The organism is Microbacterium sp. NPDC096154 (assembly GCF_040302945.1).
Taxonomy (GTDB): Bacteria; Actinomycetota; Actinomycetes; order Actinomycetales; family Microbacteriaceae; genus Microbacterium.
Genome location: NZ_JBEOSM010000004.1, coordinates 286,612 through 342,460, shown reverse-complemented (window position 1 = coordinate 342,460; position 55,849 = coordinate 286,612). Strand labels below are relative to the sequence as shown.

56 protein-coding genes (2 of these 56 running past the window's edge) are annotated in these 55,849 nt (G+C 71.1%); 23 read left to right on the top strand and 33 right to left on the bottom strand.

Annotated elements, in window-relative coordinates; translation table 11 throughout:
* The 6 genes in view from ABTW64_RS08175 to glnT are tightly spaced (at most 35 nt apart) and all read right to left on the bottom strand, a layout consistent with a single transcriptional unit that may run on beyond the window.
* Positions 1-296 carry the 5' end (the start) of an FAD-dependent oxidoreductase gene (locus tag ABTW64_RS08175; RefSeq protein WP_350621145.1) on the bottom strand. 847 nt of this gene lie to the left of the window's left edge, so the window shows 296 of its 1,143 coding nt (coding positions 1-296); its start codon is at positions 294-296; its stop codon lies beyond the left edge, outside the window.
* 35 nt (positions 297-331) lie between these two features.
* A complete protein-coding gene (locus tag ABTW64_RS08170; protein WP_350621143.1) occupies positions 332-913 on the bottom strand; it encodes a HutD/Ves family protein in 582 nt (193 codons plus the stop codon).
* Complete coding sequence (locus tag ABTW64_RS08165) at positions 910-2,235, bottom strand: FMN-binding glutamate synthase family protein (protein WP_350621141.1); 1,326 nt, start codon at positions 2,233-2,235, stop codon at positions 910-912. The genes ABTW64_RS08170 and ABTW64_RS08165 overlap by 4 nt, the downstream gene beginning before the upstream one ends.
* A gap of 18 nt (positions 2,236-2,253) precedes the next feature.
* Entirely contained in the window at positions 2,254-2,955 is a 702-nt protein-coding gene (locus ABTW64_RS08160; RefSeq protein WP_350621139.1) for a GltB/FmdC/FwdC-like GXGXG domain-containing protein, read from the bottom strand.
* On the bottom strand, positions 2,952-3,884 hold the full coding sequence (locus ABTW64_RS08155; protein ID WP_350621137.1) for a class II glutamine amidotransferase domain-containing protein: 933 nt from the start codon (positions 3,882-3,884) through the stop codon (positions 2,952-2,954). The genes ABTW64_RS08160 and ABTW64_RS08155 overlap by 4 nt, the downstream gene beginning before the upstream one ends.
* 27 nt (positions 3,885-3,911) lie before the next feature.
* Entirely contained in the window at positions 3,912-5,258 is a 1,347-nt protein-coding gene (gene glnT, locus ABTW64_RS08150; RefSeq protein WP_350621135.1) for a type III glutamate--ammonia ligase, read from the bottom strand.
* A gap of 238 nt (positions 5,259-5,496) precedes the next feature.
* Between glnT and ABTW64_RS08145 the strand changes: the two genes are divergently transcribed.
* Entirely contained in the window at positions 5,497-6,741 is a 1,245-nt protein-coding gene (locus ABTW64_RS08145) for an ammonium transporter (RefSeq protein WP_350621133.1), read from the top strand.
* 83 nt (positions 6,742-6,824) lie between these two features.
* Here the strand turns inward: ABTW64_RS08145 and ABTW64_RS08140 are convergent, their stop codons facing one another.
* The 3 genes from ABTW64_RS08140 to ABTW64_RS08130 form a co-directional block, all read right to left on the bottom strand.
* Entirely contained in the window at positions 6,825-7,826 is a 1,002-nt protein-coding gene (locus ABTW64_RS08140; protein ID WP_350621131.1) for a sugar phosphate isomerase/epimerase family protein, read from the bottom strand.
* A gap of 101 nt (positions 7,827-7,927) precedes the next feature.
* Entirely contained in the window at positions 7,928-9,067 is a 1,140-nt protein-coding gene (locus tag ABTW64_RS08135; RefSeq protein ID WP_350621195.1) for a Gfo/Idh/MocA family protein, read from the bottom strand.
* Between the two features lie 151 nt (positions 9,068-9,218).
* Positions 9,219-10,262, bottom strand: a complete 1,044-nt coding sequence (locus ABTW64_RS08130) for a substrate-binding domain-containing protein (RefSeq protein ID WP_350621130.1) — start codon at positions 10,260-10,262, stop codon at positions 9,219-9,221.
* A gap of 314 nt (positions 10,263-10,576) precedes the next feature.
* On the opposite strand from ABTW64_RS08130, the gene ABTW64_RS08125 reads away from it, so the two are divergent.
* The 5 genes from ABTW64_RS08125 (at position 10,577) to ABTW64_RS08105 (ending at position 16,023) form a co-directional block, all read left to right on the top strand.
* Complete coding sequence (locus ABTW64_RS08125; RefSeq protein WP_350621193.1) at positions 10,577-12,052, top strand: sugar ABC transporter ATP-binding protein; 1,476 nt, start codon at positions 10,577-10,579, stop codon at positions 12,050-12,052.
* The gene (locus ABTW64_RS08120; protein ID WP_502892310.1) at positions 12,049-13,095 is read left to right on the top strand and encodes an ABC transporter permease; all 1,047 of its coding nucleotides are present in this window, start codon (positions 12,049-12,051) and stop codon (positions 13,093-13,095) included. Before ABTW64_RS08125 ends, ABTW64_RS08120 begins: the two co-directional genes overlap by 4 nt.
* 89 nt (positions 13,096-13,184) lie before the next feature.
* Entirely contained in the window at positions 13,185-14,372 is a 1,188-nt protein-coding gene (locus tag ABTW64_RS08115) for an ROK family transcriptional regulator (protein ID WP_350621128.1), read from the top strand.
* 2 nt (positions 14,373-14,374) lie between these two features.
* Positions 14,375-15,289: a J domain-containing protein gene (locus ABTW64_RS08110; protein WP_350621126.1), complete on the top strand. Its 915-nt coding sequence runs from the start codon at positions 14,375-14,377 to the stop codon at positions 15,287-15,289.
* A 53-nt stretch (positions 15,290-15,342) separates the two neighbouring features.
* Positions 15,343-16,023 (top strand): PhzF family phenazine biosynthesis protein, encoded by a 681-nt coding sequence (locus tag ABTW64_RS08105; RefSeq protein WP_350621124.1) that lies wholly within the window; start codon positions 15,343-15,345, stop codon positions 16,021-16,023.
* Positions 16,024-16,050: 27 nt separating this feature from the next.
* Here the strand turns inward: ABTW64_RS08105 and dnaB are convergent, their stop codons facing one another.
* The 10 genes from dnaB to ABTW64_RS08055 form a co-directional block, all read right to left on the bottom strand.
* Positions 16,051-17,424, bottom strand: a complete 1,374-nt coding sequence (gene dnaB, locus ABTW64_RS08100; protein ID WP_350621122.1) for a replicative DNA helicase — start codon at positions 17,422-17,424, stop codon at positions 16,051-16,053.
* Between the two features lie 509 nt (positions 17,425-17,933).
* Positions 17,934-18,389, bottom strand: a complete 456-nt coding sequence (rplI, locus tag ABTW64_RS08095; protein WP_350621120.1) for a 50S ribosomal protein L9 — start codon at positions 18,387-18,389, stop codon at positions 17,934-17,936.
* Between the two features lie 9 nt (positions 18,390-18,398).
* Positions 18,399-18,653 carry a 30S ribosomal protein S18 gene (gene rpsR / locus ABTW64_RS08090; protein WP_040168021.1) on the bottom strand — a complete coding sequence of 85 codons (255 nt, stop codon included), beginning with the start codon at positions 18,651-18,653 and terminating at the stop codon, positions 18,399-18,401.
* A gap of 53 nt (positions 18,654-18,706) precedes the next feature.
* Positions 18,707-19,225: a single-stranded DNA-binding protein gene (locus tag ABTW64_RS08085; RefSeq protein ID WP_350621117.1), complete on the bottom strand. Its 519-nt coding sequence runs from the start codon at positions 19,223-19,225 to the stop codon at positions 18,707-18,709.
* Between the two features lie 5 nt (positions 19,226-19,230).
* A complete protein-coding gene (rpsF, locus tag ABTW64_RS08080; RefSeq protein ID WP_350621115.1) occupies positions 19,231-19,593 on the bottom strand; it encodes a 30S ribosomal protein S6 in 363 nt (120 codons plus the stop codon).
* 138 nt (positions 19,594-19,731) lie between these two features.
* Positions 19,732-20,361: a TetR-like C-terminal domain-containing protein gene (locus ABTW64_RS08075; RefSeq protein WP_350621113.1), complete on the bottom strand. Its 630-nt coding sequence runs from the start codon at positions 20,359-20,361 to the stop codon at positions 19,732-19,734.
* Positions 20,362-20,365: 4 nt separating this feature from the next.
* Positions 20,366-21,163, bottom strand: coding sequence for a tyrosine-protein phosphatase (locus tag ABTW64_RS08070; protein WP_350621111.1), 798 nt, complete (start codon positions 21,161-21,163; stop codon positions 20,366-20,368).
* Complete coding sequence (gene phnE, locus ABTW64_RS08065; protein ID WP_350621109.1) at positions 21,160-22,020, bottom strand: phosphonate ABC transporter, permease protein PhnE; 861 nt, start codon at positions 22,018-22,020, stop codon at positions 21,160-21,162. Before phnE ends, ABTW64_RS08070 begins: the two co-directional genes overlap by 4 nt.
* On the bottom strand, positions 22,001-22,822 hold the full coding sequence (gene phnC / locus ABTW64_RS08060; RefSeq protein WP_350621107.1) for a phosphonate ABC transporter ATP-binding protein: 822 nt from the start codon (positions 22,820-22,822) through the stop codon (positions 22,001-22,003). Before phnC ends, phnE begins: the two co-directional genes overlap by 20 nt.
* The gene (locus tag ABTW64_RS08055) at positions 22,822-23,748 is read right to left on the bottom strand and encodes a PhnD/SsuA/transferrin family substrate-binding protein (RefSeq protein ID WP_350621105.1); all 927 of its coding nucleotides are present in this window, start codon (positions 23,746-23,748) and stop codon (positions 22,822-22,824) included. The genes phnC and ABTW64_RS08055 overlap by 1 nt, the downstream gene beginning before the upstream one ends.
* Before the next feature lie 197 nt (positions 23,749-23,945).
* Between ABTW64_RS08055 and ABTW64_RS08050 the strand changes: the two genes are divergently transcribed.
* The gene (locus ABTW64_RS08050) at positions 23,946-25,148 is read left to right on the top strand and encodes a lysozyme family protein (RefSeq protein ID WP_350621103.1); all 1,203 of its coding nucleotides are present in this window, start codon (positions 23,946-23,948) and stop codon (positions 25,146-25,148) included.
* Between the two features lie 240 nt (positions 25,149-25,388).
* On the opposite strand, the gene ABTW64_RS08045 is transcribed toward ABTW64_RS08050, so the two are convergent.
* The 5 genes from ABTW64_RS08045 to ABTW64_RS08025 form a co-directional block, all read right to left on the bottom strand.
* Positions 25,389-26,171, bottom strand: coding sequence for an amino acid ABC transporter ATP-binding protein (locus tag ABTW64_RS08045; protein ID WP_350621101.1), 783 nt, complete (start codon positions 26,169-26,171; stop codon positions 25,389-25,391).
* The gene (locus ABTW64_RS08040) at positions 26,158-26,817 is read right to left on the bottom strand and encodes an amino acid ABC transporter permease (protein ID WP_350621099.1); all 660 of its coding nucleotides are present in this window, start codon (positions 26,815-26,817) and stop codon (positions 26,158-26,160) included. The genes ABTW64_RS08045 and ABTW64_RS08040 overlap by 14 nt, the downstream gene beginning before the upstream one ends.
* A 127-nt stretch (positions 26,818-26,944) precedes the next feature.
* Positions 26,945-27,748, bottom strand: coding sequence for an amino acid ABC transporter substrate-binding protein (locus tag ABTW64_RS08035; RefSeq protein ID WP_350621097.1), 804 nt, complete (start codon positions 27,746-27,748; stop codon positions 26,945-26,947).
* 201 nt (positions 27,749-27,949) lie between these two features.
* Positions 27,950-29,602 carry a hypothetical protein gene (locus ABTW64_RS08030; RefSeq protein WP_350621095.1) on the bottom strand — a complete coding sequence of 551 codons (1,653 nt, stop codon included), beginning with the start codon at positions 29,600-29,602 and terminating at the stop codon, positions 27,950-27,952.
* Between the two features lie 34 nt (positions 29,603-29,636).
* Positions 29,637-30,182, bottom strand: a complete 546-nt coding sequence (locus ABTW64_RS08025; protein ID WP_350621093.1) for a hypothetical protein — start codon at positions 30,180-30,182, stop codon at positions 29,637-29,639.
* A 120-nt stretch (positions 30,183-30,302) separates the two neighbouring features.
* Between ABTW64_RS08025 and purL the strand changes: the two genes are divergently transcribed.
* From purL to ABTW64_RS08000, 5 genes are all read left to right on the top strand, one after another.
* The gene (gene purL, locus ABTW64_RS08020; protein WP_350621091.1) at positions 30,303-32,624 is read left to right on the top strand and encodes a phosphoribosylformylglycinamidine synthase subunit PurL; all 2,322 of its coding nucleotides are present in this window, start codon (positions 30,303-30,305) and stop codon (positions 32,622-32,624) included.
* Complete coding sequence (locus tag ABTW64_RS08015) at positions 32,624-32,794, top strand: hypothetical protein (protein WP_350621089.1); 171 nt, start codon at positions 32,624-32,626, stop codon at positions 32,792-32,794. The genes purL and ABTW64_RS08015 overlap by 1 nt, the downstream gene beginning before the upstream one ends.
* Positions 32,795-32,807: 13 nt before the next feature.
* Complete coding sequence (locus tag ABTW64_RS08010; RefSeq protein WP_350621087.1) at positions 32,808-33,530, top strand: hypothetical protein; 723 nt, start codon at positions 32,808-32,810, stop codon at positions 33,528-33,530.
* Positions 33,531-33,689: 159 nt separating this feature from the next.
* Positions 33,690-34,667: an ABC transporter ATP-binding protein gene (locus ABTW64_RS08005; RefSeq protein ID WP_350621085.1), complete on the top strand. Its 978-nt coding sequence runs from the start codon at positions 33,690-33,692 to the stop codon at positions 34,665-34,667.
* Positions 34,664-35,452, top strand: coding sequence for an ABC transporter permease subunit (locus ABTW64_RS08000; RefSeq protein WP_350621083.1), 789 nt, complete (start codon positions 34,664-34,666; stop codon positions 35,450-35,452). The genes ABTW64_RS08005 and ABTW64_RS08000 overlap by 4 nt, the downstream gene beginning before the upstream one ends.
* A 6-nt stretch (positions 35,453-35,458) precedes the next feature.
* On the opposite strand, the gene gdhA is transcribed toward ABTW64_RS08000, so the two are convergent.
* The 6 genes from gdhA to ABTW64_RS07970 form a co-directional block, all read right to left on the bottom strand.
* A complete protein-coding gene (gene gdhA / locus ABTW64_RS07995) occupies positions 35,459-36,805 on the bottom strand; it encodes an NADP-specific glutamate dehydrogenase (RefSeq protein WP_350621081.1) in 1,347 nt (448 codons plus the stop codon).
* A 182-nt stretch (positions 36,806-36,987) separates the two neighbouring features.
* The gene (locus ABTW64_RS07990; protein WP_350621079.1) at positions 36,988-38,433 is read right to left on the bottom strand and encodes a lyase family protein; all 1,446 of its coding nucleotides are present in this window, start codon (positions 38,431-38,433) and stop codon (positions 36,988-36,990) included.
* A gap of 5 nt (positions 38,434-38,438) precedes the next feature.
* The gene (locus tag ABTW64_RS07985; protein WP_350621077.1) at positions 38,439-40,238 is read right to left on the bottom strand and encodes an ABC transporter permease; all 1,800 of its coding nucleotides are present in this window, start codon (positions 40,236-40,238) and stop codon (positions 38,439-38,441) included.
* Positions 40,238-41,317, bottom strand: a complete 1,080-nt coding sequence (locus ABTW64_RS07980) for an ABC transporter ATP-binding protein (RefSeq protein WP_350621075.1) — start codon at positions 41,315-41,317, stop codon at positions 40,238-40,240. The genes ABTW64_RS07985 and ABTW64_RS07980 overlap by 1 nt, the downstream gene beginning before the upstream one ends.
* A gap of 89 nt (positions 41,318-41,406) precedes the next feature.
* The gene (locus tag ABTW64_RS07975; RefSeq protein ID WP_350621073.1) at positions 41,407-42,465 is read right to left on the bottom strand and encodes an extracellular solute-binding protein; all 1,059 of its coding nucleotides are present in this window, start codon (positions 42,463-42,465) and stop codon (positions 41,407-41,409) included.
* 108 nt (positions 42,466-42,573) lie between these two features.
* Positions 42,574-43,602, bottom strand: a complete 1,029-nt coding sequence (locus tag ABTW64_RS07970; protein ID WP_350621071.1) for a LacI family DNA-binding transcriptional regulator — start codon at positions 43,600-43,602, stop codon at positions 42,574-42,576.
* An 89-nt stretch (positions 43,603-43,691) separates the two neighbouring features.
* Here ABTW64_RS07970 and ABTW64_RS07965 point away from each other — a divergent pair, with 89 nt between their 5' ends.
* The 3 genes from ABTW64_RS07965 to ABTW64_RS07955 are packed head-to-tail and all read left to right on the top strand — an operon-like array spanning position 43,692 to position 45,663.
* Positions 43,692-44,072: a GntR family transcriptional regulator gene (locus ABTW64_RS07965; protein ID WP_350621069.1), complete on the top strand. Its 381-nt coding sequence runs from the start codon at positions 43,692-43,694 to the stop codon at positions 44,070-44,072.
* The gene (locus ABTW64_RS07960) at positions 44,069-44,977 is read left to right on the top strand and encodes an ABC transporter ATP-binding protein (protein WP_350621067.1); all 909 of its coding nucleotides are present in this window, start codon (positions 44,069-44,071) and stop codon (positions 44,975-44,977) included. The genes ABTW64_RS07965 and ABTW64_RS07960 overlap by 4 nt, the downstream gene beginning before the upstream one ends.
* The gene (locus ABTW64_RS07955) at positions 44,974-45,663 is read left to right on the top strand and encodes a hypothetical protein (RefSeq protein WP_350621065.1); all 690 of its coding nucleotides are present in this window, start codon (positions 44,974-44,976) and stop codon (positions 45,661-45,663) included. Before ABTW64_RS07960 ends, ABTW64_RS07955 begins: the two co-directional genes overlap by 4 nt.
* A 58-nt stretch (positions 45,664-45,721) precedes the next feature.
* Here ABTW64_RS07955 and ABTW64_RS07950 read toward each other — a convergent pair whose 3' ends face one another.
* From ABTW64_RS07950 to ABTW64_RS07940, 3 genes are all read right to left on the bottom strand, one after another.
* Positions 45,722-46,039: a chorismate mutase gene (locus ABTW64_RS07950; RefSeq protein ID WP_350621063.1), complete on the bottom strand. Its 318-nt coding sequence runs from the start codon at positions 46,037-46,039 to the stop codon at positions 45,722-45,724.
* Between the two features lie 98 nt (positions 46,040-46,137).
* Complete coding sequence (locus tag ABTW64_RS07945; protein WP_350621061.1) at positions 46,138-47,490, bottom strand: lactonase family protein; 1,353 nt, start codon at positions 47,488-47,490, stop codon at positions 46,138-46,140.
* Positions 47,491-47,739: 249 nt separating this feature from the next.
* Positions 47,740-49,026, bottom strand: coding sequence for an adenylosuccinate synthase (locus ABTW64_RS07940; RefSeq protein WP_350621059.1), 1,287 nt, complete (start codon positions 49,024-49,026; stop codon positions 47,740-47,742).
* A gap of 214 nt (positions 49,027-49,240) precedes the next feature.
* On the opposite strand from ABTW64_RS07940, the gene ABTW64_RS07935 reads away from it, so the two are divergent.
* The 8 genes in view from ABTW64_RS07935 to ABTW64_RS07900 are tightly spaced (at most 33 nt apart) and all read left to right on the top strand, a layout consistent with a single transcriptional unit that may run on beyond the window.
* Entirely contained in the window at positions 49,241-50,272 is a 1,032-nt protein-coding gene (locus ABTW64_RS07935) for an AAA family ATPase (RefSeq protein WP_350621057.1), read from the top strand.
* A gap of 33 nt (positions 50,273-50,305) precedes the next feature.
* A complete protein-coding gene (locus ABTW64_RS07930; protein WP_350621055.1) occupies positions 50,306-51,181 on the top strand; it encodes a DUF58 domain-containing protein in 876 nt (291 codons plus the stop codon).
* Entirely contained in the window at positions 51,168-51,647 is a 480-nt protein-coding gene (locus ABTW64_RS07925; protein WP_350621053.1) for a hypothetical protein, read from the top strand. Before ABTW64_RS07930 ends, ABTW64_RS07925 begins: the two co-directional genes overlap by 14 nt.
* The gene (locus ABTW64_RS07920) at positions 51,638-52,699 is read left to right on the top strand and encodes a VWA domain-containing protein (protein ID WP_350621051.1); all 1,062 of its coding nucleotides are present in this window, start codon (positions 51,638-51,640) and stop codon (positions 52,697-52,699) included. The genes ABTW64_RS07925 and ABTW64_RS07920 overlap by 10 nt, the downstream gene beginning before the upstream one ends.
* Positions 52,681-53,739, top strand: a complete 1,059-nt coding sequence (locus ABTW64_RS07915) for a vWA domain-containing protein (RefSeq protein ID WP_350621049.1) — start codon at positions 52,681-52,683, stop codon at positions 53,737-53,739. Before ABTW64_RS07920 ends, ABTW64_RS07915 begins: the two co-directional genes overlap by 19 nt.
* A complete protein-coding gene (locus tag ABTW64_RS07910) occupies positions 53,736-54,515 on the top strand; it encodes a tetratricopeptide repeat protein (protein ID WP_350621047.1) in 780 nt (259 codons plus the stop codon). The genes ABTW64_RS07915 and ABTW64_RS07910 overlap by 4 nt, the downstream gene beginning before the upstream one ends.
* Positions 54,512-55,705 (top strand): hypothetical protein, encoded by a 1,194-nt coding sequence (locus ABTW64_RS07905; RefSeq protein WP_350621045.1) that lies wholly within the window; start codon positions 54,512-54,514, stop codon positions 55,703-55,705. Before ABTW64_RS07910 ends, ABTW64_RS07905 begins: the two co-directional genes overlap by 4 nt.
* A 15-nt stretch (positions 55,706-55,720) precedes the next feature.
* On the top strand, positions 55,721-55,849 hold the start of the coding sequence (locus ABTW64_RS07900; RefSeq protein ID WP_350621043.1) for a hypothetical protein. 141 nt of this gene lie beyond the right edge of the window; only the first 129 of its 270 coding nucleotides appear in the window; its start codon is at positions 55,721-55,723; the stop codon falls past the right edge of the window.

Below are 55,849 nucleotides of genomic sequence, written 5' to 3'. Positions count from 1 at the left end.
CCGGCCGGGTCGCGCAGCGCGCCGTGGTCCACCGCCCCCGCATCCGAGATCAGCCGTTCGCCCGCGTCCCGCTCCAGCTCGTCCCACCCCGAGCGGGCGGCGACGACCAGCCGCGTGTACAGCTCGTCCGGGTAGGCATAGCGGAAGATGCGCGCGGAGCCGTGTGAGCTGCCCCAGGGATTGGCCGGGTACGTGCGCTCGAGCACGACCACGTCGTGGCCGCGGCGAGCGAGCTGCCACGCGGTCGCGGCACCGGCCAGACCGGCGCCGATCACGACGATGGATGTGGGGGGCATGGTTCTCCGGATGAGGTGGGGGCGGATGCCGATGGTCAGGGGACGGGCACCGGGACGACCGGCGCGGGGATGACGGTGAGGGCGGCGAGCATGCCGGCGCCCGTCAGCTCGCGTTCGTGCTCGCTCGGGAGAAGGGCGGTGCCAGGCGGGAGGGCGGTGCCTTCGTGCTCGACGGCTCCCGAGAGCACGACGACCGCCGTCGACGGCGCGGGCTCGATGCGCCGACGGCCGCGGACCGCGATGCGGTGCACGCGCGGCGCGGCCATGGCCCGCGGCGTCATGAGGTTCGCCACGCGCGCGCCCGCGCTCGTGGGGGTCGGCACGACGCGCGCCTCGCCAGCGAACGTCACGGCGTCGCCCGGCGCCAGACGCCGCACGTCGCCGTCGATCGCGAGGGTCAGCGGCTGATCGCCGAGCACGATCAGCAGCCGGTCCACCCCGGGGAAGATCGAGAAGGCCGCGGTGCCGCGGATCTCGGCGATGCTGAGCCGCCACCCCAGCCGCCGGGCCAGCACCCGCGTGACGCCACGGCCGTTGGCCCACGGCTCGGGGACGACGGAGCCGGGCGTGACGATGTCGCGCTGCGCCAGCATCGCCGCGCCCGGCTCCTCGATCACGAGCGCCCCGGGATCCAGGACGTGCCGGCCAGCGGCACGCCCGCCATCGCGGCCGACTCGACCGTGAGGGCGACGAGGTCCTCGGGCTCGAGGTTGCGCAGGTGCGACTTCCCGCACGCCCGGGCGATGGTCTGCGCCTCGAGCGTGAGCACGCGCAAGTAGTTCGCCAGGCGCCGGCCGGCCGCGATCGGGTCGAGGCGCTGGGCGAGCTCGGGATCCTGGGTGGAGATGCCGGCGGGGTCGCGGCCGTCCTGGAAGTCGTCGTAGAACCCGGCGGCCGAACCCAGCTTCGCGTACTCGTCCTGATAGCGAGGGTCGTTGTCGCCGAGCGCGATGAGCGCCGCCGTGCCGATCGCGACGGCATCGGCCCCGAGTGCCATCGCCTTGGCGACGTCGGCGCCCGTGCGGATGCCGCCGGAGACGATCAGCTGCACTCCCGTGCGGTGCACGCCGAGGTCCTGGAGGGCGGCCACCGCCGGCCCGATGGCCGCGAGCGTGGGGATGCCGACGTGCTCGATGAACACCTGCTGGGTCGCGGCCGTGCCGCCCTGCATACCGTCGACGACCACGACATCCGCCCCCGCCTTCACGGCCAGCGCCGTGTCGTAGTAGGGCCGCGAGGCGCCGACCTTGACGTAGATGGGCACGCGCCAGTCGGTGATCTCGCGCAGCTCGGCGATCTTCACCGTGAGGTCGTCGGGCCCTGTCCAGTCGGGGTGCCGGCTGGCCGAGCGCTGATCGATGCCGACCGGAAGCGTGCGCATGCCCGCGACGCGCTCGGTGATCTTCTGGCCCAGCAGCATGCCGCCGCCGCCCGGCTTCGCGCCCTGCCCGAGCACCACCTCGATCGCGTCGGCCTTGCGCAGGTCGTCCGGGTTCATGCCGTAGCGAGACGGCAGGTACTGGTACACCAGCTTGCTCGACTGCCCGCGCTCCTCGGGCGTCATGCCGCCGTCTCCGGTGGTCGTCGACGTCCCCACGGCGCTCGCGCCGCGCCCCAGGGCCTCCTTGGCGTTGGCCGACAGGGCGCCGAAGCTCATGCCGGCGATCGTGACGGGGATGTCGAGGTGCACGGGGTTCAGCGCGTGCCGCGTGCCGAGCACCACGTCGGTGCCGCACTTCTCGCGGTAGCCCTCGAGCGGATACCGCGAGACGCTGGCCCCGAGGAAGAGCAGGTCGTCGAAGTGCGGCAGCGCGCGCTTGGCGCCCCAGCCGCGGATGTCGTAGATGCCGGTGTCGGCGGCGCGCTGGATGTCGTAGATGGTCGCGCGGTCGAACGTGGCCGACTCGCGCAGGCCGCGTGCGGCGAGGTCAAGGGACATGGAAGGCTCCTCTCCGGCTCAGTACGCGCCGGCGTTGTCGACGTGGAAGTGGTACAGGGTGCGGGCCGAGCCGTAGCGGCGGAAGTCGGCGGGATCCTCGTTGCGCCCCGCACGTCGCAGCAGCTCGGCGAGCTCGGCGAGATGCTCGGCCTCCATGGGCTTCTCGATGCAGTCGGCGCCGAGCGAGGCGACCTGGCCGCGCACGTAGATGCGCGCCTCGTAGATCGAGTCGCCGAGCGCCTCCCCCGCGTCGCCGCACACCACGAGCCGGCCCGCCTGCGCCATGAACGCCGACGCGTGGCCGATGCTCCCGCCTACGACGATGTCGACGCCCTTCATCGAGATGCCGCAGCGGGCGCCGGTGTTGCCGTCGACCACGACGAGCCCGCCGTGCCCCGTGGCGCCCGTGGCCTGCGAGGCGTCTCCCGTGACGTGCACCGTGCCCGACATGATGTTCTCGGCCAGGCCGACGCCCGCGCTGCCGTGCACCGTGACCGTGCCGCGCTGGTGCATGCCCGCGAAGTAGTAGCCGACGTCGCCGTGCACCGTGACGTCGATCTCGCGGTCGATGCCGACCGCGATGTTGTGCTGTCCGGCCGGGTGCTCGACGATCCACGCGCTGCCGTCCTGCGCCTCGTGGAGCCGCTGGTTCAGGTCGCGCACAGGGCTGTCGGCGAGGTCGACCGCCGTCGCCTCGAGTACGGGTGCTGCGATGCTCATCGGATCGCTCCTTCCACGGCGGCGCCGTCGATGTTCCAGGTGTAGACGACGCCGGGCGCCGGCTCGAAGATGCGGGCATCCGCGATGCCCGGAAGGTCGGCGAGGGCGCGGTACTCGGATGCCATCGCCACCCAGTCGGGGGTCTCCGCGATGATCGCGGGCTTGCACGCGATGGGGTCGCGCACGACCGCCATGCTGTCGGCCGTGGTCACGACGAGCGTGTAGAAGCCGTCGAACTCGCGCCCGAGGTGCTCCAGAGCGGTCTTCAGGTCGTCGCCCTGCGCCATGCGCCACGCGACGAAGCGGGCACCGACCTCGGAGTCGTTCTCGCTGTCGAACTGCACGCCCTCGCGGCGCAGGCGACGGCGGATGGTGGCGTGGTTGCTGAACGATCCGTTGTGCACGAGGCAGAGATCCTCGGACACCGTGAACGGATGCGCGCCGCCGGCCGTGACCGCCGACTCGGTCGCCATCCGCGTGTGCGAGAGTCCCTGCACGCCCGAGGTGGAGCTCAGGCGATACACATCGGCGAGGTCGACCGGATGGCCCACGCCCTTCAGCACGGCGACGTGCTCGCCACGGCCGATGATGTGCGCCTCCGGAAGAGCGGCCACCACGGCCGCCTCGAGAGTCTCGGTGGTCGTGCGCGCGTTGATGAGCGTCGACTCGGCGTAGTCGGTGACCGACACATCCGCGTCCCCGGGCAGCGCGGCGGCGAGCGACGCGGCCAACTGCTCGGCGGGCATCCCCGTGTCGAGAACGGTCACCGTGGCCGTGCCCTCCGGCGTGAGCCGGTCCGATCCGTAGAGCGCGAGGCCGGCGGAGTCCGGCCCGCGATCGACGATCTCGCACAGCATGCCGTGCATCAGCCGGCCCAGGTCGCCGCGCAGCTCCGGGTTGCGGATCTGCAGTGCTGCGATGCCGCACATGTTTGTCTCCTGTCGGTTCGTCCGCGCTCAGTACGCGGTGAGGTAGTGGGTGATCTCCCAGTCGCTGACCGTGTTGTGCCAGCGCAGGAACTCGTCTTCCTTCGCGTCCGCGAAGTACTGCCCGACGCCGTGCCCGGCATCGATCGCGTCGAGCAGCGTCGCGTCCGCCCGCAGCGCCTCGACGGCGTGCAGCAGTGTGCGCGGGAGCTCCGCCGAACCGCCGCGGTGCTCGCCGGGCCCGCAGGGGTCGCCGGGATCGGCGGTGCGCTCGATGCCCTCCAGCCCCGCCAGCAGCGTGGTGGCGATCGCGAGGTATGGGTTCGCCGACCCGTCGCCCGCGCGCAGTTCGATGCGGTTGCCGTCGGGGACGCGGATGAAGTGCGTGCGGTCGTTGCCGCCGTAGGTCGCGCGCCGCGGCGACCAGGTGGCGCCCGACGCGCTCGTCGTGGCGCCGCGGCGCTTGTACGAGTTGACGCTCGGGGCGAGGAAGAGCTGCAGGCCCGCGGCGTGCTCGAGCACGCCGGCGATGAAGGCGTATGCCGTGCGCGACAGACCGAGCCCGCGCGCGTCGTCCGCCGCCGGGAACACGGGCGTCTCGTCCTGCCACAGCGACAAATGCAGGTGCAGGCCGCTGCCGGTGCGGTCGGTGAAGGGCTTCGGCATGAACGTGGCGGTCATGCCCCGCTGCTCGGCGAAGACGTTGATGAGGTAGCGCAGCGTGATCACCCGGTCCGCCGTGACGAGCGCGTCGTCGTACGAGAAGTTCTGCTCGAACTGGCCCGACGCGTCCTCGTGGTCGTTGGCGTAGTTCGCCCAGCCGAGCTGGTTCATGGCGTCGCTGACGGCGGTGAGGTGCTCGTACATGCGGGTGAGGCCGCGGGCGTCGTAGCAGGCACGCTCGCCGTCGCGCCGGTCTGCGGTCACGAGGCGCCCGTCCTCGTCCTTGTCGAGCAGGAAGTACTCGACCTCCGCGCCCACCTTGCCGCGCAGACCGCGGTCCGCGAGGCGCTGGAGGGCGCGCTTCAGGATGACGCGCGGCGCGAACGGCCAGGGCGCTCCGTTCACATGGGGATCGCAGTGCACGATCGCCAGGCCCTCGCGGATGAACGGCACGGGCGTGTACGAGTCGAGGTCGGGCACGGCGATCAGGTCGGGATCCTGGGGGCGCTGCCCCACCAGACCGGCCGCGAAGCCCGCGAAGCCGAGCTCGCCCGCCTCGAGCTCGTCGGCGGCCGAGACGGGCACCAGCTTCGCGCAGGGCTTGCCGTTCATGTCGACGAACAGGGCGAGGATGAACCTCACGCCGTCCGCCAGCGCGCGCTCCTTGAGTCCGAGCGTCGCCGTCTCTTCCGCGAAGAGGGTGGTCAGTGTCATGAGCTGTCTCCAGGGGCCGGGAGTGTTCAACGGTGGTGGTGCTCGTTGCTTCACATTAACTTTCGTTGCATGACGGTTGTCGACCCGGGGCGTTACGAGCGTGTAAAACCCGCGCGAAGGGGCGAAACATGGACTTCATCCGCGTGAAACCCACTGCCCGTTCCCTCTGCGTAAATCTGGTTGCACCCGATTTCCGGCCCCTTCGCGCCGGGTTCCCCACACGCAAGAGAGGTCCCCCATGGACAGCGGACAATTCACCTGGGCGATCGTGGCGACCGCCCTGGTCGTCTTCATGACCCCCGGCATCGCGCTCTTCTACGGCGGCATGGTCAAGGCCAAGTCGGTGATCAGCATGATGATGCTGAGCTTCGGCGCCATGGGCGTCGTCGGCATGCTCTGGGTGCTGTACGGCTACAACATGTCGCTCATCGCCGACACCGAGGCGGGCGCCTTCCCCGGCTTCCAGTTCGCGGGAAACCCGTTCAACGCGCACTTCGCGCTGGCGGGATACGACAGCTTCACGCTCATCTCCGCGGCCTACGGGGCCACGTTCGCGATCGCGACGACGGCCCTGGTGTCGGGCGCGATCGCCGACCGCGCCAAGTTCGGCTCCTGGCTGGTGTTCGCGGGCCTGTGGGCCACCCTCGTGTACTTCCCGGTCGCCGCCTGGGTGTGGGGCGCGGGCGGCTGGGTCTTCGACCTCGGCGAGATCCTGGGGCTGGATGTGGCGACCATCGACTACGCGGGCGGAACGGCGGTGCACATCAACTCGGCGGCCGCGGCCCTCGCCCTCGCCCTCGTGCTCGGCAAGCGCATCCACTTCGCCAAGGGCGTCACCAAGCCCCACAACGTGCCCCTCACCCTCATCGGCGTGGGCATCCTGTTCTTCGGCTGGTTCGGCTTCAACGCCGGCGCGGAGGGTACCTTCGGGCTGCTCGGCCCCGAGAACTCGGACGCGGGCGAGATCATCGTCAACACGCTCGTCGCCGGCTGTGCGGGCATCATCGGCTGGGTGCTGGTGGAGCGCTTCAAGGAGGGCAAGGCCACGGCGGTCGGCGCCGGCTCCGGCGCGATCTCGGGCCTGGTCGCGATCACGCCCGCCTGCGCCGCGCTCGATCCGGGCTGGGCTCTGCTGCTGGGTCTCATCGCCGGCGCGGTGTGCGCCCTGGCGATCGAGCTGAAGTACCGCCTGGGCTTCGACGACTCGCTCGACGTGGTGGGCATCCACGGCGTCGGCGGCTTCATCGGCTGCTGGTACCTCGGATTCTTCGCGCAGGGCACCGGCCTGTTCATGGGCGGCGACCTGTCACAGCTGGTCGTGCAGGTGATCGCCTCGCTCGGCGTCGCCGTCTACTCGTTCGGAGTCACCTGGGTGCTCGGCTTCGCGATCGAGAAGACGATCGGATTCCGTGTGAAGAACGAGGACGAGGTGGCCGGCATCGACACCGTGCACCACGAGGAGGCGTACGCCCTCAACGACTGAGCGCGGCCTTGCCCGGGGCGCTCCGCTGCGGCGGGGCGCCCCGTTCGCGCGGCCGGCGGCGACGCGCCCCCGGCCGCGCGCCGTCAGCGCGTGCTGAACGCCGCGTCGAACGCCGCCTCCGGCGCGTCGAACGCGTTGCGCCGCACGAACTCGAGCGCCTCGGGGGCGCCGACGAGCCGGTCCATGCCGGCGTCCTCCCACTCGACCGAGATGGGGCCCTCGTAGCCGATGCTGTTGAGGGCGCGGAACGCCGTCTCCCAGGGCACGTCGCCGCGGCCGGTCGAGACGAAGTCCCATCCGCGTCGCAGATCCGCCCACGCGAGATGCGAGCCCAGCCGACCGTTGCGCCCGTTGCCGATGTTCATCTTCACGTCCTTGCAGTCGACGTGGAAGATGCGGTCCCGGAACTCGAGGATGAAGCTCACCGGGTCGAGCTGCTGCCACACGAAGTGCGACGGGTCCCAGTTGAGGCCGAACGATTCGCGATGTCCGATCGCCTCGAGCGTGCGCACCGTGGTCCAGTAGTCGTACGCGATCTCCGACGGGTGCACCTCGTGCGCGAACCGCACGCCCACCTCCTCGAACACGTCGAGGATGGGGTTCCACCGGTCGGCGAAGTCCTGATATCCGGCGTCGATCGCATCCTGCGACACGGGCGGGAACATCGCCACGTACTTCCAGATCGACGAGCCCGTGAAGCCGACGACGGTCTTGACGCCGAGCTTCGCGGCGAGCCGTGCCGTGTTCTTCATCTCCTCGGCAGCGCGCTGCCGCACGCCCTCGGGGTCGCCGTCTCCCCACACACGGTCCGACAGGATGTCGCGGTGGCGCTGGTCGATCGGATCGTCGCAGACCGCCTGGCCCTTGAGATGATTCGAGATCGCCCAGACCTTGAGCCCGTGTCGGTCGAGCAGGTCGAGGCGATCCTCGATGTAGGCGTCGTCGTCCCACCGCCACGGATCGAGGTGGTCGCCCCAGCAGGCGAGCTCGAGGCCGTCGTACCCCCAGCCGGAGGCGAGGCGCGCCACCTCCTCGAGCGGCAGGTCGGCCCACTGGCCAGTGAAGAGTGTGACCGGTCGCGTCATCGCGGTTCCTTCCATCCTGTTCGTCTGCGTCCTGCGTCTTCGGGGTGCTGCTTCTTCTGGGTCCTGCTTCTTCCGAGGCCCCGCTTCTTCGTGGCCCGTCGTCAGTCGCCGACCGGCGTCCACGCGCTGCCGGCGGCCGAGCTTCGCTGCACGGCGTCGAGCACCCGCTGCACGTGCAGCCCGTCGGCGAACGACGGCCGCGGCTGCGAGCCCTCGTGGATCGCCGCCACGAAGTCGTTCACCTGGTGCGAGAACCCGTGCTCGTAGCCCAGCATGTGGCCCGCGGGCCACCACGGCGCCAGATACGGATGGTCGGGCTCGGTCACCAGGATGCGCCGGAACCCCTGCTCTGTGGACGGCAGCGTGGCGTCATGGAACTCGAGCTCGTTCATGTGCTCGAGGTCGAACGCGAGCGCGCCCCGCGACCCCGACACCTCGATGCGCAGGGCGTTCTTGCGCCCCGTGCGGAACCGGCTCGCCTCGAACGACGCCAGGGCTCCGGATGCCAGCCGGCCCGTGAACAGCGCCACGTCGTCCACGGTCACGGCCCCGCGCTGCTCCGACGCCGTGCCCGACAGCCCCACGCCCTCCGCCAGCAGAGGGCGCTCGGCCACGAGCGTCTCGGTGATGCCGGAGAGCGCCGTGACCCGCTGCCCGGTGATGTACTCGGTCAGGTCGATCGCGTGCGCGCCGATATCGCCGAGCGCCCCCGAGCCGGCACGCTCCTTCTGCAGGCGCCACGTGAGAGGCGCTCGCTCGTCGGCGAGCCAGTCCTGCAGGTACTCGGCACGCACCTGCCGGATGTCGCCGAGCCGGCCCTGCGCCACGAGGTCGCGCGCGAAGGCGGCGGCCGGCACCCGGCGGTAGGTGAACCCCACCATCGCCCGGACGCCGCGCGCGGCGGCGCGCTCGGCGGCCTCCGCCATCCGCTCGGCCTCCTGCACCGTGTTCGCGAGCGGCTTCTCGCACAGCACGTGCTTGCCTGCCTCGAGCGCGGCGACCGCGATCTCGGCGTGCGTGTCGCCCGGGGTGACGACGTCGATCACGTCGATGTCGTCACGCTGCACGACCTCGCGCCAGTCGGCCGCGGCCTCGCGCCAGCCCCACTTGGCGGCGGACGCCTCGGCGCCCGTACGCCCGACGACCACGGCCATCTCGGGACGCAGCGGCAGGTCGAAGAAGCGCGGGGCCACCCGCCAGCCCTGGGAATGGGCGGCCCCCATGAACCCGTGGCCGATCATGGCGACGCGCAGAGTGTCGGTATGCGGGGAGTCGGCGCGCGGAGAATCGGTGCGCGGAGTGCCGGTGGGCAGGGTGTCGGTCACGGCGGGTTCCTCTCGTCGGAGGTGGGGCGCGGAGCGCGGCGCCGTCGGCCGCGCTCCGCGCGGGTCGTCAGGACTCGAAGGCCAGGTCGATGAACTGGTCGACGTTGTCCTTGGTGACGACCGGGGCGTCGAGCACGATGCGGTTGGGGACGCCGGGCGTGATCAGGTCGCTGACGGTCTTGCCCTGCGCGATCAGCCGGGCGAGCGCGATGCCATCGGCGGCCTGGGTCGACGGGTAGATGACGGTGGCCTTGAGGACCGAGTCATCGGCCTGGATCGCCTCCATGGCGTTGCGGCTGCCCGCGCCGCCCATCATGAGGAACTCGTCGCGGCCCGCGGCCTCGATCGCGGCCAGCACGCCCACGCCCTGGTCGTCATCGTGGTTCCACAGGGCATCGATCTGCGGATTGGCCGACAGCAGCTGCGACGCTGCAGCCTCGCCGCCCGCGACGGTGAAGTCGGCGGCCACGCGCGGGCCCACCTCCAGGCCGCAGTCCTCGAGGGCATCGGCGAAGCCCTGCGAGCGGTCCTGCGTCAGCGGCAGCGAGTCGATGCCCGCGATCTCGGCGACGATCGCGTCGGGGTTGTCGCCCACCTGCTCGCAGATGTACGTGCCGGCGCTCACGCCCATGCCGTAGTTGTCGCCCAGGATCGTCGCGCGCGCGGCGAAGGGGCTCGAGAACTCCCGGTCGACGTTGATCACCGGGATCCCCGCTTCCATCGCCCGGATCGCGACCTCGGTGAGCGCTGCACCGTCGGTCGGCAGCAGCACGATGGCGTCGACGTCCTCGTTGATGAACGTCTCGACCGCGGCGATCTGCGTGTTGGCGTCGTTGGTGCCCTCCGCCACGCGCAGTTCGACGTCGTCGAAGCCCTCGGCCGCGGCCTGTGCGCCCGAGTTGATGGCGCCGAGCCAGCCGTGGTCGGCGGCGGGTCCCGAGAACCCGATGACGACGGTGTCGCCCGTCGCGGCGTTCTCCTCGCTCGTCGTCCCCTGGTCGACGGCGTTCTCCTCGGTTCCGGTGCCCGTGCATCCGGCGAGCAGACCGATGCCGGCGACGAGCGCGGCTCCGGTGAGCACGAGTCGCGAGCGCGTGTGCTGTGAGCGCATGTTTCCTCCTTGAATCCAGTGCGGCCTCGGCAGTGTGGCGCGCCCGGCAGGAGAAGCTGCCCGCTCGAGTGGTGTCCACGCTGACGCGAGACAACCTAGCAGAATGCGGCGTGCTGTCTACACCTTTTGATTTGTGCTCGGCATAAGTTCCAGCGCCTGGCAACCGCTGGAATATCGCGGTTTCACGCTCCGGCATCGACCTCGACACCGCGCGGCTACGCGGAGAACGCGCTCTGGGCAACGGCGCGGCAGCGTGTTATGTTCGGCGCGTGATCAAAGATGACCACCAGCCGTCATTACTCGACGTCCGCGGCGTGACGAAGTCGTTCGCCGGTGTGCGCGCTCTCCGCGGCGTCGACCTGCAGGTGATGCCGGGCGAGGTGCACTGCATCCTGGGACAGAACGGGGCGGGCAAGTCGACGCTCATCAAGACGCTCGCAGGAGTGCACCGTCCCGATGAGGGCGAGATCCGCTGGGGCGGCGAGCCGACGGAGATCCCGACGCCCGAAGCCGCCATCGAGCTCGGCATCGCCACCATGTACCAGGAGCTCGACGTCGTGGACGGCCTGACGATCGCCGAGAACATCTTCCTCGGCCACGAGCTGGCACGCGGTGGCTTCACGCGTCGCTCGGAGGCGGCGCGGCAGACGCGCGAGCTGCTGCGCCGGCTGGGACACGGCGACCTGTCGCCGCACGCCGAGGTGGGGCGCCTCAGCGCGGCCAACAAGCAGATCGTGAGCATGGCGCGCGCGCTCTCGCACGACGTGAAGCTCATCATCATGGACGAGCCGTCGGCCGTGCTCGACACCGAGGAGGTGCGCAACCTCTTCGGCGTCGTGCGGGAGCTGACCGCCGCGGGCATCGCCGTCGTCTACATCACCCACCGCCTCGAGGAGATCCGCCAGATCGGCGACCGCATCACGGTGCTGAAGGACGGGCGCTCGATGGCGAGCGGTCTCTCCGTCGCCGATACGCCGACGAGCGACCTCATCCGGCTCATGACGGGCCGATCGGTCGAGAACGTCTTCCCGCCCGCCACCCCCGTGCCGCACGACGCTCCGGTCGTCCTCGAGGTGGAGGACCTCGCCCTCGACGGCGCGTTCGAAGGCGTGTCGTTCTCGGTGCGCGCCGGCGAGATCGTGGGGCTCGCCGGGCTCGTGGGATCGGGCCGCTCCGAGATCCTGGAGACCGTCTACGGCGCACGGCGGGCCACCGCGGGCGCCGTACGGGTGGCGGGACGCCCCCTGAAGCGCGGCTCGGTCGCGGCGGCGGTGCGAGCGGGCGTCGGGCTCTCCCCGGAGGAGCGCAAGAGCCAGGGCCTCGTTCTCGCCGAGCCGATCTACGTGAACGTGACGCTCTCGTCCCTGTCGCGGCACGCGCGATCCGGCTTCCTCGACGAGCGCGCCGAGCGCGAGGCGACCCGCGAGCAGATGGCCGCGCTCGAGCTGCGCCCCGCCGACCCGGATCGACCCGCGCTGACCCTGTCGGGCGGCAACCAGCAGAAGATCCTGCTCGCGCGCTGGCTCGTCCACGGCACACGCGTGCTGCTGCTCGACGAGCCGACGCGCGGCGTCGATGTCGGCGCACGCGCCGAGATCTATGCGCTCATCCGCCGCCTGGCGGCCGCGGGAAACGCGATCGTGATCGTCTCCAGCGAGATCGAAGAGGTGCTCGGCCTGGCCGACACCGTGCTTCTCGTGGCCGACGGGCGCGTGCTGCGCACCCTCCCCGCCTCCGAGATCGACGAGCACGGCGTGCTCGACCTCGTCATGAAAGGAACCGCCGCGTGAGCGAGCAGACCACCACCGAGGCCCCGGCGCCGCAGAGCCCGGCGCCCTCCGACCGTCGTGAGCGCTCGTCGGCCGCACAGCGACTGCTGTCAGGATCGGCGGGCCGCAACCTGGGCCTCGTGCTGGCCCTGCTGCTGATCATCGTGGTCGGCGCGGTCACGGCCCCCGACACGTTCCTCGGCGTCTCCAACATGCTGACGGTGCTGCGTCAGGCGTCCATCATCGGCGTCATCTCCATCGGCATGACCCTGGTGATCATCGCCGGCGGCATCGATCTGTCCGTCGGATCGGTGATGGGCCTCGCGTCGGTCGTCGCGACGATCGCCGCCGTGCAGGACCTCGCCGACCAGACGCACTGGGTCGTCATGGTGCTGATCGCGCTGCTCGTCGGAGTGGGCGCGGGACTAATCAACGGCGTCGTCATCGCCTACGGCAACGTGGTCGCGTTCATGGCGACCCTGGCGATGCTCGTCGCAGCCCGGGGACTCGCGGAGATCCTGGCCGAGCGGCGCACGCTCGTGGTGCAGGACCGCGGATTCGTCAGCGCGATGAACCAGGATCTGCTGGGCGTGGACATCCTGATCTGGATCTTCCTGATCGTCGCGATCGCCGGATGGGTGCTGCTCAACCGCACCACGTTCGGGCGGCGCACGGTCGCCATCGGCGGCAACCGAGAGGCGGCCCGCCTGGCGGGCATCGACGTGCGGCGCCACACCACGCTCCTCTACGCCATCGCGGGACTGTGCGCCGGCATCGCGGCCATCATGATCCTGGGCCGCACCACCGCGGGCACGTCGACCCACGGCCAGCTGTACGAGCTCGACGCCATCGCGGCGGTCGTGGTCGGCGGCACCCTGCTGATCGGCGGACGCGGCACCGTGACCGGCACCGTGTTCGGCGTGCTGATCTTCGCCACGCTGTCCAACGTGTTCGTGCAGAACAACCTGTCGTCGTCGGTCCAGGCCGTCGCCAAGGGCGTGATCATCGTCGTCGCGGTGCTGCTGCAGCAGCGGTTCGCCAAGCCGGTCGGACGCTCCTCGTAGACTTCCACCGACCCGTTCGCACCTTTCGGCGCACGACCGCGCCCAAGTGCCGTGCGTTCGGCGCGGATCTGCCGAAGTTAAGGTGAACCATGGCGAGAACGACCAGCGAGGCGTCGTCCAGCGTGTCGGGCGTGACGCAGCTGTTCCAGCTTCTGCGCGACGGCGTGCCCCGCACCCGGGCCGACCTCGCGAAGGCCACGGGCCTGGCCCGCTCGACCGTCGCGGCCCGCGTCGACGAGCTGATGCGGCTGGGGCTGATCTCACCCATCGCCGAGGCCGTGTCGACGGGTGGACGGCCGCCCTCGCAGTTCGCACTCAACCCCCGCGCGCGCCTCGTGCTGGCCGCCGACATCGGGGCATCGCACGCGACCGTCGCGGTGACCGACCTGGCAGCCACAGTGGTGGCCGAGCGCACCGAGCCGCTCGACATCACGCTCGGCCCGGAGCCGGTGCTGACGTGGGTCGTGGCGCAGGCGACGGCGCTGCTGGAGGGCATGGACCGATCGCCGCGCGACGTGGCGGCGATCGGCATGGGCCTTCCGGGCCCCGTGGAGCACTCCACAGGGCGCCCGGTGAACCCGCCCATCATGCCCGGATGGGACCGGTTCGACGTGCCCGGATGGATGCGGCAGCACCTCGACGTGCCGGTGCTGGTCGACAACGACGTGAACATCATGGCCCTCGGCGAGCGCGCCGTCGCATGGCCGGGCGTGGATCACCTGATGTTCGTGAAGGTGGCCACGGGCATCGGCTCGGGGGTCATCTCCGGCGGCGGCCTGCAGCGCGGGGCGCAGGGCACGGCCGGCGACATCGGCCACGTGCGGGTCGCGCGCGGCGCGGACGTCCCCTGCCACTGCGGCAATCGCGGGTGCCTCGAGGCCCTCGCGTCGGGGCCGGCCATCGCCCGCGCGCTGCGCGAGCAGGGCATCGCGGCCGAGAACGGCGACGACGTGGTCGAGCTCGTCAAGCGCGGCAACATCGACGCGATCCAGGCGGTGCGACAGGCGGGTCGCGACATCGGCGAGGTGCTCACGACGTGCGTGAGCCTGATCAATCCGTCGGTCATCGCGATCGGGGGATCCATGGCGCGGGTCGGTGAGCACCTCATCGCCGGCGTGCGCGAGGTGGTCTACACCCGGTCGATTCCGCTGGCGACCGAGCACCTCGCGATCGTGCAGTCGACGGCTGCCCAGAAGGCGGGCGTGCTCGGTGCGGCCATGCTCGCGATCGAGCACGCGCTCTCGCCCGACGCGCTGAGCAGCCTGGTCTCGGCCTGAGGATGTTCGACAGCCCGCTCTCCGCCTCGGCGTACGAGGTGCTCGGGGTCGCGCCCGACGTCGACGACGAGGCGCTGCGGCGCGCCTATCGCCTGCGGCTGCGCCAGACCCACCCCGACACGGGCGGAGACGCGGCCGAGTTCATCCGTGTGCAGCGCGCGTGGGAGTTCGTGGGCACTCCTGAGGCGCGCGCCGCGTACGACCGCGGGCGCGGCTCGGATGCCGCCCCCGCACCCGACGACTGGCACGTGCGCTCGACGCCGACCGACACCCGCCCGCGTGCGCGGTCGTACGGGCACCCCGGCGGTTGGCTGCGGCAGCGGTATCTCGAGCTGATCCGCGAGTGGGCGGGGCGAGGGCAGGACCTGCCCGACCCGTATGCGCCCGAGGTGGTGCGCGCGGCGCCTGTCGAACTGCGTCACATGCTGGCGGATGCGCTGGCCGAGGAGGCCACGGCACGCACGATCGCCGGCCTGGGCATCGGCTTCACCGTGTGGCACGACGTCGCGGTGGGCGAGCACCCGGAGCACAAGCTCGACCACGTGGTGCTCAGCCCGTCGGGGCTGTACGGCGTGATGTCGGCCGACTTCGGTGGCGAGGCGCGCTTCCGCCGCGGCGAGATCATCGGCGCGGCGGTGGGCGGCGACGCGCCGGTGGCCTCCCTGCTCGGGCGCATGCGCGCGGTCGCCCGGGCGGCGCACGTGCGCTTCAGCGGTGCGATCGTGGTGCTGCCCGACGACGACCTGATGCAGCCGGTCACGCACCTCGGCACGGTCAAAGGCCTGCCGGTCGCGGTCGTGCGCCGCAGCGTGCTCGGCCACCTGCTCCGCGCCGGCATCCCGGGCACGCGCGACATCGGCGGCAACGAGCTCTTCGACGTGCGCACCCGCCTGCAGCAGACCATCCGGTTCGTGTGACGGTCGAGGCGGCCCGGCGCGCGGGCGCCGGGCGCGGCTGACACAATCGACTCGTGAGCCTGCAGGTGACCGTGGTGAATGTGTTCGTCGACGAGGCCGGCGAGCACGGCAACCCGCTGGGCATCCTGTGGTCGTCGAAGGCGACCCGGGGACGCGAGCAGGAGATCGCGCGCGATGTCGGCTTCAGTGAGACGATCTTCATCGACGCCGTCTCGGAGCACGACGCGCACGCGCGAATCTTCACGCCCGCGCGCGAATTGCGGTTCGCCGGCCACCCCACCGTGGGGCTCGCGTCCTGGCTGCGGGCGAGCGGCGACGACATCCGGTCGCTGATGGTGCCTGCCGGGCGCGTGCAGGTGCGGGCCGAAGGCGAACTCATCTTCGTCACGGCGAAGCCCGAGTGGGCGCCGGAGTTCTCGTTCCAGCAGCTCGAGTCACCGGCCGACGTGGAGGGCGTCGACCCCGATGCCTACGCGTTCGGCAACAATTACGTCTGGGCCTGGGCCGACCGTGAGCAGGGCCGCGTGCGTGCCCGGATGTTCGCGCCCGCTCTCGGCATCCGCGAGGACGAGGCGACCGGATCGGCCGCCGTGCGGCTCACCGCGCAGCTGGATCAGGACCTCGACATCCTGCAGGGCGCCGGCTCACGGCTCTACACCCGCACGGCGCGCGCCGACCGCGAGGTCGAGGTCGGCGGCCGCACGTCGCCCGAGCGGATCATCGAGCTGCGCTGACACCGCAGGCGGCCGCTCGGATCCGGCCTACTGGAAGTCGTTGGCCGGCGCCATGTCGGCGAAGCGCGAGAAGTGGCCCTGGAAGGCGACCTCGATCGTGGCCGTGGGGCCGTTGCGGTGCTTGGCCACGATCAGGTCGGCCTCGCCGGGGCGGGTGTCCTTGTCGTAGACCGAGTCGCGGTGCAGCAGGATGACCATGTCGGCGTCCTGCTCGATCGAACCCGACTCGCGCAGGTCACTCACCTGGGGGCGCTTGTCGGTGCGCTGCTCGGAGCCACGGTTGAGCTGGGAGAGCGCGATCACGGGCACCTGCAGCTCCTTGGCGAGCAGCTTGAGCGCACGCGAGAACTCGCTGACCTCCTGCTGGCGCGACTCGACCTTCTTGCCACTCGTCATGAGCTGCAGGTAGTCGATGATCACCATCTTGAGCCCCGCGCGCTGCTTGAGACGACGGCACTTCGCGCGGATCTCGACCAGGGTCATGTTCGGGCTGTCGTCGATGAACAGCGGCGCCTCATGGATGCGGCCGCGCGTCTGCGCGACGTTGGTCCAGTCGCGCGAGTCGAGCGTTCCCTTGCGCAGGTTCTGCAGCGGGATGGCGCCCTCGGCGCTGAGCAGGCGCATCGCGATCTCGGCCTTGCCCATCTCGAGCGAGAAGAACACGGCGGGCATGTTGTGCTTGATCGCCGCGGCGCGCGCGAAGTCGAGTGCGAGCGTCGACTTGCCCATGGCCGGACGCGCGGCGACGACGATCATCTGACCGCCATGCAGGCCGCTGGTCAGCTCGTCGAGCTCGCTGAAGCCCGTGGGCACGCCCGTCATGCCGCCGTCACGGCCGCCGGCGGCCTCGATCTCCTCCATCGCGGCGTCGACCGCGATCGACAGCGGCACATAGTCCTCGGTCTTCTCGGTGCCCGTCACGCCGTAGATCTCGGCCTGCGCGTTGTTGACGAGGTCGACGGCCTCGCCCTCCCCCGAGTAGCCCATCTGCACGATGCGCGTGCCGGCCTCGACCAGGCGTCGCAGCAGGGCGCGCTCGGCGACGATGTTGGCGTAGTAGCCGGCGTTCGCGGCCGTCGGCACGATCGACGTGAGCGAGTGCAGGTAGTCCGCCCCGCCCGCACGCTGCAGGTCACCGGTCTTGATGAGCTCGTCGGTGACCGCGACCACGTCGGTGGGCTCGCCGTGCGAGTACAGCGAGAGGATCGCCTCGAAGATCAGCTCGTGCTTCGGGATGTAGAAGTCGGCGCCGCGCAGCGACTCGATGACGTCGGCGACCGCATCCTTCGACAGCAGCATGCCGCCGAGCGTGCTCTGCTCGGCCAGCAGGTCGTGCGGAGGGGTGCGCTCGTGCTCTCGGGGGGATCCGAGACGGTCGTCGGAGATGTCGGCGATCGACACGAGACTTCCTTCCTTCCGGACGCGGGACGGCGCATCGGGGCGGCGGACGATCCGGGCGGGTGATCGGATCGGGAGGTGCGGCTGGGACAAGGAAAGCAGGGGCCTCCGACATCCGCCCGTTCACCGTAGGGTCGGGGTTCTCCCCATGCAAACCAGCCTGTGGATAACTCTGTGGAGGACTTGCGGAAATCGCCGACACGTGTGTGGAAATCCCCTGTGGAGAGATCCGGCGCGCCCGAGAACTTGCGCGCCGTATATCCCTTTCTACCAGGGCTTTTCTGATCCCACAGCCTGTGGATGACCTTGTGGTTAAACAATCGCTTGAAGGTTGCGCCGACACGCCATGGGTGTGCACAACTTTGGAACCGGTCACCACCCCGCGACGCCGATATGTCAAGAGCGGATGAACAGTCGGAGACGCCGATCCGAACCCCGCTGCCCGGGTCCCCGGACACGAGAAGCGGCGCAGGATCCGAAGATCCTGCGCCGCTTCGCGGTCCGTTGCGGACTTACTTCTTGAGCGCGACGACCTGCAGCGAGATGACTGCCGTGACGTCGTCGTGCAGGCGCACGACGGCCTCGTGGTCGCCCACCGACTTGATGGCGGTAGGGATGGTGATCTTGCGCTTGTCCAGCGCGCCGAGACCGGCCTCCGACACCGCGTCGGCGATGTCGGCGGTCTTGACCGAGCCGAACAGACGGCCCTCGGCGCCGGCCTTGACGGCCAGCTTCACCTTGGAGCCCTCGATCGTGTTCTTCAGGGCGACGGCCTCGTCGTGCGTCGCGATGGCGCGAGCCTCGCGCGCGGCGCGGATCGACGCTACCTGCTTCTCGCCACCGCGCGTCCACGCGGTCGCGAAGCCCTGGGGGATGAGGTAGTTGCGGGCGTACCCGTCCTTGACCTCGACGACGTCGCCCGGGGCGCCCAGGCCGTCGACCTCATGAGTGAGAATCAGCTTTGCCATGAGTGCTCCTTAGCGGCCCGCGCCGGCGTAAGGCAGGAGCGCCATCTCGCGCGCGTTCTTGATCGCCTTGGCGATCAGACGCTGCTCCTGCACCGAGACACCGGTGATACGACGGGCACGGATCTTGCCGCGCTCCGAGATGAACTTGCGAAGGGTGGCGACATCCTTGTAATCGATGACGCCGACCCGGATCGACTTCGCGGGAGCGGCGTTCTTCGCGCCCTTCCGCGGCTTGCGGCGGTCGCCGCTCGACTTTCCAGCCATGTTGGGTCCTTAGTTGTGCTGCGGGCGCCGATGGAGGCGTCCACGAGTCCTGTTTAGAACGGGGTGTCGTCTCCGAACGACCCCGGGGTGCTCCATGCGTCGGCGCCCGTCTGCGAGCCAGGCGTGGCCCACGGCTCCTCCGAGACCTGCTGGCGCGGCTGTCCGCCACCGCCGAACTGGCCCTGGCCGCCACCGCTGCGGCCGCCACCGGCGGCACGGGTGACCTGCGCGGTCGCGAAGCGCAGCGAGGGGCCGATCTCGTCGACCTCCAGCTCGATTGCGGTGCGCTGGTTGCCCTCGCGGTCCTGGTAGGAGCGCTGGCTCAGGCGACCCTGCGCGATGACGCGCATGCCCTTCGTCAGCGATCCGGCCACGTGCTCGGCGAACTCGCGCCAGACGCTGGCGCGAAGGAAGAGAGCCTCGCCGTCCTTCCACTCACCCGACGCGCGGTCGAACGTGCGCGGCGTCGAGGCGATCGTGAAGTTCGCCACGGGGATGCCGTTGTTCGTGTAACGCAGCTCCGGGTCGGCCGTGAGGTTTCCCACGACCGTGATGACGGTTTCGCCGGCCATGGGACTTAGGCCTTCGCCGCCGTCTTGCGAGCAGCCCGCGCCTCGGCGCGCTTCGCCTCGGAAGCGACCATCGCGATGGCCTCCTCGGCGCGCAGCACCTTGGTGCGCATGATCTGCTCGTTCAGGCCGAGCTGGCGGTCCAGCTCCTGGGTGGCCTCGCTCGTCGCGGTGAAGTTCACGACGGCGTAGATGCCCTCGTTCTTCTTCTGGATCTCGTAGGCCAGACGGCGCTTGCCCCAGATGTCGATGTTCTCGATGGTGCCACCGGACTCGGTGATCACCGTCAGGAACTTGTCGACGATCGTGGGAACCTGGCGCTCGTCGATCTCCGGCTGCAGGATGGCCATGAGCTCGTACTGGTGCGTCACTTACCCACCTCCTTCGGACTTGATCGGCTGCCGGGCATTTCCCGACAGCAGGAGGGTGTGTTGCACGTCGTGCGGACGATCGCGAACGCGAGCGAGACCGCACAACCTCGTCAGTCTATCCGATGAGCCCTGATGCCGCTATTCGACGGCCATCCCCTGCCAGATCACGTCGAACGCCGCGCGGCAGCGGGCGATGACGTCGGCGTCGGCGAGCGAGGCTCCGCGCACGACCAGCTGGTAGTAGAAGACGCCGCTGAGCAGATCGGCGCAGGCCTCGAGGTCGACGTCGGAGCGCAGGATGCCCCGCTCGACGCCCGCTCGCAGCACCCCGATGGTCGAGACGCGCCGGCGGGCGACGTGCGCGTCCCAGTAGGCGCGCTGCACGACGCGGTCCTGCAGCCCGAGCACGAGCCGCCGCCTCATCCGCTCCTCGGGGTACCCGGGCATCCCCCGCTCGGCGCCGCCGAGGAACGCGTCGTACAGCGCGGCGCGCAGGTCGCCGTCGGTGGGGATGTCGTGAGGGTCGCGCCCGCTGTCGAGCGCCGTCGCCACCAGGTCGGTCAGCGAGGGCCAGCGACGGTAGATCGCCGCGCGGCTCACGCCGCTGCGGTCGACGAGGCGGCCTGCCGTGACGGGCTCGCCGGCGTCGATCAGCGCCAGCGCGGCGGCGATGAGCCGCTCGTCGATGCCCTCCGCACGCGGGCGGCCGGGACCGCGGCGGCGTCCCTGACGCGCCGCCGCGGCCCCGGTGGTCGCGAGGTCGCTCATCCGGTCAGCCGAGCGCCCGGGCGCGCAGCATGTCGACCAGAGCGTCGCTGAGGCCCGCGCGGCGGACGGGCGCGAGCGCGTCGCCGTCGTGCCGTTCGCGCAGCACCGCGAGCGCGCCGCGCATGGCCTCGTCCGAGAACCTCTGCTCGCCGGCGGCCAGGGCGGCCGGGTCGAGCTCGATGCCCATGGCCTTCATCATGGGCCCCACCACGGCGCGGCTGCGCGCCATGATGGCGCCGACGTTCGGGCCGGTGCGACCGTAGTCCTCCACGATGGCATCGTCGTCGGCGCCCAGCGCGAGCAGCAGCGAGGCCGCGAGCACACCCGTGCGGTCCTTGCCCGCGGCGCAGTGGAACGCCACGGTGCCCGGGGCGGTCGCCATCACGGCGAGCGCGTTGACGATCAGCGGCGCGCCCGCCTCGAACATCCCGACGTACATCGGCACGTACGTGGCGCGGTAGTCGCCCGAGCGGAAGTCCTCCTTCGAGACCGCGCCGCGCATGTCGCCCAGCAGCGACACGTGGTGATACGTCACGGCATGGTCGGCCAGCGGCCCGCGCCCCGTGATGCGGGTCTCGACGTTCGAGCGCAGATCGATCACGCTCGTCAGGCCCGCCTCGACCAGGTCGGCCGCGATCTCGTCGGTGACGTACGACAGGTCGTCGGCGCGGATCGCGAACCCCGGGCGGATCTCGCCGCCCTCGACGCGCGTGCCGCCGAGGTCGCGCAGGTTCACGGGCGCGCTGCGCTCCAGCGCGATCTCCTCGATGAGGGTGGGGGTGGATGCGTCGGTGATGGTCACGTGATCTTCCTTCGGATGAGCGCGCTGGCCTGGTCGATGACCGTGACCAGCACGATGATGCAGATGACGATGGCGCTGAGGTGGCCGTAGTCGTACATGCGCATGGCGGTGGTGAGCTCGAGACCGATGCCGCCCGCGCCGACCATGCCGAGGATCGTGGCGCCGCGCACGTTCCCCTCGAACAGCAGCAGCGTGTACGACACGAGCAGCGGCGCCGCCTGCGGCAGCACGCCGTACTGCACGATCTGGCGCTGGGAGGCGCCGACCGCCTGCATGGCGACGATCGGGCCACGGTCGACCGCCTCCATGGCCTCGGCGAAGACCTTGCCGATCGACCCGATCGAGCCGAGGGTCATGGCGAGGATGCCCGCGAACGGGCCCAGGCCGACCGCCGACACGAACATCAGCGCGAACACCAGCTCCGGCAGCGACCGGATGACGTTCATCAGCCACCGGCAGGGGTAGTACACCCAGGGCGGCGCGATGTTCGACGCGGCGCCGAACGCGATGAGGAGCGACAGGATGGCGCCCAGCACGGTGCCCACGATCGCCATCTGCAGCGTCTCCACGAGCAGCGCCGCGATCGTGCCGAACTTGTCCCACGTCGGCGGGAACAGGCGCCCGAGGAACGTGCCCATGTTGACGGCGCCGTCCCCCAGCTTGAGGAAGTCGAACTGGGCGCCCTGGAACGACCAGAGCAGGATCAGGATGACCACCGGGATGGTGATCACCGTGCGGGTGCGGGGCATGGTGATCGAGCGCTCGAGGCGTCGGCGGTCACGGGCATCCAGCCGTGGCGCGGCCGTCCTGCCGCGCGGGGCGCGCACCTCGGCGCGTTCAGGCGACGTCGTCGACATCGTCGGTCTCCTCGTGCTCGTAGATGGCCTGAAGGGCGGTCGCGTCGAGATCGGCGGTGCGCCCGGAGACGACCATCGCGCCGTGCCGCAGGCCGACGATCCGGTCGGAGTGCGCAAGGGCGAGCGGCAGCACGTGCAGGCTGACGAGCACCGGGATGCCGTCCTCCTTCGCGATGCGCTGCAGCAGGTCGAGCACCGTGTGCGACAGCTTCGGGTCGAGAGAGGCGACAGGCTCGTCGGCGAGGATCAGCTTGGGCTGCTGCATCAGGGCCCGAGCGATCGCCACGCGCTGCTGCTGGCCGCCCGAGAGCGAGCGGGCCTCATCCTGCGCCTTGTGCGCGATGCCGACGCGGTCCAGCAGCTCGAGCGCCCGGCGCCGGTGGGCGCTCGAGAAGCCGCCCACCAGATTGATCGGGCCGGCGTCGCTGAGCGCGCCGGTGAGCACGTTGGTCAGCACGCTGAGCCGCCCGATCAGGTTGAACTGCTGGAACACCTGGCCCACGTCGGAGCGCAGGCGGCGCAGCTCGCCGCGCTGCAGGTTGGCGACGTCGTGGCCGGCGACGCGGACGGTTCCGCTCGTCACGGGCGCGAAGCCCGTGAGCGACTTCATCAGCGTCGACTTGCCGGACCCGCTCGATCCGAGCAGCGCCACCACCTCGCCGGGGCGCAGGTCGATGTCGACGCCGTCGAGCACGAGGGGCCCGTCGCCGTACGCGACGCGCAGGTCACGCACCGCGACGAGGGGCAGATGCTGTCGCATCTCGGCCGTGGTCGGCACGACGAGCTGGTCGGGGACGCTCATCAGCCCAGGTCCGAGATGTCGACGTCGGCGATCGCGGCGATGTCCACGAACGGCTGGAACAGCTCCTTGCCCGGCTCGACGACGGGCTCGCCGCCCTGGATGGCCTCGAGCATCGCCCCGAGCTTGTCGCCGTTCTCCTCGACGAAGATCTTCGGCAGCACCTCGGCCAGCAGCTCGCGCTTGTCGGCGGCGATGTCCTGGTCGGCGAGCACGGTGACCGAGACCGGCATCGACTCGCTCTCGCCGATCGAGCGGGTCTCTCCCTCGGCGAAGGGGAACATGTCGGTGCCGGCCATGGTGGGGAAGATCGTCGAGGTGCACGACACGTCGGCCTGCCCCTGCTTCAGCGCCTGGAAGCCCATCATGTGATCGCCGGCGAACAGGCCCGTGTAGTCGACGTCCTTCTCGAGGCCGGCGTCGTGCAGCATCTTGACCGGCATGAAGTACCCCGAGCTGGAGGCGGGGTCGGCGAACGCGACCACGGTGTCGGGCGTGATGTCCTCGAGCTTCTGCAGCGGCGAGTCCTGCAGCACGAGGCAGGTCGAGACGGGGTCGTCGTTGCCGGTCCACGCGACCAGCGGGTCGATCTCCCCCGTGTTGACCGCGAGAGCCGACGGGAAGCCGCTCATGAAGCCGATGTCGACGTGGTGGTTGCGCAGGGCCTCCAGCACTGCGGTGTAGTCGGGCACGTCGACGATCTCGACCTCGCGGCCCGTCTCGGCCTCGATCAGGTCGGCGAAGCCCTGGATGGGGTTCTGCGCGCTCGGGTCGTCGCCGAGCGGGGTGGTGGCGAAGGTGATGGGGGCGTTCGGGTCGCCGGTCTCGGCCGGCGCCGCCGCATCGGCAGAGCCGCCGGCACAGCCGGTGAGCGCGAGGAGGGCCGAGAGGCCGACGAGGCCGGCGGCGGAAGCGGGGCGGAGACGCATGGGAGGTCCTTTCGGGAGGAAGGGGTTCGTCCGACAGGAAAGCCCGCACGGGTGACCGGCAATTACGAGAACGGCGTACTTGAAACGGAACCGTGGGTGAACGTTCGGTGCGCACGGCGTTCACCGCGCGGCGCGGGAAGGCGCCGGATACGGCGCCCACCCTCGCTGCTGACCGCAGTCGCGGTACCGTGACCCGCGTGAGCACGCCTCCGCCGGTACCCCGCACCTTCCCGTTCGACGCCCGTCCGCTGATCGACCCCGCCGATCCGCGCGACGTGCACCGCTTCCACGAGGAGCTGAAGCGCCGGTTCCCCACGTCCTCAGGGAGTGTGGTCGCGCTCGTGATCCTGGCGGTGATCGCGGTGCCGATGCTCGGCGGCATCCTGACGGTCTTCGCGACCGTGCTCACCGCGTTCGCCCAGAACGGCATGGGAGTCGTGACCATCCCGTTCGTGCTGCTCGTGGTCGGCATGATCGCCCTGGTCGTGTGGGCGCTCATCCGGCACTTCGGCGGGGCGGCGAAGGAGCGGCGTTTCCGCCTCGACGGATTCGCGCGCGCGAATCACATGCACTACCTGCCTCGCCTGGACGCGCCGAAGCTGCCCGGCATGATCTTCGACCAGGGCAGCTCGCGGCTCGCGACCGACCTGGTGCGCGGCGAGCAGCCGCGCTTCGTCGAGTTCGCGAACTACCAGTACACGACCGGCTCGGGCAAGAACCAGACCACGCACCGGTGGGGCTACGTGGCCATCCACCTCGGCACCCCGTTGCCCCACATCGTGCTCGATGCCGTGGGCAACAACGGCCTGTTCGGATCCAACCTGCCGGCGTCGTTCGGGCGGGCACAGCGCCTGAGTCTCGAGGGCGACTTCGACCGCTACTTCACCCTGTACTGCCCGGAGGGCTACGAGCGCGACGCGCTCTACCTGTTCACGCCCGACATCATGGCGCGGTTCATGGACAACGTGGCCCAGCTCGACGTCGAGATCGTCGACGACTGGATGTTCCTCTACACCGGACGGCACGTCTCCACGCTCGACCCCGCCACGTGGGCCTGGCTCTTCTCGGCCGTCGCGGCCCTGATGGACAAGCTCACGCAGTGGGCGCGATGGCGCGATGAGCGGCTCGCGACCGAGGGCGCTCCTGCCGCGCAGACGGGGGCTCTCTCCGGGCAGCCGGTCGCCCCGGGGGCGGAAGCCCTGCCGTTCAGCGCGCCCGCTCAGATGGTGACGCCTCCCCCGCTCGTCCCCGCGGTGCGCCGCGGCGTCGCGGCCCCCGGCCGGCGCCTCAAGCGCCGGGTGCCGGTGGTCGTGGTGATCGTGCTCGTCGTCATCGGCGCGACCCTCGTCCTGCCGTGGATCGGCGGCATGCTCGCGGCGCTGACGGCGTTCGGCTCGTAGCCCGGCGGGGCAACTGCCGCGGTCGCCTGGCGGGCCGTCGGGAAGAAGAGTCAGGGCCCGGATGTCCTCCCCCGAGGCATCCGGACCCCGCGCGGCCGGTAACCGTTACCGCGCAGCCCGACACCGGCGCCCCCCGGCGCCGATGTCCGGCGACATCTTCACTGGAAGAGACGCCGGATGAGCCGATCGGTCACGCGGATTCGGAGATTTTTTCCGAGCGCCCCCGTGCGCGCCCGCGGCTCAGTCGAACGGCCGCAGGATGCGGTCGAGGAACCGGCGCGTGCGCTCGTTGCGGGGCTCGCGGAAGATCTGGTCGGCGGGGCCGCGCTCTGCCACCACTCCCCCGTCGAGGAAGAGCACCTCGTCGGCCACCTCGCGCGCGAACTGCAGCTCGTGCGTGACGACGACCATGGTCCATCCCTCGTCGGCGAGCTCCTTCATCACGACCAGCACCTCGCCCACCAGCTCGGGGTCGAGCGCCGAGGTCGGCTCGTCGAAGAGCAGCAGGTCGGGCCGCAGCGCGAGCGCGCGCACGATGCCCACGCGCTGCTGCTGGCCGCCCGAGAGCTCGTGCGGATAGGCATCGCGCTTGTCCGCGAGCCCCACCCGGTCGAGCAGCTCCTCCGCACGGGCGATCGCCTGTGCGCGCGGCTCGCGCTGCACTGTGACTGGCCCCTCGATCACGTTCTGGATGACCGTGCGGTGGGGGAAGAGATTGTGCTGCTGGAAGACCATGGCCGAGCGGTCGCGGATGGCGAACCGCTGCTGCTTCGTGATGCCACCCGCGAAGTCGACCTCCGGGCCCCCGTCGAACGCGAGCGTTCCCGCATCCGGCGTCTCGAGCCCGTTGAGCGAGCGCAGCACGGTGGTCTTGCCCGATCCGGAAGGCCCGATCAGCGCCACGACCTCGCCGCGCCGCACCTCCAGGTCGACGCCCCGCAGCACCTCGTGGCCGTCGAACGACTTGCGCAGGCCCCGCGCGGTCAGCAGGGTCTCGCCGAGAACGTGCTCAGTGCGCGACATAGCGGTCCAGCCTCTTCTCGAGACGATCCTGCGCGGCGGCGAGCACCGTGCAGAACAGCCAGTAGATGAACGCGGCCTCGATGTAGATCGTCATGAACTCGTTCGAGAAGGTCGCGATGCGCTGCGCCTCCTTGAACAGCTCGGTCACGAGGATCGTCGAGGTCAGCGAGGTGTCCTTCACCAGCGAGATGAACGTGTTCGACAGCGGCGGCACGCTGACGCGGGCGGCCTGCGGCAGGATGATGCGGCGCAGCGTGGTCGCATTGCTCATGCCGACCGTGTAGCCGGCCTCCCACTGCCCCTTCGGCACCGACAGGATCGCGGCGCGCACGATCTCGGCCGCGTAGCCGCCGACGTTCATGGCCAGCGCGATGATCGCGCTCGGCCACGGGTCGAGCAGCACGCCGACCGAGGGCAGGCCGTAGAAGATCACGAACAGCTGCACCAGCAGCGGCGTGCCGCGGATGATCGACACGTACGCGCGGCCGATCCACGACAGCACGGGGTTGGGGGACAGCCGCAGCAGCGCGATGCCCACGGCGAGCACCAGGCCGGCCGCGAACGAGGCCAGGGTCAGCGGGATCGTGCCGACCAGCCCGCCCAGCAGCAGCGGCCAGAACGAGTCGAGCACCAGCTGCCAGTCCATCCGGCTCCCTTCCGTCTACGAGCATGTCCCAGTTCGCGCCCGAAACCGAACGCACGTGTCCCACTTGACGCCGTTATCCGGAGGGGATTCGGGCACCAGGTGGGACACGGATGACGCGGATCAGCCCTTACTGGGAGACGTCGGCGCCGAAGAACTGCTCGCCCAGCTCGGCGAGGGTGCCGTCTTCCTGCAGCTCGGCCAGCGCGTCGCTGACGGCGTCGGCCAGGTCGTCGTTCTCCTTCGTGAACACGAACGCCATCTCGCCGGCCTCGGGCGTCTCGGCCGCGATCTTGATCGGGGCGTCCGGGTTCTGCTTCATGTAGTCGAGGAAGGTCAGCTTGTCGTTGATCGTCGCGTCGATGCGGCCCTGCTCGAGCAGCGCGACCGACTGCGCCCAGCCCTCGACCGCCTGTACGTTCGCGCCGGACTCCTCGGCGAGCTGACCCCAGTTGCTCGACATCGACTGGGCCGTGGTCTTGCCGTCGAGGTCGTCGAACGACGCGATGTCGGTGTTGTCCTCGGGCACCACGATCACGCCGGGCGAGACGGTGTACGGCGCCGAGAAGGCGTACTTCGCCTCACGCTCGGCGTTGATCGTGACCTGGTTCGCGATGGTCTCGAAGCGCCCCGCGTCGAGGCCCGCGAAGATCGCGTCCCACGCCGTCTCCTGGAACTCGACTTCGACGCCCAGCTTCTCGGCGACCGCGCGGGCCACCTCGACGTCGTAGCCGGTCAGGTCGCCCGACCCGCCCTCGTGGAAGCTGAAGGGAGGGTACGTGCCCTCGGTCGCGACGATGAGCGTGCCGTCGGCGAGCGCGGCGGGGCCGTCAGCGCCCTCGGTGCTCTGCGCGGCGGGCTGGCCGCTGCATCCGGCGAGGGCGAACAGGGCGGCGGATGCCGCAACGGCGGTAGCGATGCGGGTGATGCGCATGACGATGGATCCTTCGTGAGGAGGGATGTGCGGGCGGTGGCCCGAAGAACAAGCTCACCATGGCGAGCCTGAAGGAGGGGAACGGATGTGACGCCGTATTTCTTCCCGCGGGGCGCGCGGGTGAGGCGGGGGTGTCGGCGGGCCGGGCCCACATGAGCGCGAGTCGTCGCTACCGGACTCCGTCACTCCAGCATCGCGCACTCATGCATCGCGGGGCTGGTCGTATGATTTCGCACCGGGCCCCGGCGCCGCGGCCAGGCCGGACTTGGCCGCGTCTCGACGGCGAATGAGCTCGCGACGCGTGCGCGCGGTGAGCAGCGTCGGGTCGGAGAACGAGGGGAACTCGACCCACTCCTCCGGGTCGTCCACGCCCAGAGCGCCGAGGTACGCGGCCGCACGGCCCGCAGGGGTCGCTCCGCGCAGGCCGAGCGCCCGCATCAGCGCCGCCTCGGAGCCCGGCTCCGCGAAGGCGTCGTTCGCGACGCCGGCGATCCACACCACGGCCGCCGCGGCGAGCTCCGGCTTGCCCTTCGCGAAGAGCCTGGGGTCGGCTTCGGCCAGCATGCCGGCGACGCCCGAGGCCGACACCGCCAGCTCGGGGTCATCCGACACCGCGGTGCAGGCCGGCTCGATGAGCGCGCGCACCGCGTCGAGTCCGGCGCGCGCACGGTCGTCCAGGCCTCGCTGATCCGGCACGACCCTCGTGATCGGCAGGGCGTCGAGGGCTTCGAGGTGGCGGCGTCCGCCGACCCGCAGCGCGAGCAGCGCGAGTTCGCGCCCCGCCGGATCGTCGTGCGGCAGATCGCCGTCCGCCTCCATCTCCACGAGGTCGAGGAACTCGGGCTCGAGCTCATCGAGCGCCTCGAGAGTGCGGGCGGTCAGCTTCGCGGGGACGCCGGCGTGCTCGTGTCCCGCGATGACCAGCGCCCGCAACGTCGCCAGGGCACCGTCGGGATCGGCGACGGCTGTCTCATCGTCCAGCAGGTGCTCCCGGAGCAGGTCTTCGACGAACGTGTCGCTCCACAGCCGGGGATCGCCGGAGCCGCTGTGCTCGCGGTTCAGCCGGATCAGCGCGCGCGCGTGGTCGGGGGCGAACGTCGCAGCGGCGAGCGCCTCGTCCAGCTCCGGATCGGCGGGCTGCCGCGGAAATCCGGATCCACCCTCGGGCAGAGCCCGCAGGATCCACGCCAGCATCGGGCGGGCTGCGGGCCAGGTGTCGGTCACGAGCGGCGGTTCGAGCACGAGGTCCTGCGCCATGGCCTGCTCGATCCGTGCCCGGGCGTCGGCGGGCGTGATCTCGACACGCGGGAACTCCTCGGCATCCACGCCCTTCGTGCCCGCGGCGAGCGCCGCCTGGAAGGTCTCGGGGGCGACGAAGGCGTCGTCGATCGTGACGCCGCCGTCGCGGTCGACGAACACCGTGGCGGTCGCGGGCGTCCCGTCGCCGAGCACGGCGCCCACCACGATGGTCGCATCGGCCCCCAGCGCGTGCTCGATGGCCGCCACACCGGTGATCTCGGGATCGTCGCCCGCCTCGAGCCAGGCGGGAAGCGTGCGCCAGCGCCCGCGCGCCTCGGCGCGGATCCGCTCGGCGAGCGCCGTGTCGGCAGCTCCCGCGCCGTCGAGCAGCGGCGCCATCGCCAGCAGCAGCGCGTCGCTCTGGCGCACGGCGTCGGCCAGCGTGCGGTCGACCATCTCGGTCAGCGTCGGCATGCCGGACACCGGTGCGCCGTTCGGATCGATCGGTCGCCGCAGCATCTCGAGCACCCGGCTGGCGTACCCGATCAGATCGAACGCGTCACCCCGCAGCGCCTCGTCGACGTTGCGGATGAGATCGAGGTCGCGTCGGGCCATGGCTCGAGCGTATCCGCGGGTCTCGGCGCGGCCCCTATACGGGCTGGACGCCCTGCTCCGGGGTCCACAGCCACTGCTGGCCGGCGTGATCGCGAAGCGTCATCCTGCCGACGCGGAACTTCTTCGTCGCACCCATGGGCTCATGTGGCCGGGCTCGCAGCCGCAGCTGATCGACCTTGTCCCACGTTCTGCTCGCCGCCGACTCGCCGGGGACGAGCGCTGTGACCTGTTGGCCCGGCACCACGATGGCGAGCTGGAGAGGCCCGGACGGCCTCGTCCAGTCCTCCGCGTCGACCTCGATGCTCACGTCATAGAAGGGGGTCGGAGCGGTGTTCGAGATGAGCAGGCCATACTGCTTGCTCTCCCACCGGATCCACCATGCCGCCAAGCTGGCCGCGTGTCGTCGAGCGTCCTGAGAGACGGCGTGATCGACCTGACGCTTCGCTATCTCCACCTGCTCAGCGGCATGCTGATTCGACTTCGCCTGCTCGTCATATGCCTTCTTCGCGTACCAGCCCGCGACTGCTGCGGCCACCACCGCGAGAACCGTCGCCCAGGCTTCGACCCACTGTGCGTCCATCGGACCAGTATGTCGGCCTGCCCCATGACCGGCCGCCGGACCCCGCCCGCGTAGACTGGACTCCCGTCCGGCCGCCCGCCTGCCCGCCGCCGCGCGGCATCGCGATCCAGGAGCTCCCGCGTGACCAACGCCACCATCGACACCGTCGCCCACGCCGCCGCCACGCCCGAGCGCGAGCAGCCCTATGAGGCGCTGGGCCTGAAGCCCGACGAGTACGCGAAGATCCGCGAGATCCTGGGCCGCCGCCCCACCTCGGGCGAGCTGGCCATGTACTCCGTGATGTGGTCGGAGCACTGCTCGTACAAGTCGAGCAAGATCTACCTGCGCCGGTTCGGGCAGAAGGTCTCGGACGAGATGACGCAGCGTCTCATGGTGGGCATGGGCCAGAACGCCGGCGTGGTCGACGTGGGCGAGGGCTGGGCCGTCACCTTCAAGGTCGAGTCGCACAACCACCCGTCCTACATCGAGCCGTTCCAGGGCGCCGCGACCGGCGTGGGCGGCATCGTGCGCGACATCATCTCGATGGGCGCACGCCCCGTGGCGGTCATGGACCAGCTGCGCTTCGGCGCGATCGACCACCCGGACACCGCCCGCGTGGTGCACGGCGTGGTGAGCGGCATCTCGTCGTACGGCAACTGCCTGGGCCTGCCCAACATCGGCGGCGAGACGGTGTTCGACTCGGTCTACCAGGCCAACCCGCTGGTCAACGCGCTCGCGGTCGGCGTCATGCGCCACGAGGACATCCGCCTCGCCAACGCCACGGGCGCCGGCAACAAGGTCGTGCTGTTCGGCGCGCGCACGGGCGGCGACGGCATCGGCGGCGCGTCCATCCTCGCCTCCGACACGTTCGCCGACGGCGGTCCCACCAAGCGCCCCGCGGTGCAGGTGGGCGACCCGTTCGCCGAGAAGGTGCTCATCGAGTGCTGCCTCGAGCTCTACGCGGGCGACCTGGTCGAGGCGATCCAGGATCTCGGGGCCGCCGGCATCTCGTGTGCGACGAGCGAGCTCGCCGCGAACGGCGGATCGGGCATGAACGTCGAGCTCACCAACGTGCTGCTGCGCGACCCGTCGCTCACCGCCGAGGAGATCCTCATGAGCGAGTCGCAGGAGCGGATGATGGCGATCGTCGCGCCCGAGAAGCTCGACGCGTTCCTGGATGTCGTGAAGAAGTGGGATGTCGAGACCAGCGTGCTCGGCGAGGTCACGGGCGACGGCCGACTCGTCATCACCTGGGACGGCGAGGTCATCGTCGACGTCGATCCCACCACGGTCGCGGTCGACGGCCCGGTCTACGAGCGCCCGGTCGCCTACCCCGCGTGGATCGACGCGCTGCAGGCCGACTCCGCCGCCGCGCTCGCCCGCCCCACGGACGGCGCGGAGATCCTGGACCAGGTGAAGAAGCTCGTCGCCAGCCCCAACCTGGCCGACACGAGCTGGATCACCAACCAGTACGACTACTACGTGCTCGGCAACACGGCCCTGGCCTTCCCCGACGACGCGGGCATGATCCGCGTCGACGAGGAGTCGGGCCTCGGCGTCTCGATCGCGACCGACGCGAACGGCCGCTACTGCCAGCTCGACCCCTACGCGGGCGCGCAGCTGGCCCTGGCCGAGGCGTACCGCAACGTCGCCGTCACGGGCGCGATGCCCACGGCCGTGACCGACTGCCTGAACTTCGGCTCGCCCGAGAACCCCGAGGTCATGTGGCAGTTCTCGCAGGCCGTCGATGGCCTGTCCGACGCGTGCCTCGAGCTGGGCGTGCCCGTCACGGGCGGCAACGTGTCGTTCTACAACCAGACCGGCGACGTGCCGATCCACCCGACGCCCGTGGTCGGCGTGCTGGGCATCATCGACGACGTCGCCCGCCGCATCCCGAGCGGATGGCAGGACGCCGGCGAGAACATCTACCTGCTGGGCACGACGGCCACCGAGCTGGACGGCTCGGCGTGGGCGGGCACCATCCACGGCCACCTCGGTGGCCGCCCGCCGAAGGTCGACCTGGCGGGCGAGCGGACGCTGGCCGAGCTGATCCAGGCGGCGAAGGACGAGATGCTCGTCTCGAGCGCGCACGACCTGTCGGAGGGCGGTCTCGCGCAGGCGCTCACCGATGCGGTGCTGCGCTTCGGCGTCGGCGCCCGCGTGTGGCTCACCGAGATCATGGAGCGCGACGGCGTGGACGCCGCCACGGCGCTGTTCTCCGAATCGACCGGCCGCGTGATCGTCACGGTGCCCCGCGAGGAGGACGTGAAGTTCCGCGGCCTGTGCGAGGGCCGCGGCTACCCCGTGATGCGCATCGGCGTGACCGACGCGGGCACGGCCGAGGAGGGTGCGGCGCTCGAGGTGCAGGATCTCTTCACCGTGCCGGTCTCGGAGCTGCGCGCCCTGTCGACCGGCACCCTGCCGGCCGCCTTCGGGCCGACCGTCGTGGAGCCCGCAGCCTGATGACCGACCCGACGCGCATCAACCACTCCGAGCTGGAGGCGGATGGCGAGGCCGCCGACCTCTACTCGGAGCGACGCAGCCGCCGGGTGCGCATCGTGGCGTGGGTCGTGATCGGCGCCCTGGTCGTCACGGGTGGCGGCGCGACGCTCCTCGCCCTCCTCTTCGGCTGATCCGGGGCGCGCCGTGGAACCGCTGTTCGACTTCCTCGGCCATTACTGGTGGCTCGCGTTCCCGCTGATGGGGGTCGCCAGCGGCTTCGGCGGCTGGTGGTCGAAGCAGTCGAAGCTGCGCCACAAGCGCAGGCTCGAGATCATCCACGCCAAGGCCGAGGCCAAGGCGCTCACGGAGGCGGCGCGCGCGAAGCCGATGCCGGCGGGCGTCGAGGAGTCGGATGCCCGCTCCCGCGCCGGGCGCCTCGAGCGGCTCATGCACGCTCACGACGACGTCACGCACCGCTGGCTCGACTATGAGCTCGACGTCGCGAAGCTGATCGCCTTCCCCACCATGAGCGACGGGCGGGAACCGCTCACCGCGGCGTTCCTGCGCGCCAAGAAGGCGGCCGACGGCCTGCGCCCCGACTCGCCCGACGCGAAGATCGACGCCGACGCGCTGGCCGAGTACCGCGACGCCGTGCACGACTACGAGGTCGCGTTCGACGTCGCCGAGCAGGATGCCCGCCGCCGGCGCGACAGCGGCTTCACCGAGCCCGAGCGCAAGCGGCTCGACCGCGCCCAGCAGCTGCTGCAGGTCGCGGTTGACCAGTCGGCGACGGCCGCAGAGCGCCAGGTGGCGTACCGTCGCGTGCGTGAGGAGCTCGACGGGCTGATCGCGCTCTCGGACGCGGCCATCCAGAACCTGGAGAGCAGGGTCGCCCCCGAGCTGCAGCAGCGGCCGCCCGAGGCCTGAGGGCCGCAGCCCGGCCCGCCCCCTCCTCCGGAGATCCCGGCATCTCAGGACCGGATCGGCGCCGATGATCCGGAGAACGCGGGATCTCCGCGTGACACCGGGGTCCTGGGGGATCCCACGGTACGACATGCCGATATGAGGGCTGGTACCGTATGCCGCGTGACGACCCCCGCGATCGAGGTGCAGGATCTGCGCAAGAGCTACGGACGCACCCCGGCGCTGCGCGGCATCGACCTGCGCCTCGAGCCCGGTGCCGTGCTCGGCCTCATCGGGCCCAACGGTGCGGGCAAGACGACGACCCTGCGCATCCTGCTCGACATCCTGCGCCCGTCGGCCGGCGTCGTGCGCGTGCTCGGCGAGGACCCGCGACGCGGCGGTCCCGCCCTGCGGCGCCGCATCGGCTACCTCCCCGGGGACTTGCGCCTCGACGAGCGCGTGACCGGACGAGCCCTGCTCTCGTTCTACGGGCGCGTGTCGAGCCCCGGCGGCCACCGGCGGGCACAGCGCCTTGCCGATCGCCTCGAGATCGACCTCTCACGGCCGGTCGGCACGCTGTCGAAGGGCAACCGGCAGAAGCTCGGCATCATCCAGGCATTCATGCACGAGCCCGAGCTGCTGGTGCTCGACGAGCCCACCAGCGGGCTCGATCCCCTCGTGCAGCGCACGTTCCTCGACCTGGTGCGCGAGGCGCGACAGGATGGCCGCGCCGTGCTGCTGAGCTCGCACGTGCTCAGCGAGATCCAGCAGGTGGCGGATGACGTGGCCGTGCTCGCGGACGGGCGCATCATCGCCACGGGCGATGTCGAATCGTTGCGCCGGGGGGCGGCACGCCGGGTGCGAGCGGTGTTCGGCGGCACCGACTCGGACGGCGTGTGGGACCAGATCTGGCAGCTGCCGCTGCGCGAGACCTCGCTGAGCGATGAGCCGGACGGCGTGCACCTGGAGGCGCTGTACGACGGCGACCTCGACGCCTTCATCAAGACGATCTCGTGGCTCGAGACCCGCGAGCTCGACATCCAGGAGCCCGACCTGGAGGACGCGGTGCTGCAGCTCTACAGCCGCCCCGAGGTCGCCGATCCGGAGACCGGCCCGCTCGACCTCGGGGCGCTCTTCGGCGAGAAGGAGGAGGGCGCGTGATCCCGGTGCTGCTGCGCGAGCTGACGCACTCGTGGCGCTCGACGGCCCTGTGGTCGCTGGCGATCGTGGGCATCCTGTGCCTCTATCTGCCGCTGTACCCGAGCCTGGCGAGCGGCGACATGCAGCAGCTGCTCGACGCGCTGCCGCCGGATCTCGTCGCGACGCTCGGCTACGACGACATCACGTCGGGCGCCGGGTACACGCAGGCCACGTTCTTCGGCCTGATGGGCTTCTTCCTCGTCACGGCGGCATCGGTCGCGTGGGCATCCCAGGCGATCGCCGGGCACGAGCAGTCGGGCCGGCTCGAGCTCGACCTCGCCCACGGCATCGGGCGCGCCGCCTACGTGGGCGGGCAGTCGCTGGCCCTGGTCATCCGGGTGCTCATCCTCGTGGCGGTGGGCGTCGCGACCGTGCTGGTCCTCGACGGCTCGGCCCAGCTCGACCTCGCGCCGGGCGCCGTGATCGTCGCGGGCTCGGCCCTCGCCGGCCTCGCGCTGTTCTGCGGCGCATGGTCGCTGCTGGCGGGGGCCGCGATCGGCGGCAAGGCCCTGTCGGCCGGCGTCGGCGCATTGGTGGCGGTGCTCAGCTACGCCTTCAACGCCCTCGCCGCGCAGAACCCTGACGTCCAGTGGCTGGGTGACCTGTCGGCGTACCACTGGGCGTTCGCGGATGACCCGCTCAAGGGCGGCACGACTCTCGCCGACCAGTGGCCGCTCTGGCTCTTCGTGGTCGTGTTCCCGCTGACCGCCATGGTCGCCCTCCGCGAGCGCGACCTGCGCGGCTGAGCCCGCTCAGATGACACCGAATGCCAGCATCGCGTCGGCGACGCGCGTGAAGCCCGAGATGTTGGCGCCTGCGACGTAGTCTCCCGGCATGCCGTACTCGTCAGCCGTGGCGAGGCAGCGGTCGTGGATCGAGCGCATGATGCCCTGCAGCCGCTCCTCGGTGTACTCGAACGACCAGGAGTCGCGTGAGGCGTTCTGCTGCATCTCGAGCGCGCTGGTCGCCACACCGCCGGCATTGGCGGCCTTGCCCGGGGCGAACTTCACCCCGGCCTCGCGGAACGCGCGGATCGCGCCCGGTGTCGTGGGCATGTTGGCGCCCTCCGAGACGACGCGCACACCGCCCTTGATCAGCGCACGCGCACCGTGTTCGTCGAGCTCGTTCTGCGTGGCCGCGGGCACCGCGATGTCGGCCGCGACGTCCCAGATCGAGCCGTTGTCCACGAAGGAGGCACCGGTCCGTGCGGCCGCGTACTCGCTGATCCGCGCGCGACGCACCTCTTTGATCTCCTTGAGCAGCTCCACGTCGATGCCCGTGTCATCGACCACGTAGCCGCTGGAGTCGGAGACCGCGACGACGGTGCCGCCGAGCTGATGCACCTTCTCGGTCGCGTAGATCGCGACGTTCCCCGATCCGGACACCACGACGCGCTTGCCCTCGAACGAGTCACCGGCGGCGTGCAGGATCTCCTGTGCGAAGAACACCGCACCGTAGCCGGTCGACTCGGTGCGCACCAGCGAACCGCCCCAGCCGATGCCCTTGCCCGTCAGGACGCCCGACTCGTAGCGGTTCGTGATGCGCTTGTACTGGCCGAAGAGGTAGCCGATCTCACGGCCGCCGACACCGATGTCGCCTGCGGGAACATCGGTGTACTCGCCGATGTGGCGGTACAGCTCCGTCATGAACGACTGGCAGAAGCGCATGATCTCGGCGTCCGAGCGGCCCTTGGGATCGAAGTCGGAGCCCCCCTTGCCGCCGCCGATCGGCAGGCCGGTGAGCGCGTTCTTGAAGATCTGCTCGAAGCCGAGGAACTTCACGATGCCGACGTTGACCGACGGGTGGAACCGCAGACCGCCCTTGTAGGGCCCGAGGGCCGAGTTGAACTCGACGCGGAAGCCGCGGTTCACCTGGGCCCGCCCCGCGTCGTCCACCCACGGCACCCGGAAGATGATCTGCCGCTCCGGCTCGCACAGACGGCGAATCACGTCGGAGTCGACGTAGTGGCTCTCACGCTCGACCACGGGGCCGAGGCTCTCGAGGACTTCGCGGGCGGCCTGGTGGAACTCAGCTTCACCGGCGTTGCGACGCACGATCTCCTCGAAGACCGGCACCAGGTGGTCGTGCAGCTGCGGCATGGGGCTCTCCATCAGCGTCGAGCGCAGTCCCGTGGGGGGAGGAACTGCGCAGGGGCCAGCCCCCAGAGCGCGCGACCGGCGCAGGGACGGCCGCCCAGGGCGGCCGCGACGAGGAGGCTTCCGCGGCGGATCCGTCGCGGGACACCCCCACCGTATCCCGTGGCAGAGCCCGCGGTCGCGCGTCACTCCGCTGCGACGGCCTCGCGCGCGCGGCGCGCGGCCTCCCGCGCGATCTGCGGGGCCAGGCCGACGTGACCGGCGGGGTCGAGCAGCGCGCGGATGCGCGCCGGCGGCAGGGCGACCGTGACGCGCGGATCGGCGACGAGCAGCTGCTCGAAGTCGGCGCCCTCGGTCGCGCAGCGCATCGCTGCCTCGTACACGATGCGGTGAGCCTCGTCGCGGCCGATCTCCTCGCCGAGCGCCAGCATCACGGCCTCCGACCCGATCAGGTTTCCGCTCAGCTCCAGGTTGCGGCGCATCCGCTTCGGGAACAGCTCGAGCCCTTCCAGGATGACCTTGAGCCGCATCAGCATGTCGCCCATCGCGATGAGGCTGTCCTGCATCGCGGCATCCAGCTTCGCGGTCGCGCCGCCATCCGCCTCGTGCGGATGCACGATCGCCGCCACGGCCTCCGGGGCCTTCGCGCGCACGAGGGCGGCCAGGTCGAGCACATCCGCCGACAGCTTGGGGTTGCGCTTGTGCGGCATGGTCGAGCTGCCCACCGAGCCGGGCGGCACGGGCTCGGAGACCTCGCCGAACTCGGTCTGCATCATGGTCTCGACCTCGATCGCGATGCGCCCGCACGAGGCGGCGACGATCGCCAGGTCGGAGATGTAGCCCGACTGCGGCGACAGCAGCGCGCGCGACGGCACGGGCATGGGCTCGAGCCCCAGCAGATCGGCCACGCGGCGCTGCACCTTGGGCCCCACCTCGCCGAGCGACGCGAAGCTGCCCACGGCGCCGGCCATCATCACGCGCAGGCACGGCCGCACGCCATGCTGGATGCGGTCGTGTCCGCGCAGCAGGTCGTCGATCCACGTCGCGACCTTGAGACCGAAGGTGATGGGCACGGCGTGCTGCCCGTGCGTGCGCCCGGGCATGATCATGGTCGCCGAGCGCTCGGCCAGATCGGCGAGCGCCGCGAGGCAGTCGAGCATCAGGCGGCTGACGATCGCGTGCGCGCGGCCGATCAGGATGGCGTGCCCCGACTGCATGATGTTCTGGCTGGTCGCCCCCCAGTGCACCCATCCCCCGGCGCCGTCGCCTGCGGCGTGCGCGAGCTCCTCGATCAAGGGCACGAGCGGGTGTCCCTGCGCCCGCATGCCGGCGATCACGCGGTCGCGGTCGAGCTGCGCGAGACGGCCGACCTGGGCGATCCGGCGCGCGGCGTCCTCGGGCACGATGCCGACCTCGGCTTCGGCGCGCGCGAGCGCGACCTCGACGTCGAGCCACGACTGCCAGATGCTCTCGGTCGTGTACAGCGCGCGGATGCCGGCATCCGGAACGCTGTAATCGGTGAACCGGCCCGCGTCACCCGCGGCCTCCGCGATGGTCAGGTCGCTCGCGAGCGACCCCAGCGAAGAGAGCGCCGGGTCAGGCGGGACCGGGATGGGCGCCGTGTCGCTCATGGCGCTCATGCTACGGCGGTGGCGGGCAGTGCGGCCCCGCCCGCGGCGGCCGTAGGCACCGCCGCGGCCGTGCGCCGGGGTCCGCGCTCGATGAGGTTCACCACCACGAGCACCACGAAGATGATGCCGATCTGCAGGGCGCCGTATGCGGCAGCCGAGCCGAGGTCGGCCGAGTAGAGGCGGTTGTAGATCTCGATCGACATGGGCGGGTAGCCGACGGGGTAGACCACCGCCGACGCGACGTACTCGCCGACGCCGTCGATGAAGGCGAGCAGCGCCCCGGCCAGCACGCCCTTCCACACGAGCGGCATGACGACGGTCATGATCGACCGTATGGGCGATGCGCCCAGCGACTGCGCGGCCTCGTCGACCGACGGGTCGATCGTGTCGATCGACGCGCTCGTCTCGCGGAACACGAGCGGCACGTAGCGCACGAAGTACGCGACCGGCAGGATCAGCAGCGAGCCGACCAGCACGAGCCCCAGGTTCGACCACGTCGGGGTCGCGAAGGCCGTCACCACGTTGACGCCGATGACCGTGCCCGGCAGCGCCCACGGCACCATCACCATCGCGTCGAGCAGACCGCGCCCGCGCGCCAGGGGCCATCGGGAGATGATCCACGCGGCGGCGGCGCCGATCACCACCGCGACGAGCGTGGCGTAGAACGCCATCTGCAGCGACACGTTGATCGGGAACAGCGCCTCCGGGTCGGTGAAGATCGACAGGTAGTTGTCGAGCGTGTACTCGGGCGGCAGCACCTGGGTCGTCCAGCTGCGGTTGCGCGAGAACGACACCAGCACGATCGCCGCGACCGGCGCGATCAGGATGAGCGACAGGATGAGACTGCCGATGCCCGCGAGGGCGGACGTCCATCCGGTCGTGCGGGTGCGAGATCGCTGGATGCCTTTCGAGAGGCTGCGGTACGTCTGCCGCCCCTGGTACCACCGCATCAGGAACAGGAAGCCGATCGAGACGACCGCGAGCACGGTGGACTGCGCGGCGGCGAGCTCGTAGTTGCCGCCGACGCGGGTCGAGACGATCTGCATCGTCAGCGTCTGCACGTTGTACAGCTGCGGCGCCGTGAAGGATGCCATGGAGGTCATGAACGTCAGCAGCGCTCCGGCGACGAGGGCCGGCGTGAGCATGGGCAGCACGATGGTGGCCCACACCTTCCACTTCGGGGCGCCCAGCCCGGCCGCCGCCTCCTCCAGCGACGTGTCCATCCCCGCCAGGCCGGCCGACACCGACAGGTAGAAATACGGGTACATCGTGAGCACGTGCACCAGCAGCACGCCACCCACGCCCGTGACGGAGACGAGCCCGGCGTCGATGCCGAGCAGCGCCTCAGCGGCGCGGGGGAAGATGCCGGTCTCGTTGTACAGCAGCGTGAACGCGATGGCGCCGATCAGCGAGGGCAACGCGAGGGGCAGCACCGCGAGCACCGACAGGATGCGCCGCCCGGGGAAGTCGAACCGCGTGAGCAGGACCGCCAGCGCCGTGCCGACGATGGCGCACAGCACGACCGTGGCGAGCGAGGTGCCGATCGATGTCACAAGGGCGCGCTGCGATCCGCCCGAGATGAAGTTGGCATAGTTCGCCCAGAAGCCGTTGCCGCCCGTGCTCTGCGCCGCGGTCTGCAGCATGGGCAGCACGACGAAGAAGACGATGACGGCGAACACGGGCAGCGCGAGGAAGACGATGAAGCGCTCGCCCGGCGTGAGCCGGCGCTTCCGGCGGCGGCCGCCAGGCGAGGGCTGCGCCGCGAGAGCCGTGACCTCGGTCTGTGTGGAGACGGCGTGCGACATCAGGCCCGCCCGGTGGCCGACTCGGGGATGAGCCACCCCGCTCGCCGATCGACGGCCAGGCCGATGCGGGTGCCCGCCTCGACGTCGATGTCGGGTGTGGAGACCGCGACGGACGAGCCCGCGACGTCGACCTCGAGCATCGCGGTGGCACCGAGGTACTCCTTGGCGGTCACGATGCCGTGGAGTGCGGCGTCGGCCTCGCCGACCACGCGCAGCACCTCGGGGCGCAGCGACACCTCGACGTGCTGCCCGGCCGCGACAGGCACCTCGGGGTGACGGCGCACGGTGAGCTCCGCGTCACCGACTCGCACGGTGGCGGTGTCGGACGCGGCATCCCGCACCAGACCCGGGACGACGTTGCTGCGGCCGATGAAGCGGGCCACGAACGCCGTGGCGGGCTCGCTGTAGATCCGCCGCGGCGTATCGACCTGGTGCGCGCGACCGTCCGCGAGCACCGCGATGCGGTCGCTCATCGCCATCGCCTCGGCCTGATCGTGCGTCACGTAGACCGCCGTCGTCGCCGCCGCCTTCTGCACCTCGCGGATCTGCATGCGCGTCTCCTCACGCAGCTTTGCGTCCAGGTTCGAGAGGGGCTCGTCGAGCAGCAGCACCTCCGGCTCGATCACGATGGCGCGCGCCAGCGCGACGCGCTGCTGCTGACCGCCCGAGAGCTGGTCGATGCGCCGGTCGCCGTATCCCGAGAGGCCCACGCGCTGGAGCGCCTTGTCGACCTTGGCCTTGCGCTCGCTGCCCCCGACTCGGCGCAGCTTGAGGCCGTAGGCCACGTTGTCGGCGACGCTCATGTGCGGGAACAGCGCGTAGTTCTGGAACACCATCCCGATGCCGCGCTTGTGAGCGGGCAGCCGCGTCACGTCCTGGTCGCCGAACACGATCGCCCCCTCCGTCGGCGACACGAAGCCGGCGATCATGCGCAGGAGCGTGGACTTCCCGCAGCCGGACGGACCGAGCAGCGTGAAGAACTCCCCGGCCTGCACGGTGATGTCGACGGTGACCGTCGGCGCGGCGCCCGGCTGCTCGCCATACGTCTTGCTGAGGCCATCGAGATGGATCGGGATCACGTCATCCTCGTCTTTCGGGGGGTGCATGCGTCGTCGCGGTGCAGGAGAAGGCCGGCCGGGCGGCGACACTCGCCCGGCCGGCCTCGGCCTCAGCCCTGGTTCTTGATGTTCTCGAGCCAGTAGTCGATCCACTCGCCCTCGTGCTCGGCCACGAGCTCCTTGTCGTACTCGAGCTCCTTCAGCGTCAGCGGCTCGAGCCACGCCGGCGGGTCGTCGATCTCGACCGTGGGGATCTGGAAGGCGTTGTTCACGAGCCAGTCCTGCGTCTCCGGGCTGAAGATGAACTCGGCGAACGCCTCGGCGCCCTCCGGGTTGGGCGCGCCGGCGACCTTCGCGATGCCGTCCATGTTGATGGGCGATCCGGACGCGGGCTCGATGATGCCGAACGCGGCGCCCTGCTCTGCCTGCGCCAGGATGTCCTGGTGGTTCCAGAGGGTGATCGGGGCCTCCTGACGCTCGAGGCGCAGATACAGGTCCTCGGGATTGGCCGCGTAGTCCTTGGTGTTGGCGTCGAGCTTGCGCAGCCAGTCGTAGCCGCGCTCCGGGTCGCCGTCCTGCTCGTAGAAGCGGGCGATTTGGGCCGCGTAGATGCCGCGCATGGTGCCGGATGCGGCCACGTCGCGGATGAGGATTTGGTCCTTCCACTGGGGGTCGACCAGGTCGTCCCAGTCCTTCGGCGCCTCGTCCTCGCTGAGCATGTCGGTGTTGTAGGCGATCAGCTGCAGCTGGCGCATCTCGGCCACCCACTTGTCGTCGTCGAACTGGAACTCGTCTTCGACGAGGTCGAGCACTCCGTCGCCCCACGGCTCGACGAGATCCTCGTTCGCGGCGGGGGTGAACAGCGACGGCGTGCCGCCCCACCACACGTCGGCCTGCACGTTGTCCTTCTCGGCGCGGATGCGGTCGGCGACCTCGGCCGCGCCGAGGGTGACGAGCTGCACGTCGTAGCCCGACTGCTCCTCGAACATCGGGATGATCTCATCCGTGATGGCCGATGGACGAGGCGAGTAGATCGTGACGGTCCCCTGGCTCTCGCCATCGGCGCCGCCGGTCGCTCCGCCTCCTCCCGGCTGCTCGAGACCGCACCCGGTCAGACCGAGACCGAGCACGGTGATCGCCGCACCCGCGGCGAGGATCCTACGGTTCATTCCAGGTGCCCCCTTTGGCGCTGGTTCGTGTGGTGCACGTCGTGATGCACGGATGTGATGGATCGATCCACCAACTGCAGGTCAGGGTGCCAGAGGCGTCAGAGAGTGTCAAATCGGGCGACGCGCCTCGGCTGCGGGCTCGTGGGCCCCGCACGACTCCCGCACGATCAAGCGCGGGCGCTGCAGCTGCGACGCCGGCGCCCGACCGCCCTCCAGCGCGCCGATCAGCTCCTCCGCGGCCTGTCGCCCCAACGCGTAGCCGTTGGTCGCGACGGTCGTGAGGGCGGGAATCCAGTAGCCGGTGGCCGCGACGCCGTCGTAGCCGATCACGCGCACATCGCCGGTGCGTCCCGCCTCGTGCAGCGCGCGCTCGAAGCCCATGGCCACGGCGTCGCCGTGACACAGCACCCCGTCGGGCATGGCGCCCTCACGCAGCAGCCTGCGGCCCAGCTCGAGCCCGCCCTCGCCGCTCGGCTCTCCCACCCAGTCGACCAGCGCCACATCGGCGCCGCGCGCCTCGATCGCCTGCCGCACCCCCGCGATCCTGTCGATGCGGGACATCACCTCGGGATTGCCGCCGATGTAGGCGAGCGTGCGGCAGCCATGGTCGAGCAGGTGCTCACCGGCGAGCCGCCCGCCGAGCACGTCATCCGGCCCGACGTACGGACGGTCGTAGCCGCGCACATAGCGCGACACGAAGACGCTGGGCACATCCCAGTCGTCCAGCGCGCGCAGCAGCTCCGGCCCGCTGCCCGTCGCCGGGATCATGGCGAGCCCGGCGACACTGTGCTCGCGCAGCGTGCTCACGGCGCGAGCCTGCCGGTCGAGACGGTCCATGGTCGAGACCACCAGCGACGTATAGCCGGCCTCCGTGAAGGTCGACTCGAGCCCCAGCAGCAGCTCGCCGAAGTGCGGGCGATGGATGTTCGTGACGACCACCCCCACCGCACGCGATGTTCTTCGCCGCAGCGCGCCGGCCGCCTGGTGGTAGACGTAGCCCAGTTCCGCCATGGCGGAACGCACTCGCTCACGCGTCTCGTCGGAGATCCGCCCGGTGCCCATCACGACGTTCGACGCGGTCGTGCGCGAGACGCCGGCCGCCTTGGCCACGTCCCGCAACGTCACACGGCGGTCCATGACGGCCACCGTAGCCGATCGCCCCTTGACACCCGCCCACCACCATGGTTACCTACTCAAGTAACTAACCAGCCAACCGGGGGTGCGGGTTGATCGAAGAGGGAAAGCCGCTGTTCGTGCAGATCGCCGAGCAGATTGAGGACTCCATCGTGGACGGCAGCCTCGCCGAGCAGTCGCAGGCGCCGTCGACGAACGAGCTCGCCGCCTTCTACCGCATCAACCCCGCCACCGCCGCGAAGGGAGTCGCGATGCTCGCCGACAAGGGCGTGCTGCACAAGCGCCGTGGCATCGGCATGTTCGTCTCCGACGGCGCGCGCGAACTGCTTCTGCGCGAGCGGCGCGGAGCGTTCGCGGACCGCTACGTCGCCCCCCTTCTCGCCGAGGCCCGCAAGATCGGCCTCGGCCCCGACGACCTCGCCGCGCTCGTGCGCGAGCACGCCGCGCAGACCTCCACAGGAAAGGGATCATGACCGCCGTCATCCAGGTGAGGAACCTCACCAAGCGCTACCGCGACAAGCTCGCGCTCGACGACGTCAGCTTCGACATCGAGAAGGACGCCATCTACGGCTTCCTCGGCCGCAACGGCGCGGGGAAGACGACGGCGATGTCGATCCTGACGGCGCAGAACTTCGCGACATCCGGATCCGTACGGGTGTTCGGCGAGCATCCGTACGAGAACGCCCGCGTGCTGAGCCGCATGTGCTTCGTCCGCGAGAGCCAGAAGTACCCGGACGACGCGACGCCGAAGCATGCGCTCGCGTCGGCTCGGCTGTTCTTCCCCAGCTGGGATCAGAACCTCGCCGAGCGGCTGGTCGACGACTTCCAGCTGCCCCTGCGGACCCGCATCAAGAAGCTGTCGCGGGGCCAGCTGTCTGCCGTCGGCGTGATCATCGGCCTCGCGTCGCGCGCCGAGATCACCTTCTTCGACGAGCCGTACCTGGGGCTCGACGCGGTCGCCCGGCAGATCTTCTACGACCGCCTGCTGGCCGACTACGGCGAGCACCCCCGCACGATCCTGCTCTCGAGCCACCTGATCGACGAGGTCGCCAACCTGATCGAGCGCGTCCTCGTCATCGACCAGGGGCGCGTCATCATGGATCAGTCCGCCGACGACGTGCGCGACCGCGCCGTGAACATCGTCGGCCCGACGGCCGCCGTGGAGCAGTTCATCCACGGTCGCGAGGTGCTGCACCGCGAGAGCCTGGGCAGCGTCACGTCGGCGACCGTCGTGGGAAGCCTGGGCGCGGAGGAGCGGGCAGAGCTTGCGCGTTCCGGGTTGGACCTCGCCCCGGTGTCGCTGCAGCAGCTCATCGTGCGCACGACACAGCGCCACACCGACCGATCGCCCGCGACCGCCGAGGAGGCACTCCGATGAACAGTCGCATCCGCAACGTCGTCCGGCTCCAGTTCATCAACACGCAGACGTACCTGTGGGTGCCGCTGCTGGTGCTGGGAGGGGCCCTGCTGCTCAACATCGCGATCTTCGCGATCATCCCCACAGGGGGGCCGAAGTACACCGGTGGCGCACAGGCCCCGATGTGGTACTTCCTGGCCGTCGGCATCCAGGCGCTGACGCTGTCGTTCCCGTTCTCGCAGGCGATGAGCATCACGCGCCGCGAGTTCTACCTCGGCACGCTTCTGGCGGCGGCGATCGCCGCGGCCATGCTGTCGACCCTGTTCGTGCTGCTCGGCCTGATCGAGCTGGCGACCGACGGCTACGGCATCGGCGGGTACTTCGCGCACCTGCCGGACGTCTGGCAGCAGGGCTGGTGGGCCGCCTGGATCGTCTTCTTCGTGCTGACGATGCTCTTCTTCGTCCTGGGCTTCTGGTTCGCGACGATCTACAAGAAGGGCGGCCCGCTGGCACTGACCGTGGTGCTGCTGGCCGTGGGCCTGGCCGGCATCGGCGCGCTGTATGTCATCGGTCGCCTCGACGCCTGGACCGCGGTCGGAGCCTGGTTCGGCAGCGTCGGGGTGCTCGGGCTCGCGCTGTGGGGCGTGCCGCTGACCGCCGTGCTGGCCGTCGGCTCGTACCTCACGCTGCGCCGCTTGACGCCCTGACCGAATGCCCGCAGGCGGCCCGCTCCCCATCCCGGGGGCGGGCCGTCGGTATGGGCGCTCAGCTCCGCTGCTCGCCCGTCGCGCCGGCCTCGACGTGGTGCCGGATGACCTCGGCCACCACGAAGTTGAACCACTTCTCGGCGAACTCCGGGTCGAGGTGGGCGGCCTCCGCGAGCGCGCGCAGGCGCGCGACCTGCTGCTCCTCCCGCTGCGGGTCGGACGCCGGCATCTCGTGCCGCGCCTTGAGCTGCCCAACCTGCTGCGTCGCCCGGAACCGCTCTGCCAGCAGATAGACCAGCGCCGCGTCGATGTTGTCGATGCTGGCACGCAGGCGCAGCAGCGTCTCCTGGGGACTCTCGAGGGGCGCGTCGGTCATGTCCCGAGGCTACCGATCCGGGCCACAACACAGCACTTCGGTGACGGATGTGGCGTGTCAGGCGGGGACACGCCGCCGACAGCGCACCCGGGTGGGCGTCAGCGGACCGGCAGGATGTGCTGCGGCGTCGGCACCGCGAGCCGGTGGCGCACGCGGCCGGGCACCCCGGTGCGCTCGTCCAGCGCCAGCGTCGCGACCTCGTGCGACGCCTGGCCGGCGACCATCAGCGTGTCGCGCACGGTCACGTGGTGGCGCGGCTTGCGGATGCCCGACTCGGCCAGCGCCACGTGCTCCAGCCGGTCTCCCTCGCCGCGCACGCGCAGCACGGCGATCGTGTCGCTGCCGCGCAGGCCGGCGTAGAGGAACTCCGCGTCGCGGGAGCGAGCGAGCTCGGCGGCGGTGTCGCCCGGCAGCGATCCCGGCGACGCGGCGATGCCCGACCGCAGCGCCCACCGGCCATCCGGCCCCGGTGACAGCACGAACACCTCGCACGTGTGCTCGGTGACCACGTACAGGTGCCCGCTGGGGTGCAGCACCATGTGCCGCGGGCCGGTGCCGAGCGGGAGGGCCACCTCGTGGTCGAGCACCATGCCCCGCGCCGACGTGCGCCAGAAGCGCACCAGGTCGAAGCCGAGGTCGGTCGTCGCCACCAGGCCGTGCGGCAGGAACGCGCTCGAGTGCGCCCGTGACGTGCGCGGCTCGGCGGGTTCCGCGGCCGCCGCCTTGCCGCTCAGGTCGACGGCACCGGCCAGGTCGACCGCGCCGCCCGTCGGCGCCTCGGGCGCGCGGGCCGCCCCGCGCAGGATGTCGCGCACCGCCGGGTCGTCGAACGGGTTCCGCGACTGGCCGAGCAGCGCCAGGATGTCATCCACCCCGGCATCCGGATCCAGCTGCGGAGTCGGTGTCGAGCCCGCGAGCATCGCCGCCAGCTGCGACGCGTCGGCGCCGCGCTCGACCAGCGTGCGCAGGTCGGCGACGCCATCCTGCTCGGCCAGCAGCGCTGCGGCATCCGGTGCCGGCGCGGCCGCGTCGTAGGGATCGGCCGACGGCTCGGCCTCGGTTCGGGTGCCGAGGCGACCGGCGCCGTCGAGGGCCACGTGCGTCACGGTGCCGTCGCCCCACGCCGTGGCGATGAGGTGGGAGCCGTCGGGCGCGACGGCGACGTGGCACGTCGTCTCACCGGCCGCGATCGTGCGGCCGAGGGGCGCGAGCGTGGCCTCGCCCGTGCGGCGGAACGCGGCCACGCGCCCCTGGCCCTCGAGCGCCGCGTACACGACGTCGAGCGCCGGATGCGGCGCCAGCCACGTGGGCGACGGAGCCTCGACCGCGTCACCCACCAGCGCGAGCGGCCCGCTCGCGAGCGGCGAGTCGGGCTCGCCCGCCGTGGCGGCCATGATGCCGCGCGCCTCCGCCTTCAGGTCGGCGCCGCGCGCCCCGATCCAGAACCTCACGTCATCGTCCCCTTCACGTCCCGCATCCCGGCCTCCGGTCGTTGACTAGCGTCCGGCGCACTCACTAGCGTCGCCGACCGCAGCGAATTCGCCCAGCGCTAGTCAACGCGCCCGGGTGAGCGACCACGGCGTCGAACGGGCCAGCGGGGCAGAGCAACCACGGAGTCGAACGGGCCGAGCGCCGCGGGCCCGAGCGCCGGGCGCGCCGGGCGGCCGGGCCGTCGGGCCGGGCCGCCGCGGCGCGCGGCGTCAGTCGACCAGGTCGTGGCGCACGATCACGGCGTCGCGGCCCGGGCCCACGCCGATGACAGAGATGCGCGTGCCGCTCATCTTCTCGAGCGCGAGCACGTAGTCCTGCGCGTTCCGCGGCAGGTCCGAGAACTCGCGGGCGCCGGAGATGTCCTCGTGCCATCCGGGGAAGCTCTCGTAGACGGGCGTGGCGTGGTGGAAGTCGCTCTGGCTGACCGGCACCTCGTCGAAGCGTCGCCCGTCGACCTCGTACGCCACGCACACCGGGATCTCGTCGAGCCCGGTCAGGATGTCGAGCTTCGTGAGCACGAGGTCCGTGATGCCGTTGACCCGGGTCGCGTAGCGCGTGATGGGCGCGTCGTACCAGCCGACGCGGCGCGGGCGGCCGGTCGTGGTGCCGAACTCGAACCCGCGACCGCGCAGCCAGTCGCCCTGCTCGTCGAACAGCTCGGTGGGGAACGGGCCCGAGCCGACGCGCGTGGTGTAGGCCTTCACGATGCCCACGATGCGGTCGAGGCGGCCCGGGCCGACGCCCGAGCCCGTCGCCGCGCCGCCGGCCGTGGCCGACGACGACGTGACGAAGGGATACGTACCGTGGTCGACATCGAGCATCGTGGCCTGGCCGCCCTCGAACACCACGACGTCGCCGGCGTCGAGCGCGTCGTTCAGCAGCAGCCCCGTGTCGGCGACCATCGGGCGCAGGCGGTCGGCGTACGACAGCAGGTCTTCCAGGATCTCGTCGCACGTGATGGCGCGGCGGTTGAACACCTTCACCAGCAGGTGGTTCTTCTGATCGAGGGCGCCCTCGATCTTCTGGCGCAGGATGGACTCGTCGAACAGGTCCTGCACGCGGATGCCGACGCGGTTGATCTTGTCGGCGTAGGCGGGGCCGATGCCGCGACCGGTCGTGCCGATCTGGCGCTTGCCGAGGAAGCGCTCGGTCACCTTGTCGAGCGTGCGGTGGTAGTGCGTGATGATGTGCGCGTTGGCGCTCACCTTGAGGCGTGACACGTCGATGCCGCGCGACGACAGCGCGTCGAGCTCGGCGAAGAGCACCTCGAGGTCGATCACGACGCCGTTGCCGATCACCGGGGTGACGCCCGGAGACAGGATGCCGGACGGCAGCAGGTGCAGCGCGTACTTCTCGTCGCCCACCACGACCGTGTGCCCGGCGTTGTTGCCGCCGTTGAACTTGACGACCCAGTCGGTGCGCTCACCCAGCAGGTCGGTGGCCTTGCCCTTGCCCTCGTCGCCCCACTGGACGCCCACGATCACGATTCCCGGCATGGGTTTCCCCTTGTCTGTCCACGAGCCCCTGGCTCGGTGCGCCCAAGACCTCTCTCCCGCTTTCGGGCTGCGTTCTGGGCCCGGGCCAGTCTACCGACGGGGGCGCGACACCCCGCTTCGGGGGCGGAATATCGGCCTGCGCTCGAGAGGTACGCTGGATCGCCGGGGCTCGTCGCGTCGCCACGTCCCCGGCGTGCGGTGAAGGGGAGAGCACATGGAGCACACGACGGGAAGTCCGGCAGCCGATGCGCGGGCGCAGGACGCGCCGACCGCGGCCGAGATGGACCGGGCCGTCGAGGTGCTGCGCATCATCTCCGACTCGTACTCGTCGAAGATGGTGGGTCAGGAGCGGCTGCGCACCAGCCTGCTGATCGGCCTGATCGCGGGCGGGCACATCCTGCTCGAGAGCGTGCCCGGCCTGGCCAAGACGACCGCCGCGTCGACGCTGGCCGACACGGTCGACGCGAAGTTCAAGCGCATCCAGTGCACGCCCGATCTGCTGCCGAGCGACATCACCGGCAACCAGGTGTACGACGCGTCGACCGGGTCCTTCCGCACCGTGCTGGGCCCCGTGCACGCGAACTTCGTGCTGCTGGACGAGATCAACCGCTCGAGCGCCAAGACCCAGAGCGCGATGCTCGAGGCGATGCAGGAGCACCAGACCACGATCGGCGGCGAGGTGCACCGCCTGCCCAAGCCCTTCCTGGTGATCGCGACGCAGAACCCCATCGAGCAGGAGGGCACCTACGAGCTGCCCGAGGCGCAGATGGACCGCTTCCTGCTCAAGGAGATCGTCGAGTACCCCAGCCCGCAGGAGGAGTTCGAGATCCTCGAGCGCATCGACTCGGGCGCCCTCGACCCCGAGCGGCACGTGCACAGCTCGGTCTCCCTCGACGACGTGCAGCTGCTGCAGGATGTCGCGAGCCGCATCCACGTGTCGCCCGCGATCCGCAACTACATCGTCGGCATCTCGTATGTGACCCGCAACCCGGCCCCGTACATCGGCGAGGAGCAGGCGCGATACATCAAGTACGGCGCGAGCCCGCGCGGCTCGATCGCATTCCTGCAGGCCTCGCGGGCGCTCGCGCTGCTGAACGGCCGCCCGCACGTGCTGCCCGAGGACATCCGCGCCCTGCGCCACCTCGTGCTGCGGCACCGCGTCCTGCTCACCTTCGAGGCCGAGGCCGACGGGGTGCGCAGCGAGGAGATCATCGACGCGATCTTCGCCTCCGTTCCCACCCCCTGACCCCGCACCCGGATGTCCACCCTTCTCACGCGGGTGAAGAGCAGGCTCTTCATCCACTCGTCCAAGAAGTCGCTGCACGCGCTCGACGGGGCGTACGCGTCGCTCCTGCGCGGCCGCAGCAACGACTTCGAGGACCTGCGGGAGTACGAGCACGGCGACGAGGTGCGTGACATCGACTGGCGCGCCACCGCCCGCCTGAACACGCCGATGGTCAAGCGCACGCGCGCGAACCGGATGCACACCGTGCTGTTCGTGGTCGACACCGGACGCGGCATGGCGGCCCTGGCGGCGGACGAGCGCCCGAAGCGCGAGCTCGCGGTGCTCGCCGTGGGCGCCCTGGGGATGCTCGCGCTGCGCCACGACGACGACTTCTCGGTCGTGCTGGGCGACGCCGAGCGCGTGCGGCGCCTGCCGCGCAAGCGCTCGGAGGGCGCTCTCGAGCACGCGCTGCGAGCGATCGACGCATCCTGCCGCCCCGAGAGCCCGGCGAGCGACCGAGAGGCCCTGCTCGACTTCGTCAGCCGCACGATCAACCGCCGGATGATCGTGGTCGTCGTGGCCGACGAGGCCCCCGTCACCGAGCGCACCGAGCGGCTGCTGCGCCGTCTGCGCACGCAGCACGACCTGCTCTGGATCACGCTGCGCGACGCCGAGCCGGTGCTCGCGGAGGCCGGCGTCGCCGACGCCCCCGGTCGGCGCGACGTCGACAGCGGATGGACCGTCCCCGACTTCCTGCACGGCGATGCGGACGTCGTGCGCGAGGTGGCCGATCAGGCTCGTGACGAGGAGAGCCGGCGCGACGCGCTGCTGAGCGCGCTGGAGGTCAGCCACGCCGAGATCCGCTCGCAGGATGAGGCGGTGCCCGAGCTGCTGCGCATGCTGAACCGGAGGGCCCATGTCGGAGCCTGACGAGCTGTACCCGCCCGTGCAGTACGGGCCCGGCTGGATGCTGCTGGCGCTGGGCGTGATCGCGCTCGCGATCCTGGTGGTGTGGCTCATCGTGCTGCTCACGCGGCCGCGGCGCTCGCTGCCCGCCGGTGCGGGCGGTCCCCTCGCAGCCGACGCTCTCACCCTGCTGCGGCACGAGTATCACGACGAGATCGGCCGGATCGAGCAGGCGTGGCGCGCGGGCGAGGTCGACGCGCGCCGCGCCAACCTCGATCTCAGCCGCACCACCCGCGCGTTCGTCAACGAGTACAGCGGCCTCGAGACGCCCGTGCTGACGCTCGACGACCTGGCCGCGCGCGGCGTGCATCCGGCCCTGCTGGACGCGCTCGACCGGCACTACTACCCGAGCATCTTCAGCCGCGGGCCCGCGATCGACCCCGCAGCCGGCGCCGAGGCGGCGCGCAGGGTGGTGGCCGAATGGCACTGACCGCCCTGGCGGCGGGCATCTCGCTCGCCGCACCCCAGCCGCCCGGCCCCGAGACCCCGTCGGGCCTGCTGCAGCTCGCGAACCCGTGGGTCGTGCTCGCCGCCGCGGCGGCCCTGGTCGTCGCGGTCGCGCTCGGCCTGCTGTGGGGTCGCCGGACATCGCGGCGGCTCGCGGCGGCCGCGCCCGTGTCGCGTGCCGAGCGGCTGCGCGCGCTGCCCAGCGTGCGCCGGGCGACGCGCCGCCGCGGTGCGGCGGTCGCCGCCGCCGTCGGGCTGCTCGCCGCCGGCACGGTCGTCGCCGGTGTCGTGGGGGCCCGGCCGCTGGCGGCAGAGACCATCCGGCCCGTCGACACGAGCCGCGACATCATGCTCTGCCTCGACGTGTCGGGCTCGATGAGCGAGGTCGACATCGAGGTGCTCGACGTGTTCGGCGAGCTGCTCGAGGGCTTCGAGGGCGAGCGCATCGGTCTGACGATCTTCAACAGCTCGCCCGTGCAGGTGTTCCCCCTCACCGACGACTACGACTTCGTGCGCGAGCACCTGCGGTCGATCCGCGAGGCGTTCGACGACTACGAGAGCGACGTTCCGGAGCACTGGGTCGGCACGCTCAACGGCGCGGGATCGTCGCTGATCGGCGACGGCCTCGCCGCCTGCACCATGCGCTTCGATCACCGTGACGACGAGCGGTCGCGGTCCATCATCCTGGCGACCGACAACGAGCAGATGGGAGCCGGCATCGTCACGATCGAGCAGGCCTCCGGCTACGCGCGCGACGCCGGTGTGCGCGTGTTCGCGCTCAACCCGGTCGAGGGCAAGGACGACGCCATCAGCGCTCAGCTCACACAGGCGGCGGAGCTCACGGGCGGCGAGGCCTTCGCGCTGCGGGGCGACACGACGGTGGCCGACATCATCGACGAGGTGCAGGAGCAGGAGGCGACGGCGCTCGAAGGCGAGGCGCGGGTGGTGTGGCGCGACGTCCCGGATGTCTGGATCGCCGTGCTGCTCGCGTGCGTGCTGGCCGGCATCGTGCTGCTGTGGCGGGTGAGACTGTGACGCTGTCGCCCCTGACCCTCCAGCCGGTGATCCACCCGCTGCTGCTGCTCGCGCTGTGCGCACCGGTCGCGTTCGTCGCCGTGCGCTGCCTGCTGCACGCGCGGAGCGGCCGCCCCCGGACGTCGTGGAGCCTGCGCCTGGCGGCGCTGCTGGTGTGCGCGGTGCTCGCCCTGCGCCCGGGCGTGACGGGCGGCGAGACCGAGACGCAGACGACGGACACCGACATCGTGATCCTCGTCGACACCACCGCGTCCATCGTCGCGGAGGACTGGGGCGACGGTGAGCCGCGCCTCGCGGGCGTTCGCTCGGATGTGGAGCGGATCGTCGCGGCCTATCCCGGCGCGCGGTTCGCGCTGATCACGTTCGACGCCGAACCCCAGCTGCGGCTGCCGCTGACGACCGACACCGCGGCGCTGCGCTCGGCACTGGAGGTGCTCACCCCCGAGGTGACCCGGCAGTCGCGCGGCAGCTCGATCGGCATCGCGCACGACATGCTGGCGCAGACCCTGCGCAGCGCGGCCGAGACGTCGCCCGAACGCTCGCGCATGGCGTTCTATCTGGGCGACGGCGAACAGACCGCCGAGAGCGAGCCCGAGTCGTTCGCCGCGAGCGCCGAGCTGCTCGACGCCGGCGCCGTGCTGGGCTACGGCACGACCGAGGGCGGCCGGATGAAGGAGCAGGTCGGCGGCGTGGGCGCGCCCGGTGGGGGCGGCTACATCCTCGACGGCTCCGATCCCGCGGTGTCGACCATCGACGAGGACGCGCTGCGGGCGATCGCCGACGACCTCGGCGTGCCGTATGAGCACCGCATCCCCGACGCGGCCCCGACCCTGCCCGAGGCGCCGACCTCGACCACCACCCGAGCCGCCGGCTCGGCGGGCGACGTGATCGACCTCAGCTGGGCCGTGGCGCTGCTGCTGGCAGCGCTGCTCGCGGCCGACGCCGCCCTCGTGGCGACGGCGCTGCCCGCCGTGCTGCGCGTCGCGCGCCCGGCGCGCGCCGGCTCACCCGGCGCCCCGTCGAAGGGAGACGCCGGATGAGCGCCCCCACCGCCGCTCCCGATCCCGCCACGCTGCCGGAGTCGCCCGGCGCCGCGCTGCTGGCCGCCAACCGGCGTCGCGCGAGGACGCGGCGCGTCCTGCTCTGGATCGCGGTGCCACTGGCGGTGATCGCCCTCCTGGGGCCGGTGAAGATCGCCTCGATGTACGCGTTCGCGCACCGCTCGATCACCGCCTACGTCGCGGGCGACTACGCGGGGGCGGTCGCCGCCGCGCACGGCCAGCAGCCGCTGAACTGGTTCGAGCCCTACAAGGCGCCCTACAACCTCGGCGACGGGCTCGCCATGTCGGGCGACCTCGCGGCCGCACGAGCGCAGTTCGAACGGGCGCTGCCGCTGGCATCCGGCCTGGAGGCGTGCGCCGTGCACATCAACCTCGGCATCACGATCGAGCGCATGGGCGACCAGGCCCGGGCCGAGGGCGACGTGGTCGGCGCCGAGCAGCTGTACGGAGAGGCGCTGACGGTGGTCGCCGAGACGCCGGAGGAGTGCCGCTCGGAGGAGGCCGACGACGAGTCACCCGATCCGCAGCGCGACACGGGACAGAGCCTCGATGACCTCGAGGGCCGGCTCAAGGACAAGCAGCGTCCGCAGCCCTCACCGACCCCGACGCCCTCACCCGACCCGTCGCAGCCCGACCAGCCGTCGGGCGAGCAGCTCGAGGACCTCGAGCAGAAGCTGCAGGAGGGCGAAGGCGAGCGCCAGCAGTATCAGGGCGGCGGCGAACCCGCCGGCCCGGAGACGGACAAGCCGTGGTGACCTCCGACGACCCCCAGACGCCGCCGCGGCGCCCTGCTCCCGGCGCGGCCCCGTCCTCCGAGGTTCCCGTGACGGCGGCGACGGCCCGGCCCGCGGGCCGTCTCGACGCGCACACGGGGCACCGCTACGTGACCCGGTCGGACGGCGCGCCGCCGCTGCCGCCCCCGGGCGGCTACCGGGGCGCACGACGCGTGCCCGGGCGCGACGGCGGCGCCGTGCCGGCCGGAGCCGCGGCACTCGGTGCCGCACCGCGCGTGCGTCCGAACGCGTTCGCATGGATCGCGCTCGCGGTGGCGACGGCGTTCGCGCTCGCCCTCGTGGTGCTGCTCGCCCTCGGCGCGACCGACGCGATCTACGGCGCGACGGTGGTGGCGCTGCAGCTCGTGGTCGTCGGCGTCATCGCCGCGGCCCTCGCGACGCGTCGAGCCCGTTCGCTCGGCGCGGCGGCGCTCGCGGTCACGCTGCTGCTCAACGTCGGCACGGTGGGTGCGCTGAGCGCGATGCGCACGTCGGCCGAGGGCGGCTACGCCGGCACCCAGACCGAGGAGGAGCGGCGCCTGGAGGCCTACCCGGGCATCAAGGACGAACCGGCGTCCGTGACCCTGGGGCGTCCGTCGCTCGAGGAGATGCGCGCCACGAGCGAGGCCCTCTCGGCCGAGATCCGCAGTGAGCTGACCGCCCGCTACGGCTTCACCTGGACCGAGGCGCCTCCCGAGGATCTGCGTCCCGAGCGCAACGGCTACGGTGGCGAGTCGATGCTCGTGCGCTACACGTCGACCACGTGGTCGACCAACGAGCCGGTCACCGGCTACGAGCTCAAGTCGGGCGTGATGGCCGCCATCGACCACGTGCTCTCGCGACACCAGTGGTTCCTCATGATCGCGTTCAACGACCCGCGCTCGGGCATGGATCCGACGATCCTCGAGAAGTTCTACGGCAGCGACGACCCGGCCACACAGGTCGCGTGGGAGTGGTACACCGAGGATCCGTCCGGCGACCTGTCGTTCTACGCGACCATGACCGACCTCGCCGACGACACCACCGGATCCTGGCGCTCCGACCGCGAGGCGCAGCACGCGCAGACCGGCGAGCCGCTCGAGGGCCTGCAGATCTCGTTCTCGGCCGAGCGGCTGCTCAGCACGGCCGATCGCGACGAGTTCGAGAAGCGGATGGCCGAGTACGGCGGCTGACGGCAGGATGGACCCATGAGCTCCTCTCCCGCACGCACGACCAACCGCACCGCCTGGCCCGCGTTCTGGGTGGCACTCGCCGGTCTCGTGCTGATGCCCATCCCGCTCTTCATCGGCTTCGTGCTGGGCGGAGGGCTCTCGCTC

What these genes read in the sequence shown, in the direction of transcription:
- ABTW64_RS08165 (WP_350621141.1), bottom strand. Translation starts at nt 2,235, where the DNA reads ATGTCCCTTGACCTCGCCGCACGCGGCCTGCGCGAGTCGGCCACGTTC.
- ABTW64_RS08160 (WP_350621139.1), bottom strand. Translation starts at nt 2,955, where the DNA reads ATGAGCATCGCAGCACCCGTACTCGAGGCGACGGCGGTCGACCTCGCC.
- ABTW64_RS08155 (WP_350621137.1), bottom strand. Translation starts at nt 3,884, where the DNA reads ATGTGCGGCATCGCAGCACTGCAGATCCGCAACCCGGAGCTGCGCGGC.
- glnT (WP_350621135.1), bottom strand. Translation starts at nt 5,258, where the DNA reads ATGACACTGACCACCCTCTTCGCGGAAGAGACGGCGACGCTCGGACTC.
- ABTW64_RS08145 (WP_350621133.1), top strand. Translation starts at nt 5,497, where the DNA reads ATGGACAGCGGACAATTCACCTGGGCGATCGTGGCGACCGCCCTGGTC.
- ABTW64_RS08140 (WP_350621131.1), bottom strand. Translation starts at nt 7,826, where the DNA reads ATGACGCGACCGGTCACACTCTTCACTGGCCAGTGGGCCGACCTGCCG.
- ABTW64_RS08135 (WP_350621195.1), bottom strand. Translation starts at nt 9,067, where the DNA reads ATGATCGGCCACGGGTTCATGGGGGCCGCCCATTCCCAGGGCTGGCGG.
- ABTW64_RS08130 (WP_350621130.1), bottom strand. Translation starts at nt 10,262, where the DNA reads ATGCGCTCACAGCACACGCGCTCGCGACTCGTGCTCACCGGAGCCGCG.
- ABTW64_RS08115 (WP_350621128.1), top strand. Translation starts at nt 13,185, where the DNA reads ATGGCGAGAACGACCAGCGAGGCGTCGTCCAGCGTGTCGGGCGTGACG.
- ABTW64_RS08110 (WP_350621126.1), top strand. Translation starts at nt 14,375, where the DNA reads ATGTTCGACAGCCCGCTCTCCGCCTCGGCGTACGAGGTGCTCGGGGTC.
- rplI (WP_350621120.1), bottom strand. Translation starts at nt 18,389, where the DNA reads ATGGCAAAGCTGATTCTCACTCATGAGGTCGACGGCCTGGGCGCCCCG.
- rpsR (WP_040168021.1), bottom strand. Translation starts at nt 18,653, where the DNA reads ATGGCTGGAAAGTCGAGCGGCGACCGCCGCAAGCCGCGGAAGGGCGCG.
- ABTW64_RS08085 (WP_350621117.1), bottom strand. Translation starts at nt 19,225, where the DNA reads ATGGCCGGCGAAACCGTCATCACGGTCGTGGGAAACCTCACGGCCGAC.
- ABTW64_RS08075 (WP_350621113.1), bottom strand. Translation starts at nt 20,361, where the DNA reads ATGAGCGACCTCGCGACCACCGGGGCCGCGGCGGCGCGTCAGGGACGC.
- phnE (WP_350621109.1), bottom strand. Translation starts at nt 22,020, where the DNA reads ATGTCGACGACGTCGCCTGAACGCGCCGAGGTGCGCGCCCCGCGCGGC.
- phnC (WP_350621107.1), bottom strand. Translation starts at nt 22,822, where the DNA reads ATGAGCGTCCCCGACCAGCTCGTCGTGCCGACCACGGCCGAGATGCGA.
- ABTW64_RS08055 (WP_350621105.1), bottom strand. Translation starts at nt 23,748, where the DNA reads ATGCGTCTCCGCCCCGCTTCCGCCGCCGGCCTCGTCGGCCTCTCGGCC.
- ABTW64_RS08045 (WP_350621101.1), bottom strand. Translation starts at nt 26,171, where the DNA reads ATGTCGCGCACTGAGCACGTTCTCGGCGAGACCCTGCTGACCGCGCGG.
- ABTW64_RS08040 (WP_350621099.1), bottom strand. Translation starts at nt 26,817, where the DNA reads ATGGACTGGCAGCTGGTGCTCGACTCGTTCTGGCCGCTGCTGCTGGGC.
- ABTW64_RS08035 (WP_350621097.1), bottom strand. Translation starts at nt 27,748, where the DNA reads ATGCGCATCACCCGCATCGCTACCGCCGTTGCGGCATCCGCCGCCCTG.
- ABTW64_RS08030 (WP_350621095.1), bottom strand. Translation starts at nt 29,602, where the DNA reads ATGGCCCGACGCGACCTCGATCTCATCCGCAACGTCGACGAGGCGCTG.
- ABTW64_RS08025 (WP_350621093.1), bottom strand. Translation starts at nt 30,182, where the DNA reads ATGGACGCACAGTGGGTCGAAGCCTGGGCGACGGTTCTCGCGGTGGTG.
- ABTW64_RS08015 (WP_350621089.1), top strand. Translation starts at nt 32,624, where the DNA reads ATGACCGACCCGACGCGCATCAACCACTCCGAGCTGGAGGCGGATGGC.
- gdhA (WP_350621081.1), bottom strand. Translation starts at nt 36,805, where the DNA reads ATGCCGCAGCTGCACGACCACCTGGTGCCGGTCTTCGAGGAGATCGTG.
- ABTW64_RS07990 (WP_350621079.1), bottom strand. Translation starts at nt 38,433, where the DNA reads ATGAGCGACACGGCGCCCATCCCGGTCCCGCCTGACCCGGCGCTCTCT.
- ABTW64_RS07985 (WP_350621077.1), bottom strand. Translation starts at nt 40,238, where the DNA reads ATGTCGCACGCCGTCTCCACACAGACCGAGGTCACGGCTCTCGCGGCG.
- ABTW64_RS07975 (WP_350621073.1), bottom strand. Translation starts at nt 42,465, where the DNA reads ATGAACCGTAGGATCCTCGCCGCGGGTGCGGCGATCACCGTGCTCGGT.
- ABTW64_RS07970 (WP_350621071.1), bottom strand. Translation starts at nt 43,602, where the DNA reads ATGGACCGCCGTGTGACGTTGCGGGACGTGGCCAAGGCGGCCGGCGTC.
- ABTW64_RS07960 (WP_350621067.1), top strand. Translation starts at nt 44,069, where the DNA reads ATGACCGCCGTCATCCAGGTGAGGAACCTCACCAAGCGCTACCGCGAC.
- ABTW64_RS07955 (WP_350621065.1), top strand. Translation starts at nt 44,974, where the DNA reads ATGAACAGTCGCATCCGCAACGTCGTCCGGCTCCAGTTCATCAACACG.
- ABTW64_RS07950 (WP_350621063.1), bottom strand. Translation starts at nt 46,039, where the DNA reads ATGACCGACGCGCCCCTCGAGAGTCCCCAGGAGACGCTGCTGCGCCTG.
- ABTW64_RS07940 (WP_350621059.1), bottom strand. Translation starts at nt 49,026, where the DNA reads ATGCCGGGAATCGTGATCGTGGGCGTCCAGTGGGGCGACGAGGGCAAG.
- ABTW64_RS07935 (WP_350621057.1), top strand. Translation starts at nt 49,241, where the DNA reads ATGGAGCACACGACGGGAAGTCCGGCAGCCGATGCGCGGGCGCAGGAC.
- ABTW64_RS07925 (WP_350621053.1), top strand. Translation starts at nt 51,168, where the DNA reads ATGTCGGAGCCTGACGAGCTGTACCCGCCCGTGCAGTACGGGCCCGGC.
- ABTW64_RS07920 (WP_350621051.1), top strand. Translation starts at nt 51,638, where the DNA reads ATGGCACTGACCGCCCTGGCGGCGGGCATCTCGCTCGCCGCACCCCAG.
- ABTW64_RS07910 (WP_350621047.1), top strand. Translation starts at nt 53,736, where the DNA reads ATGAGCGCCCCCACCGCCGCTCCCGATCCCGCCACGCTGCCGGAGTCG.